The organism is Amycolatopsis sp. WAC 01375, assembly GCF_003947325.1.
Classification (GTDB): domain Bacteria; phylum Actinomycetota; class Actinomycetes; order Mycobacteriales; family Pseudonocardiaceae; genus Amycolatopsis.
On the sequence record NZ_QHHW01000029.1, the window covers coordinates 1 to 57,671 of the forward strand.

At 65.9% G+C, this 57,671-nt stretch carries 35 protein-coding genes, 1 tRNA gene and 2 pseudogenes; 25 read left to right on the forward strand and 13 right to left on the reverse strand.

Going from position 1 to position 57,671, the window contains the following annotated elements; genetic code table 11:
* A pseudogene (locus tag DL991_RS18675) lies at positions 1–2,059 on the reverse strand (hypothetical protein); the annotation flags it as partial.
* Positions 2,056–2,925 carry a bacterial transcriptional activator domain-containing protein gene (locus DL991_RS18680; RefSeq protein WP_158634433.1) on the reverse strand — a complete coding sequence of 290 codons (870 nt, stop codon included), beginning with the start codon at positions 2,923–2,925 and terminating at the stop codon, positions 2,056–2,058. The pseudogene DL991_RS18675 and the gene DL991_RS18680, both read right to left, overlap by 4 nt.
* Before the next feature lie 853 nt (positions 2,926–3,778).
* Between DL991_RS18680 and DL991_RS18685 the strand changes: the two genes are divergently transcribed.
* A complete protein-coding gene (locus tag DL991_RS18685) occupies positions 3,779–4,123 on the forward strand; it encodes a hypothetical protein (protein WP_125785621.1) in 345 nt (114 codons plus the stop codon).
* A 453-nt stretch (positions 4,124–4,576) separates the two neighbouring features.
* A pseudogene (locus tag DL991_RS43980) lies at positions 4,577–4,993 on the forward strand (NB-ARC domain-containing protein); the annotation flags it as partial.
* 75 nt (positions 4,994–5,068) lie between these two features.
* Here DL991_RS43980 and DL991_RS43340 read toward each other — a convergent pair.
* Positions 5,069–5,401 (reverse strand): hypothetical protein, encoded by a 333-nt coding sequence (locus tag DL991_RS43340; RefSeq protein WP_233598898.1) that lies wholly within the window; start codon positions 5,399–5,401, stop codon positions 5,069–5,071.
* 1,773 nt (positions 5,402–7,174) lie between these two features.
* On the opposite strand from DL991_RS43340, the gene DL991_RS43985 reads away from it, so the two are divergent.
* Together DL991_RS43985 and DL991_RS43345 are read left to right on the forward strand one after the other, a co-directional pair.
* Positions 7,175–7,888: a WD40 repeat domain-containing protein gene (locus DL991_RS43985; protein ID WP_370306858.1), complete on the forward strand. Its 714-nt coding sequence runs from the start codon at positions 7,175–7,177 to the stop codon at positions 7,886–7,888.
* Positions 7,889–8,653: 765 nt separating this feature from the next.
* Positions 8,654–8,743, forward strand: a complete 90-nt coding sequence (locus DL991_RS43345; protein ID WP_233598906.1) for a hypothetical protein — start codon at positions 8,654–8,656, stop codon at positions 8,741–8,743.
* A 466-nt stretch (positions 8,744–9,209) separates the two neighbouring features.
* Here DL991_RS43345 and DL991_RS18705 read toward each other — a convergent pair whose 3' ends face one another.
* Complete coding sequence (locus DL991_RS18705; protein WP_158634434.1) at positions 9,210–12,674, reverse strand: CHAT domain-containing protein; 3,465 nt, start codon at positions 12,672–12,674, stop codon at positions 9,210–9,212.
* 446 nt (positions 12,675–13,120) lie between these two features.
* Here DL991_RS18705 and fxsT point away from each other — a divergent pair, with 446 nt between their 5' ends.
* Positions 13,121–16,225 (forward strand): FxSxx-COOH system tetratricopeptide repeat protein, encoded by a 3,105-nt coding sequence (fxsT, locus tag DL991_RS18710; RefSeq protein WP_158634435.1) that lies wholly within the window; start codon positions 13,121–13,123, stop codon positions 16,223–16,225.
* Positions 16,226–16,227: 2 nt separating this feature from the next.
* On the opposite strand, the gene DL991_RS18715 is transcribed toward fxsT, so the two are convergent.
* Both DL991_RS18715 and DL991_RS18720 read right to left on the reverse strand, forming a co-directional pair.
* Positions 16,228–16,437: a hypothetical protein gene (locus DL991_RS18715; protein WP_125785626.1), complete on the reverse strand. Its 210-nt coding sequence runs from the start codon at positions 16,435–16,437 to the stop codon at positions 16,228–16,230.
* On the reverse strand, positions 16,434–19,151 hold the full coding sequence (locus DL991_RS18720; protein ID WP_125785627.1) for a CHAT domain-containing protein: 2,718 nt from the start codon (positions 19,149–19,151) through the stop codon (positions 16,434–16,436). The genes DL991_RS18715 and DL991_RS18720 overlap by 4 nt, the downstream gene beginning before the upstream one ends.
* Before the next feature lie 173 nt (positions 19,152–19,324).
* On the opposite strand from DL991_RS18720, the gene DL991_RS18725 reads away from it, so the two are divergent.
* The 3 genes from DL991_RS18725 (at position 19,325) to DL991_RS18735 (ending at position 24,743) form a co-directional block, all read left to right on the forward strand.
* Positions 19,325–21,493 (forward strand): tetratricopeptide repeat protein, encoded by a 2,169-nt coding sequence (locus DL991_RS18725; protein WP_125785628.1) that lies wholly within the window; start codon positions 19,325–19,327, stop codon positions 21,491–21,493.
* A 139-nt stretch (positions 21,494–21,632) separates the two neighbouring features.
* The gene (locus tag DL991_RS18730) at positions 21,633–24,185 is read left to right on the forward strand and encodes a CHAT domain-containing protein (protein ID WP_125785629.1); all 2,553 of its coding nucleotides are present in this window, start codon (positions 21,633–21,635) and stop codon (positions 24,183–24,185) included.
* A 51-nt stretch (positions 24,186–24,236) separates the two neighbouring features.
* The gene (locus tag DL991_RS18735) at positions 24,237–24,743 is read left to right on the forward strand and encodes a hypothetical protein (RefSeq protein WP_125785630.1); all 507 of its coding nucleotides are present in this window, start codon (positions 24,237–24,239) and stop codon (positions 24,741–24,743) included.
* A gap of 785 nt (positions 24,744–25,528) precedes the next feature.
* On the opposite strand, the gene DL991_RS18745 is transcribed toward DL991_RS18735, so the two are convergent.
* Positions 25,529–27,805 (reverse strand): DEAD/DEAH box helicase family protein, encoded by a 2,277-nt coding sequence (locus tag DL991_RS18745; protein WP_125785631.1) that lies wholly within the window; start codon positions 27,803–27,805, stop codon positions 25,529–25,531.
* 121 nt (positions 27,806–27,926) lie between these two features.
* Here DL991_RS18745 and DL991_RS43350 point away from each other — a divergent pair, with 121 nt between their 5' ends.
* Together DL991_RS43350 and DL991_RS43990 are read left to right on the forward strand one after the other, a co-directional pair.
* The gene (locus tag DL991_RS43350) at positions 27,927–28,700 is read left to right on the forward strand and encodes a hypothetical protein (RefSeq protein WP_125785632.1); all 774 of its coding nucleotides are present in this window, start codon (positions 27,927–27,929) and stop codon (positions 28,698–28,700) included.
* Positions 28,595–29,395: a hypothetical protein gene (locus DL991_RS43990; RefSeq protein ID WP_370306862.1), complete on the forward strand. Its 801-nt coding sequence runs from the start codon at positions 28,595–28,597 to the stop codon at positions 29,393–29,395. Before DL991_RS43350 ends, DL991_RS43990 begins: the two co-directional genes overlap by 106 nt.
* A 585-nt stretch (positions 29,396–29,980) precedes the next feature.
* Here the strand turns inward: DL991_RS43990 and DL991_RS18760 are convergent.
* Together DL991_RS18760 and DL991_RS18765 are read right to left on the reverse strand one after the other, a co-directional pair.
* The gene (locus DL991_RS18760; RefSeq protein ID WP_158634436.1) at positions 29,981–31,543 is read right to left on the reverse strand and encodes a sigma 54-interacting transcriptional regulator; all 1,563 of its coding nucleotides are present in this window, start codon (positions 31,541–31,543) and stop codon (positions 29,981–29,983) included.
* Between the two features lie 2 nt (positions 31,544–31,545).
* Complete coding sequence (locus DL991_RS18765; protein WP_125785635.1) at positions 31,546–34,830, reverse strand: hypothetical protein; 3,285 nt, start codon at positions 34,828–34,830, stop codon at positions 31,546–31,548.
* A 486-nt stretch (positions 34,831–35,316) separates the two neighbouring features.
* Between DL991_RS18765 and DL991_RS18770 the strand changes: the two genes are divergently transcribed.
* The 6 genes from DL991_RS18770 to DL991_RS18790 all read left to right on the forward strand — a co-directional run bounded on the left by DL991_RS18770 (position 35,317) and on the right by DL991_RS18790 (position 43,341).
* Positions 35,317–36,123, forward strand: a complete 807-nt coding sequence (locus DL991_RS18770; RefSeq protein WP_125785636.1) for a hypothetical protein — start codon at positions 35,317–35,319, stop codon at positions 36,121–36,123.
* Positions 36,120–37,205: an ImmA/IrrE family metallo-endopeptidase gene (locus DL991_RS18775; protein WP_125785637.1), complete on the forward strand. Its 1,086-nt coding sequence runs from the start codon at positions 36,120–36,122 to the stop codon at positions 37,203–37,205. The genes DL991_RS18770 and DL991_RS18775 overlap by 4 nt, the downstream gene beginning before the upstream one ends.
* Before the next feature lie 138 nt (positions 37,206–37,343).
* Positions 37,344–37,694, forward strand: a complete 351-nt coding sequence (locus tag DL991_RS18780; RefSeq protein ID WP_125785638.1) for an RIP homotypic interaction motif-containing protein — start codon at positions 37,344–37,346, stop codon at positions 37,692–37,694.
* A 6-nt stretch (positions 37,695–37,700) separates the two neighbouring features.
* Positions 37,701–41,618 carry a hypothetical protein gene (locus tag DL991_RS18785; protein ID WP_125785639.1) on the forward strand — a complete coding sequence of 1,306 codons (3,918 nt, stop codon included), beginning with the start codon at positions 37,701–37,703 and terminating at the stop codon, positions 41,616–41,618.
* A gap of 287 nt (positions 41,619–41,905) precedes the next feature.
* Positions 41,906–42,430: a hypothetical protein gene (locus DL991_RS42965; RefSeq protein WP_199753998.1), complete on the forward strand. Its 525-nt coding sequence runs from the start codon at positions 41,906–41,908 to the stop codon at positions 42,428–42,430.
* Positions 42,427–43,341: a site-specific integrase gene (locus DL991_RS18790; RefSeq protein WP_199754000.1), complete on the forward strand. Its 915-nt coding sequence runs from the start codon at positions 42,427–42,429 to the stop codon at positions 43,339–43,341. Before DL991_RS42965 ends, DL991_RS18790 begins: the two co-directional genes overlap by 4 nt.
* Before the next feature lie 247 nt (positions 43,342–43,588).
* Here the strand turns inward: DL991_RS18790 and DL991_RS18795 are convergent.
* A tRNA-Ala gene (locus tag DL991_RS18795) sits at positions 43,589–43,661 on the reverse strand.
* A gap of 268 nt (positions 43,662–43,929) precedes the next feature.
* Here DL991_RS18795 and DL991_RS18800 point away from each other — a divergent pair.
* Together DL991_RS18800 and DL991_RS18805 are read left to right on the forward strand one after the other, a co-directional pair.
* Positions 43,930–46,083, forward strand: a complete 2,154-nt coding sequence (locus DL991_RS18800; protein ID WP_125785640.1) for an RICIN domain-containing protein — start codon at positions 43,930–43,932, stop codon at positions 46,081–46,083.
* A 199-nt stretch (positions 46,084–46,282) separates the two neighbouring features.
* Positions 46,283–46,837: an HdeD family acid-resistance protein gene (locus DL991_RS18805; protein ID WP_125785641.1), complete on the forward strand. Its 555-nt coding sequence runs from the start codon at positions 46,283–46,285 to the stop codon at positions 46,835–46,837.
* Here DL991_RS18805 and DL991_RS18810 read toward each other — a convergent pair.
* Positions 46,824–47,549 (reverse strand): hypothetical protein, encoded by a 726-nt coding sequence (locus tag DL991_RS18810; RefSeq protein ID WP_125785642.1) that lies wholly within the window; start codon positions 47,547–47,549, stop codon positions 46,824–46,826. The genes DL991_RS18805 and DL991_RS18810 overlap by 14 nt on opposite strands.
* Before the next feature lie 25 nt (positions 47,550–47,574).
* On the opposite strand from DL991_RS18810, the gene DL991_RS18815 reads away from it, so the two are divergent.
* The 7 genes from DL991_RS18815 to DL991_RS18845 all read left to right on the forward strand — a co-directional run bounded on the left by DL991_RS18815 (position 47,575) and on the right by DL991_RS18845 (position 56,494).
* Positions 47,575–49,230, forward strand: a complete 1,656-nt coding sequence (locus DL991_RS18815; protein ID WP_125785643.1) for an FAD-dependent oxidoreductase — start codon at positions 47,575–47,577, stop codon at positions 49,228–49,230.
* Positions 49,227–50,648, forward strand: coding sequence for an ATP-binding protein (locus DL991_RS18820; RefSeq protein WP_125785644.1), 1,422 nt, complete (start codon positions 49,227–49,229; stop codon positions 50,646–50,648). Before DL991_RS18815 ends, DL991_RS18820 begins: the two co-directional genes overlap by 4 nt.
* Before the next feature lie 139 nt (positions 50,649–50,787).
* Positions 50,788–51,876: a hypothetical protein gene (locus DL991_RS18825; protein ID WP_125785645.1), complete on the forward strand. Its 1,089-nt coding sequence runs from the start codon at positions 50,788–50,790 to the stop codon at positions 51,874–51,876.
* Positions 51,876–53,030 carry a toxic anion resistance protein gene (locus DL991_RS18830; RefSeq protein ID WP_125785646.1) on the forward strand — a complete coding sequence of 385 codons (1,155 nt, stop codon included), beginning with the start codon at positions 51,876–51,878 and terminating at the stop codon, positions 53,028–53,030. Before DL991_RS18825 ends, DL991_RS18830 begins: the two co-directional genes overlap by 1 nt.
* Positions 53,027–54,652, forward strand: a complete 1,626-nt coding sequence (locus DL991_RS18835) for a VWA domain-containing protein (RefSeq protein WP_125785647.1) — start codon at positions 53,027–53,029, stop codon at positions 54,650–54,652. Before DL991_RS18830 ends, DL991_RS18835 begins: the two co-directional genes overlap by 4 nt.
* Positions 54,649–55,242 carry a hypothetical protein gene (locus DL991_RS18840; protein WP_125785648.1) on the forward strand — a complete coding sequence of 198 codons (594 nt, stop codon included), beginning with the start codon at positions 54,649–54,651 and terminating at the stop codon, positions 55,240–55,242. The genes DL991_RS18835 and DL991_RS18840 overlap by 4 nt, the downstream gene beginning before the upstream one ends.
* A gap of 148 nt (positions 55,243–55,390) precedes the next feature.
* The gene (locus DL991_RS18845) at positions 55,391–56,494 is read left to right on the forward strand and encodes a peptidase inhibitor family I36 protein (protein ID WP_125785649.1); all 1,104 of its coding nucleotides are present in this window, start codon (positions 55,391–55,393) and stop codon (positions 56,492–56,494) included.
* 32 nt (positions 56,495–56,526) lie between these two features.
* On the opposite strand, the gene DL991_RS18850 is transcribed toward DL991_RS18845, so the two are convergent.
* Together DL991_RS18850 and DL991_RS18855 are read right to left on the reverse strand one after the other, a co-directional pair.
* A complete protein-coding gene (locus DL991_RS18850; protein WP_125785650.1) occupies positions 56,527–57,321 on the reverse strand; it encodes an LmeA family phospholipid-binding protein in 795 nt (264 codons plus the stop codon).
* Positions 57,322–57,366: 45 nt separating this feature from the next.
* Positions 57,367–57,621: a hypothetical protein gene (locus tag DL991_RS18855; RefSeq protein WP_026467456.1), complete on the reverse strand. Its 255-nt coding sequence runs from the start codon at positions 57,619–57,621 to the stop codon at positions 57,367–57,369.
* Between the last annotated feature and the right edge of the window lie 50 nt (positions 57,622–57,671).

Below are 57,671 nucleotides of genomic sequence, written 5' to 3' on the forward strand. Positions count from 1 at the left end.
ACAACCGCACCGACGCATCAAGGCCTCCGGTGGCCAGGGTGTGCCCGTCCGGGCTGAACGCCACCGACTGGATGGGTTGGGTGTGGCCGGTCAAGGGCTGTCCTAGCGGCGCAGGGTGGGCCGGGTCAGACATGCCCCACAACCGCACCGATTTGTCGCTGCTACCGGTGGCCAGGGTGTGCCCGTCCGGGCTAAACGCCACTGACTGGATGGGCTGAGTGTGGCCGGTAACCCGTGTGGACAGGGGGGAGCTAGCAGCGGTGACCAGCCGCGTGAAGGTCTTGTCGTTTGGTCGCATTTTGTGTGCGACGAGGTTGAGTTGAGCCGACAGAGACGAATCGGAGATTTGAAGCTGATCGGCTTCGGCGAGTACCCGGTTGTAGACGGCGAGGTCACGTTGATGTGTTGCCTCGTTCTGTTGTTGGAAAGCGACGACGGCTGCCACGGAGGAGACCATCGCCAATGCTGTAAGGGCGGCAATAATTATGGTGCGCAGCCGTGTAGCGCGGTGTCGCCCTTGAATGCTGGCAGTTAGAAAGCCCCTTGCTGCAGGGCTCAGAATTCCCGGGGAGGCGGTCGTGGTCCAGGCCTGAGCCTCCTCCAGGCGGTTTCCCCGGTATAGTAGAGATGGGTCGTGGTCGTCGCGCTCCCAAGCAGCCGCAGATTCTTCGAGGTTTTGGTGTGTCAACCGCCCATCACGATCGATGTCGATCCAGCGACGGAGCTGAGGCCAACTCTGCAACAGAGCTTCGTGCGTAATCTCCACGGTGTCCTGCTGCTGAGTGAGCAGTCTCGCCTGGGTGAACGCGTCCACCACTGCTGCGGTTCTCCAGGGATCGACGCTTGCGTTGGTCAGCTCGCCGCGGGTCAAGCGCCGCCGGGTGTCGTCGGCCCCATCCCCGATCCTTATCAGTCGCAGGAATAGTGACTGCGCCACGTGTCGCCCAGATTCGTCCAGGCTGACGTACACCTGGTCGGCGGTGGTGGCGATGGCGTGTTGGATGCCGCCGGTGTTCTGGTAGCCCTGCACGGTGATGGTGGAGCCGTGCCGCTGGTGCCAGCTGACCCGCAACGCGTGAGCCAGCAGTGGAAGGCGGCCGGCCCCGTGGCCCGCGATTCCATCCGCGGCGGTGGTGGCGCTCAGATCGCGAAGCAGTAGTTCCACAAGTCCCGGCTCCATGTCTAGTCCGGCATCACGGGCTGGGAAGAGGATGGCTTCGCGTAGTTCGGGGGTCGACATGGGACCGAGTACCAGAGGAGCGTTCTGTAGTGCGATACGCAGTTGGGGATAATCGGTGCAGGCCGCGTAGAAATCTGCCCGAATCCCCACTACGACGAGCCCTACCGGGTCTACTTCCACATTGGAGTTGGCTCGGGCACCAGCTATTTGGGCGAGAAGGTTGACGAACGTGTGTCGCTGGTGGTCGTCGGCGCACAGGGTGAATATTTCTTCGAATTGATCGACTACGATCATGACCCGGGCGTTAGAGTTTTTGCTGCGGATGTGCCCGCGCAGCGCGTGCACCAGTGCCGGGATGCAACGATTCGGTTCGGTCGCCAGATGTTCGGCCACCATGGCTGGGTTTGCACCGATTAGGGGCGCTATCCGCGTGGCAAGCGCGTTTAGAGGTTCGGCGGTGGGAGCGGCCATCAGTTTCGGCCACTGGTCCGAGCCTGGTAGCGCGGCCTGATCAAGCTTGGGCATCAAGCCAGCCCGTAACAGAGAGGTTTTTCCCGCTCCTGATGGCGCGACTACCATTTGCATTCCGCCGGCGTGTAAACGTCGGTCTAAGTGGGTGATGAGCTCGGCGATGAGCCGGTCCCGCCCGAAGAACCATCTCGCCTGAGAGGAGCTGAAGGCAGCTAGCCCAGGGTAAGGGCATTCCTGCACAGACGCCCCTGGCAGGACGCGGCGCTGGCCGCGCGCTCCGTCGGAGTAGTGAAAGTGTTGATCTCGGGCGGCTTGGTGAACGCGAGCTTCACCGGTGGCGTGCGCCTGCAGGTGAATTCTCTCGCTCGGGTCCGGCAGGCCTGAGTCCGAAGTCTGGTTTGTGTTCATGCCTCGGTGATGTGTTGATCACGTCCGGCTTGATACACACGACTGCTGTCGGATGCGGTCACAGTCATCGTGATTGCTGGACTGTTCAGCTGGGCCTCGGTCGTGGTCGAGGAAGCGTCATTGGTGTCGGATGTCGGAGTTTCAGGTGGTAGCGGATCGCGCAAAGTGGAGTTGTCACTGGTGAAGGTTGCGACGTCGGTGCGCATGCTAAACAACTCACTCACCGCGGCAGTGGGCCGTGACGACGGAGACCAGTGGGGGTTAGCTATCAGTTGGCTGATGTGATTTAGTGCTTCGTGTGCTGGATCAGCGCCGACGGTCTCATGCATCCGGCGGATCACCCGAGTTTTCCAGGCCTCGATGGCGGTGTGCCGCCCGCAGCCGGCTAGTCCTTGGGCACCGAGGACTAAGACTCGATCGGTGGGAATGTCGTGGTCGATCATTTCGGTGGTTGCTTGGATGACTTCGGCGTGCTTCCCTGCCGCGAGTTGGAGGTCGAGCAGGTCGAGATGGAGCTCCCGGCGTTCGGTTTCCAGGTCGTTACGGCGGTTGTCTGCCCATTGGTTCCTGATGTCGGCGAGGGCCTCTCCGTGCCACAGGGCCAAGGCCTGGCGAAAGGTCTCGGGGTCACGTTCCTGCCGGGCCGCGGCGGCAACGGCATGGAACTGGTGGTAGTCCACGCAGGACGGATCGATGTTCAACGTGCACGATCGTGCTCCGCGTTCGTAGCGCAGAGAATCGACGGCCCCGCCTCCTTTCTTGATCGCGGCCCGTACCTTCCTGATGTAGTCACCGACACTCCGGAGGGAATTGTCGGTCTGCTCAGACGGCTCCCATACCAGGTCGACCAGCGTCGTCAGTGCCACCGGTTTCCCCACGTTCAATGCTAAGGCCGCCAGGACACATTTCTCTCGCGACCTGTCCAGTCGCACCGTGTCAGTGCCGTTGTGGATCTCCACATTGCCCAGTAACTGAACCCGCATTCCCGCCCTCTCGATAAAAAGGCCCGCCCCGACCGCGCGCAGTCTCTCAGCCGCAGGGCGCACACTCTGATGGCCGCGAAATATTTCACCCATTTGGGTGCTCGCTGCTCGCTGCCAGTCTCAGTTCCCGTCCCACGTGACCGTACATGTTCGTGATCGTCGTCATTCACGGACGGCACGGAGAGAACCAGCATGAACCGGCCCGAGTTCCACCCAGCACTTCCCGGTGACGGGATGTCAAAATGCTTCCGCCTTCGGGGACGCCCATCGCCGACAAGGTGCGCCCGTCAAGTCTGGTGTGGCGTCCGTGAGAGGTGCGGCATCGTGTCAGGCGGCCAGTGAGCCCGGACACCAGAGCCAATAGAACAACCAACCCTGGACACCGCGAAGTTCGGCTGTACAGGAACATCGCCGCGCAGGAGAGTCTCATCTGCGTCTGCCACTTCACCCGAACGGACCATCGGCTGCGGACCGTGGGCCGCAGGCTGCTCCGCTACATCCGTGATCTTCGCGAGGAACGGATACTGACTTCGGTGACACCGACCAGTTGCTGGAGCTGTTCGGTGAGCTTGGCGTTCCCTATTGAGCGCAACATGGCGGCGCAGGTCAGTGCTCTCTGGTGCTCGTCGTTGACTTTGCACGCGGTTCTGGACATAGCTGGAGATGAGTAGACATAGCCGTGTCAACTATCGGTACTGTGGAACGGGCTAGCCCAAGTACGACTGAGGGAGTGAATGTGCCTGATCCGGTCCTCGTGTCCATCGCTGCGGCAGCCGCCGGCCGCGCCATCACGGGCTTGTACCAGCTGATCAAGAAGCAGTTCGAGGACGACTCGGTGGCAACCGCTGTGCTCGAAGCCGCGGAAGGTGCAGCCGAGGATTCGGCAGAAGTTCAAGACCTTAGCGTCGCGTTGGGGCAGGCGGAGGCGGCTGACCCGGACTTCGGTGAGCGCATCCGTGGTCTGTGGCAGACGGAAGTCGCCCAGCAGGCCGATAACGGCGGTGTGACAAACCAGGTTTCGGGAACCGTTCATGGGAACGTAGTGCAAGCACGCGATATCAGCGGAGGCATATCGTTCTGAGCCATCGAAGCCCTTGCGACGAATCGACGATGGGCTCGGAGAGGCGTTGGGTAAGGATAGTGTTGGTTACGCCACGCCGGCCGATACTGGCACGTCCCTGGTGGTTTCCCAGACGGCGTGGCGGCCGTCCAGGCTGGTGCATCGCACATGAGCCTCTCGGCTCGATACAGGGCGCGTCCAACTGCGGTGCATGAGTCGAGGTGACGTCGAGGGCGAGCCGCTGTTGGTCGCCTGGTGGCTGACTGGATCCGGCGTGGTCGATGACTGGATGCCGCGAGCGCGGCCGACAACAACGCTCACCGTGAGATACCTGCTCGTGTTCGTTGGCATACTGATGCGATGGCTGAGCGGTCCTCCACACGCAACGACATGAGTGGAACAGTTGTCGGCACTGTCATTCAAGCCAACCAAGTCACGCTGGGAGAACCACGAAGGTCACAGCAAGAGATCTGGATGGTGCCGGAACCAAGTCGTGTGCTGGTAGAGCGAGTGGAGCTCGCCGAAAAACTGGCCGAGGTGGTGTCGCCAGGAAGCGCTGATGCCGGTGTAGTAGGGCCAGGTGGTTTCGGTAAGACCACGTTGGTGGCCCAGGCCTGTCGTACGCTGCGGACCAATTTCCCTGGCGGAGTCCTGTGGGTGACACTGGGTGAACACGTACCGGACACGGTGCTCGCAGACAAGATCAACGATCTGTGCGAGATGCTCGACGGTGTACGACCAACGTTGACCGATCCGGCCATGGTCGGCCATCGGCTGGGCGAGTTGCTCGCGGAACGCGCCCCTACCCTTCTCGTGCTCGATGACGTGTGGTCGGCGAGCAGGCTGGCCCCGTTCCCTGCCGGCACCAACATCGCCAGGATTGTGACAACGCGATCACGCGGCACACTGCGTCCCCTCAGCAAGGTCGTACCGGTCGGCCGGATGAGCTTTCAGGAAAGTCGCGCTCTACTTGTCACTGGGGTGGCCGAGCCACTCCAGATTGAGCGCCTTACCCGGCTTACCGGCGGTTGGGCCCTTCTGCTGTCCCTGGTGAACAGCGCGATCTGCCGTGCCATCGACGATGGAACCACGCCGGAGGCGGCCGCGGAACTCATCGCAGACCAGCTCGGCGTCGATGGGCCGGACAGCCTGGACCTCGACAGCGCCGACCGTCGAGACCAGGCAGTCCAGGCAACGGTCGAAGCGAGCCTGAGGCGTCTCGGCAACACAGACCGAGGTCGTTTTCTTGAGCTGGGAATCTTTCCCGAAGACATGGACATCCCACTCGAAGTGGTCCACTTATTATGGTCCGCGAGCGGGCTTAGTGCCGCAGAAGCAAGGCGTTTGGGCAGGCGGCTCGCCGACCTTTCACTCATCACTCTGGCAAGAGAGGGTTTACGCCTGCACGATGTACTTCGGACGTACGTTCGGCACACTCTTGGCACTGACCGACTTGCCGAAGTCAACGCAACTCTGGTCGATGCGCTACGTGCGGAGGCACCTGAGGACTGGGTTGACGGCCGCCCGTATGCGCTTCGCCACTTGGCGGGGCACGCTGCCGACGCGGGACTCCTCGATCAGCTAGTGATAGACGCAGGGTTTCTCCTTGCTGCCTCCCAACCCGAACTTCTCGCTACCCTGGGCGTGGCACAGGGTGAAGCCGCACGCGCTGCCGCGCTGGTCTATCAGCGAGCCGCACACCACCTGCGAGATCAGCCCTTGTCCGATCGACCTGCGTACCTGGCACTTTCTGCCAGTCGTGCAGGGGCCACAGCCCTCGCTGATGCGGCTAAGAGGCGCGGGGCGCACGCAAAATGGCATTGCTCGTGGACACACTGGAATTCAGAGCCAGACCACAAGATTCTTGCCCGCCACCTAGAAGCGGTAGTCGAAGTCGCGGCTGTTTCCCTGCCGGACGGACGGCTGTGGTCGGTCAGTCGCTGCCTTGACGGTGATGTACGAATTGTCGATGTCGAGAGTAACGAGAGCATCGTGCCACCATGGCAAGCGCAGCACGTCACCGCGATCGCTTGTGTGCCACTCGCCGATGGGCGTCGCCTCGCTGTCTTGGGCACGTGGGACGACATGCAAGTGTGGGACCTTACATCGGATCACACCGTCAAGTGGGAAGTCCCTCACCTAGGGGAACCAGGAGTCAGGGAAATTGTGTGGACCGAATGGTCCGGTAGGCTGGTGGTGATCGCCTGCAGTTGGGATCATACAGTCCACGCATGGGACGTCTCCACCGGTAAACTGATCGGCAAGCCGATCTCTTTCGAATGTGGAACAGACGAGTCTTTTTGGGCTATCGCGGCAGGCCTATTGCCAGACGGGCGCTTAGGAGTCGCGGTGTCTGACGAGTACGCACCGGTGCGGTTGTGGGATTTGGAAACCGGTGAGCGAGTCGGCGCCGAACTCGCCGGACACCCACTCCGGACCATGGAAATGGCCTGGGGAACTCGTGCCCTATTCACATCGGGGAGTTCTACCGAGGTCAAGCAGTGGAATGTCCTGACCGGCGAGTCCGCAGGGCCTGGTCTCACCGGGCACTCGCATAACACCCATACTCTGCTCTGTACATGGATCCCGGATCTAGGTGAAGTGCTTATCAGCGGAGACGATGACGGGGCACTGCGTGTATGGAGTATCGACTCCGGAGATCTACTCGGCGGGCCCGTATACGCGCACGCATACTCCGTTCGCGCGTTGGCCTGCGGCCAACTTCGTGACGGTCGCACGGTTGTAATCACCGGCGGCAACGAGAACACAGTGCGGCTATGGCACTTACAGGAACTGATCAGCAGACGATCCGAACCCGGGTCTTTGGCGTCGCCTGCAACCGATCTAGCCTATGTTGGCCACCTCGTAGTCAGCAGGCACGAAGACAGCACGGTACAGGCCTGGGATGAAGAAACAGTCGCGCCCACGCCCTCGACACTTCCTTTGGCGACCAGCCTCTCAGTCAACGGAACCTGTGTGGTCAGTAGCCATGAGGACGGGACCCTACGTACCTGGGACCCCGTTGGCGAACAGTTGATCAACTGCTGGCACAGTGGGCTCGCCGCACACGCGATGGCATGCGCCGATCGTCCAAGCGGAAAAGCAATCGCAATCCTCGCTGGCCACGGCGCAGGGATAGAGGCGTGGGACCTAATCAACGGCCGACGACTCTGGCGGGTTCGTACACGAGTGCGCACGAAATGGAAGGCTGCCGGACTCTGCTGGCCCAGGAGTGTTACCGCCGTGGCCACCACGACCCTGCCGGACGATCGGCTAGTCGCACTCAGCGGCGGAAGTGACGGCACAGTCAGGATCTGGGATCTCTCGACGGGAGAGCAAGTCGGTACCAATATGAACTGCCGCGTGCGTGGCCAACCGAGCCCCGCCGCTGTCAGCGCGATCGCCTGTACTCGGCTACCCGATGGCCGGGTCGTGGCGATCGTAGGGAGCGAAAACACCACTCCGGCCACCGTGACTGCCTGGGACTTGAGCACCTGCCGACTCCTGGCGAGGTCCACAATTCGAACAGGGTGGGTCGACCACGCCGTGTGCGTGATGTTCCCAGACGGCATGCCGATGGCAGTCACCGGAGATACCGTTCTCCGGGTCTGGCCTCTCGTAGGCCTGGCCCCAGACGTCGAGTGGGAACCGAAATTCGAGATCGACCTAGATGCGCCGGTAACAGCGCTGGCCTCGGACGGAGCCGGTAAGTTGCTAGCGGGAACTATGCATGGCCTGGTGCAGCTGCACCTTCGATCCGATTCTGAGTCGTGCGGGGGAAGTTAACAAAGCTAAGTTAGACGCGCCCACGGTCGTCTGCGAGCCTTAGGTCCTGACCATCGCTGTGTCATCTGCCTCGATCTGGCAAGTGCTCGTGATGCAAGGTGAAGGCGAGCGCGCCCGTCCCTGCCTGGCGAGCGGCCAGCGTGCTTAGTTCGGTTGACAGGTTTGGCAGCGACGCCTGTTTGTTCCGCACAGCAGCCATGATTCTGCTTGCCCCCAGTTCAGCGGCAGGAGGTCATCTCGTCGTGTCGAGGTGGTTCGACTTCGCAAGTGTCGGCAGTCCCTGCGGTGCAGGATGGCCGATCCCGCACGAACGGTGAAGACGTACTCTCGTTTGTTGCACGGACGTGCCTGCGCTAGATGCTGCTGCAGCGCCGCGGTCCGACCCGCGATCTCGGTTTGTTCTCGCTCGAGGGCGTTGGTTCTCTTATTCAGACGAGCGATTTCTTCCGCGACAGCCTTGTGATCGACGTGATGGGTCTTCGGGACGGAGGCAAGTCCCGGCGGCTTCGCCGCGATGATGATGGTGGGGCGAGTCGCTCGACCTCGACGAGTACGTCCAAGGCGCGCTCCGGGCTGGCGCCCGAGGCTTTCTGCTCAAGGGCGCCGGGGCGGAGCTGCTTGACCATGCCGCCGCCGTCGGCGATGCCCTGATCGCGCCGAACATCACCCCGGCGGCTGCTGGCCACGCTCGCCGGCAGGGAACCGTCGAGCCGACGGACCCAACCGATCGAGCTGCTCACCGAACGCGAGGAGGAGGTACTGACGCTGGTCGCCCGCGGCCGCACGAACGCAGAGATCGCCGCCGAGCTATTCATAGGCTTGACGACCGCGAAGTCCACGTCGCCAGCGTGCTGACCAAAAATCGGCGCCCGAAAGAGAGTCGAGATCGCGATGTGGGCATACGACACCGGCCGGGTGAGGGACTGAGCCGAACATGACGTACATGCACGACGACTGGTCCCCGGCCGAGTGGCTGCAGGGCGGGGCCTGCGCTCGACCGTTGTCCTTGGTGTCGGCAGTGAGCAAAGGCGACTCACCTGAAGTCGACCAGCCAACGACTGGCCGTCGCCAGTACGGCCCGTCCACGCCATCCATCCCAGTCGTCAAATCGGCCCGACATCATTCCGGAGTCCGGTCGGACCCAGCGATGGCAGCGGACGTGAATCGGCCGTGACTGCGCCGCCGCGTTGCGGAACGCGGTTCCGCTCAAACGGGAGGCGGAACACAAGCACAGAACATGGGTGGCGTACGTCCATTATGGACTGTGAGCCAGTGCTCCGGTGCTCACCGCGCCAGCCCGAACCCGCGGCACTGCTGATCGTCAACGCTGCTGTGCGCGTTCCGTCGCTTGCCGTCGCGCGTTCGCCAGCACGCGGTCGAGGTCGTCCTGGGTGGGGTCCACCTCGTGGTTGAGCGTCCGCAGCGCAGAAGGGATGTCCAGTCCGGGAAGGTCATCACCTACCAGGCTCCAGACGTCCTCCAGCGTGGTGACTTCGTCGTCTCCGTTGGCGTCCACCACCAGGTCGGTCAACGCTCGTTCGGTGCTCCCGGCCTGCCAATAACTCGTCGCATCGGCGACGAGGGCGGCAAGCACGTGGTGCGCGAAGGCGCGCTTCCCACCTCCGATCGCAGACATGCGATGACCCAGGTTCATGTGGGCGTTGATGATGCCGCTCAAGGTTCGCGCGGCGTACTGGTGCCGTAGTGCCGCCTGGTTGAATTCGACCGCGGCCTGAGGACGACCGAGTTCGTCCTCGATCTCACCGAGAGCGGAGTACGTCGCCGCGAGTGCGGGGGTGTCGGAGGCCTCGGTGAAGATACTGCGGCACCACTTCAACCGCATCGCTGCCTCTTCCAGATTGCCCAGACGCATCAAAGGAAAACAGGTTCGGTAGGTGGCTCTTGCGATCTGGGACTGGTCGGCGTCACGTGCTCGTTTCTGGCGGATCGTTTCCTCCGCGGTGTCCAGACACGTTCGGTAGTCCCGCATCGAAAGCGCCGCCGTGTAGATGGTGTCGAGCACCAGTTCCTTCACCCAGTACGGTCGCACGGTGTCGTTGTCCTCCGCAGTCGGAGGCAACTGTTTTATGCGTTCGCGCAGTGCCTGGATCTGTTCCGCCAGCTCGTCCGCACGACCCATCGTGACGAGGATGTTGATTCGTTCGTTCTCGTGCAGCAGCTGCGTCCAGGCGCCGACCTCGACCTGCTTGCCGAGTTCGATCTGCTCCTCGGCGAGTGCAAGAGCCTCGTCTAGGCGCTGGGCCTGACGGTAACGGCCGATCAGGTCGGTGCTCAGAACGGTGGCCATCTCCAGCTCACCCGCGGCGATCGCGCGCGCCCGCAGGTTCTCGGTCATGTTGTCCGAGACCGGGTGGCCGATCAGGGCCATGAGGTTCGCCAGCAGCCTGTGCGCCCGCAGGCGGTTCCCGGCATCGGCCGCCGCGGCCCCCAGCTGAATGATCTGAGGGGTCAGCGAACCGAGCTCGACGGGGGAGCGCTCCCGGCGCAGCACCAGGTCGGCGGCATCGGTGGCCATGCGAACGTCGCCTGCGCGCAGCAGGTAGCCGATCGCGGACCTGGCGCTGCGCGCCACCGCTGCCACGCTTCCCCCTGCCCGTTCGTCCGCGACCGCGTCCTTGACCACCGAGGTCCAGAAGCCGGCGATCTCGGCCACCAAGTGGTCGAGTTCGGTTTCCGTGAGCAGCTCGCGGCCGGTGGCGGCCACCGCCGGATGCACCCGGTAGTCGTCGTTGCGCATCTCGGCCAGGCCGGTCGAGGTGATCGCGGAGGGCGTGTGCGGATCGGCCTCGAGGAGACCTGTGAGGACGACGGCCGTGCGGTCCCGTTCGTCCAGGACGCAGAGCAGGTCGAACGCGCGGCGGTCCGGCGGTGCCAACGCGGCGACAGCACGCGCGGTCCACGAGTCCAGCGGGGCGGAGACATCAGCGGCGGAGGGACCGGTGTTGAGCAGCGCTGACAGCCTGCCGGCGTCCCCGGCCTGACCGTCGGCGAGTTCGAGGAGTTTCGGGTGGCCGTCAGCCGCCTCGATCACCCTGCGGGCGAGCGATCTGGCCTTGTCCGCGGCCATTCCGGCCACCTCACCCCGGACGAACCGTGCGAGCCGGCTCAGCTCGCCGGCCAGCAGCACGGCCTCGTCACGGCTCAGCGAACCGATTCGCTCGACCGCGGCCGGCAGGTCAACCGGTTCCTGGCGGGTGGTGATCACCGCACGCGACGCCCCGTCATGCTGGCACAACGCGGTGAGCAGCGCCGACCAGCCCAGATCGGTGCTCCAGGTGTCCACGTTGTCGAGGACGACGAGCACGCGGCTCCTCGTCAGGGCCTCGGACACCGCGATCACGGCCTCGGCCAGGTCCGCCGGCTCGTGGACGAGGTGCACCAGTCGCACGCCCGGCAGGGAGTCCTCCAGCCGCACGATGACCTCGGTCAACGCGGTGGGACCGTCGGCTCCGTCCGGAACGCCGCACCAGATCACGTCGTCGAAACGATCGCCGACCACGTGCACGAGCTCAGTGGCGACCGCCGACTTGCCGATGCCGGGCATGCCGAGCAGAACGAGGGCTCGGGAGCCGGTGTCGTTCAGCAGGATTCGCACACAACGGCTCATCGTCGCGACCCGGCCCACGAACCTTTCCGGCGCGGAAGGAAGCTCGTGCGTAACAGCCGAGGGCTTCTTGTCGCCGTTCGGCGCTCGCACCGTCACCCAGGCGCCGCGCTCACCTAGCAGGACGGGCGTGACCATCTCCATCGGCGTGACGTCCTGGATCGCCATGAGCGCCCGGCCGAGCGCTTTCGCCGGCGTGAGCCCTTCGACCAGCAGGCCTCGGTACAACGCGCTGGTCAGCGCGATTCCGAACTTGTCGCGCACCGCGAAACGCATGGCCAGTACAGAACACGCGAGTTCGGCCGCGACTGCGTCGGCCAGGTTGCCTTGGCGTGCGGACAGTGCAGTCTGCCGGAGTCCCAGGTGGACGAGGTCGTCGTCTGCGGCCTGACCTGCGGATGAGCACGAGCTTATGCACACGAATAGGGGGCGGATCGGCGACAAGAGTTTCAAGAGCTCGTCGATCGTGACCGTGTCAGGTTCGGAGTCATCGGACTCGAACGTGAACGAGGTCGATGTGCCGTGCCCCGACAGGTGCACGACGTCCCAGCCACGTGGATCGGCCGCGACATGGCTCAGCTCGGCCCTGGTGACTCCGTACTGGAGGATCACGAGCTCGACTGCCCGGCCGTCCTTTTCGGTCAGTTCGCGGACGACCTGCGTCAGGTGTGTCCGTTCCTCGCGGAGGTTCAGCGCGTCGAGTTCGTGGGGCTGGCTAAACACCGCCAGCATCCGGACAGGAGAACGAGGGTCCGGCTCTGGCCGGCGCGACGCCGGCTCATCGGTTGCCACCACGACGACGAGCCCTCGCTCCGCCAGCGTGCGGCCGTCGATCTCCGCGAGGCCCCAGGGCCCGTCGCGCAACGCGCTGTTGCCGCGGACCACGACGACCGGTGCGTGACCCGCGAGCACTTCGGCAACGGGCCCGAGCACGGAGAGCGCGAGCCATCGGCCGAGGCGCTGTGCAAGGCCACTGGGTGCTCCGTCGGCCACTCGCCCGTGCTCGATGTGAGCTTCGATGGCGACGAACGCGGCGTACTCCTCCGACGCCAGGTCGAGAGGCGTGGTGTGTTCTGCGACGACCTCGTCGTTCCGGGAAAGAACAATTCGACATCCACCGGAATATTCGATGACATCGAGCGTGAAGACATCGGTGGACATGGGCAATGGCTCCTCGGTGGCCGGTCTCACGTCAACGTCGCCAACGCGGTGAATTGTCGCAGGCGAATTCTTCTGGTCATAGCCTGGGCATCGAAGAGATGTGGGACAAAGCGCGTTGACTCTCGTGACGCTATCCTCTGACATCCGCGTCATCGGCTCGGAGATGTGCGCGGACCGGGGCGACGTAAGCGGCGGGAGTGCGGGTGGGTTGGGACGATGGCGTTTCCGGACTGTTCAGAGCCGTGCCGAGTCACCACGAATTCATGTCGGACTGGGTTCACGCCAACAGCGTTCACTTGATTGACGGCGACTGGCGTGCCAGTGGAGGCACGACGGCGTTGCTGGCGGCGGTGTACGTGAGGAAGGGCGACTTTCACGGCAAGGCGATCTTGAAATATCTCCGTGAAGGGCGTCGGAACAGCGGGGAGTCGTCTCGGCACCGAAAGGTGTGGGACAGCTCTCCGAAGGATTTCCGGGAACGGCATCTCGTCAAGCCGCTGTGGGACGCTCTGCCGCTGGCGGACGGCGGCATCGTGCAGTTCCAGGCGATCGCGCGCGATGATCTTCACGCCTGCACGACGCTGGAAGAGATGATCACCCGTGGGGTACCACTCCGAGAGATCATCCGCTCAGCCGTGTCTGTGGTGACCGGTATCCTCACCCGCTGGAACAAAGGCCAGGAGGGACTGGATTTCAAGCGCGTCCGGATTGCTTCGCACCTGCGTGAAGAGCTCGGCGGCAGGCTGGCCTCCGACGGGCGCATCACGAAATGGGCGGTGCGGGCGGGCCTTCTCGATCAGGACGGATCAGTGGTCCTGCACGAGGACGATGACCGGCTCAACCCGATGGCGCTCGTGCTGGACGCCGTGCCGAAGGCGACCTGGTCCGCGGTGGTGCACTGCGGCTTCGGGCACCGTGATCTTCATCCCGGCAATGCGCTCATCGCCACCGACCGTGGCGACTTCGTGCTCGTGGATCTGTCCAGGTCGGGAGAGAACGAACCCCTTGCGGCGGACCCGGTCAACCTCCTGCTCACAGTTCTCGTCCGCTATCTGCCCGACGTCGAGTCTCCTCTGGTGAGGGCGAATCTGGCCGACCTGGTCGTCAGGCGGACCCCGCACTCGAACGTGCCGCGTACGTTGAGGGACCTCGTCCTGAAGATCTACGGCGCCGCGCAGGCCAGGTTGGGGGCCGACGGCATGAGGGCGGAGTGGAACACCGAGTACCACCTCGCTCTGGTGGCCGCGGCGCTGAGGAGGGCCAGCCGTGCGCCAGACGTGGAGACCCAGCAGTGGTTCGGTGACGTGGCGGCGCGCGCCGCGAAGGAGATCACACGGTCGAAGGTGGTGGTGGAGTTTTCTGCCGATGCGCGGACGGCGGATGCCACCACGGCGGATGTCGCGAGGAGCGCTGCGGTCCGCAGTGGCCCCAGGTCCGAGGTCCCTGGCGACGGCCGGCCGTCATCTTCGCTACGGTCCGTGCCGCCGCTGCCTCGTCACGCCGTCGAACGGGGGTCCGTTCCGTTTGAGTTCCGTGAGCTGACCCCGTCGGAGCAGGGTTGGGTCGTGGCCCTGTACGGGCCTCCGGGCACGGGCAAGACCCACCTGGCGGCAACCTACGTACAGCGGACGGCTGGTGCCTACTCCGGTGTGCTATGGCTTGCGGCGGACGGCACGAACCCGCTCGGTTCTCAGGTGGCCGACTACGCCGACGGGCTGAGTCTGCCCGAGGCCGCCAACGGTGACCTGCTGCGGCAAGAATTGTTCGCATACCTGTCCGCGAACGGGCCCTGGCTCGTCGTCCTGGACGGGGCGACCGACGTCGCGACGATCGAGGAGTACCTGCCCAGAGCACCCCACGTCGACGTGCTGATCACCTCCCGGCACGCGGGGTGGTCGGAGATCGCCGCGTTGTGTCCGGTGGGGGCCTTCACAGAGGAGGAAGCGACCGAGCTGTGCACCATGATCCTCGGCGAGCAGCCCGGGCTGCTCGAGCTCGCGAGCACGCTCGACCTGCTGCCGGGCGCCGTCGTTCCAGCGGCTCACTACCTCTCCACCTCGACGATCACGCCCGCGCAGCTTCGGCAGTTGCTGGTCGACCGTGCCGCCACCACGCTCGCGGAGATACCGAAGTCGTGCGGCGCGGTCTGGTCCGTCATTCTCGACGCGATGGGGCGGGAAGACCGACGAGTGCTCCACCTGCTGGAGTTCGCGGCTTTCCTGGGACAAGGGCCCGTTCCGGTCGCGCTGCTGGCCGCCGCTCCTGAAACGACGTGCCCGGATCTGGCTCGGCTGGGCGCGGACCGGCTGGAGCTGGAGAAGGTGATTCGTCAAGGCGTGGCGGTGGGCCTGCTGGGACCAGGTCCGGGCACGATCGAGCTGCAGCCGCTGTTCCGGCTGTTCCTGCGCGAACGGGCGGCTGGGCGCGAACTCACCGACGCGGTCCGGTCGGCGTTGGTGCAGTGCGCGTCCGGCCTCGACGCGGGAGATCCCAGGGCACGGCCGGAACTCCAGGAGCTGCTGCCACATCTCCTTGCCGTCCGCCTGTACGAGGGGGACCCGGACAGCCAGTCCCTGTTGCTGACCACGATCCGGTACCTCGTGGTACAGCGGGACCTGGACTCCGCGATGCGAGAGGCGCGGACTGCCGTACAGCGGTGGACGGAGAGGTTAGGACCGTATGCAAAGGCGACCTTGACGGCGATGGGCCACCTCTCCCACGCGCATTTTCAGAACGGGGATGAGGAACAGGCTTTGGCGCTCGACCGAGAGGTCGCTGAGGCCGCGCGCCGATCGCACGGGCCGGACTCGCTCGTCACGCTCGCCGCCGAACGCGACGCCGCCGCCACGGCGCTGGCGCTCCAGCGGTCTTCCGGCGACGCGTTTCGCGATCTCCTCGCGCGGTTCGAGCAGCGCTTCGGACCTGACGATCCGGCCACGTTGGTCGTCGCGCACAATCGGGCTCGCGAGCTGCGCGGCTCCCTCCGCCTGGAAGAGGCTTTCGAGCTGGAGAACAGCGTCCGGTTCCGGATGGAGGCCGTCCTCGGCGAAGGGCACGCCGACACCCTCCGCGCCGGGCACTTGCTGGCCCGTTGTCTGCGGGATCTTGGCCGTCATCCCGAGGCGCGGGAGGTCAACGAGCGTGTACATCGCCTGCGCCTGCAGTCGTTGGGGGAGCTGCATCCCGACACCGCTCAGTCGGCGGTGAGTCTTGCGGAGGATCTTCGCAGGGCGGGTGAGCTCGAAGGCGCGCGAACTCTGCTGGACGTCGCCCGGCCCGTCCTGGTCGACGCGCTCGGGGTCGACCACCCGCTGACGCTGCTGGCCGCGCACGAGCTTTGCACGGTGTTGTCGCGGCTCGGCGAACCTGCGAGCGATCTCGCGGCGGACACTCTGGCGCGGCGGGTGAGGGTGCTCGGCGAGGACGCCCTGGACACGATCCGTACTCGCAAGGTTCTCGTGGACCTGCTCGCGGCGGACGGGGAGGCCGTACGCTCCGAAGTGGAGAGACGAGCGGTGGCCGTCGCCCTGAGCCGCATCACCAGACGGTGACCTCAGCTGTGGTCGCCGGACTCCGAGGCGTCTGTTGACTGCCCGTGATCGTGGAGCACGATCAGCTTCTTGGGGTCGTTGCGGATGACGTCACGCGGATCCCACGGGGTGTCCAGAGGGATCGGGATCCAATCCGCTCCGTCCCACGTGACGAGATCCTGCTCGGCGTTGAACTTGACCTCGCCGACCTCGGGCTCGGATGTGTCCGTCATCGGTTCAGGATGCCAGGTTCCGGGAGCCGAGCGATCGTGCCCCGCCCGACGACCACGAAGGGGGCCCACTGAGAGGGCTCCGAGTACGGCTCGGGTTCGAGGGAATGGGCGTTCATGGCCAGGCTGATCACGGTCTTGGTCCGCGGGTCGCTGATGCGCGACCGCAGCCGACGGAGTGCGGTGCTCGCCTCGGTTCCGCTGAGGCCGGCGAGCCGCCGCCGGGCGGTGTGTACCGCTCTGGCGACATCTGCCGTATCGGTGGACGACGACGGACCGGACAGCTCCTCGACCAGGGCGGAGTAGAAAAAGTCGGTGAACAGGAGACCGGTGTCCTCCGGGATGGGCCACAGCGGTGCGACCACGGTCGTGACTCCCGACAGGCCGAGAGCGCCCGGCAGGCCGGACATCTCGTCGATCATCGCCGCCCCGCCCGCGCCGAAGCCAGCCTCACACGCGCTCAACACGGCCAAGCGGCACTGTCGCAGATCGCGCCGGAACGCGATCTCCCCGGCGGTCCACGCGTCGAAGGCCAGCGCGCCGGGGCCGCGCCGGTGCACGAGAACGGTCTGTCCCGCCGTGTGTTCAAGGCGGCGTTCGACGACGAGGTCGTCACCGCGTTCGAATCTCTCTTCCCGCAGCACACCGGCGGATGGGATGACGGCTTCCCTGACACCGGGGGAGACCTCGGTCCACTCCGTCAGCTCGGAGGCGAGGTCGGCGAGCCGGTCGTGGCCAAGACGCAACTGCTCGGTCGCTGCCGGGTGGTGCAAGCACAGCGCTGACCGGTGCGGGGTGAGCAGATCCGCCCGGCTGTGCCCGGCGAAGTGCAGCAGGACGCAGTCCTCGTGCTGGCGAACGGCGTCCCTGGTCGCGGAGGATCCGCGGTAGGTGTGTGTGGTCAGGCCCGCGTGCACGAGGTGTTTGGCGACCAGTTCTGGTTCGGCGGCGGCGAGAAGGAGGTCTTCGGAGGGGTCGCCGACCGCGACCGCCACACCGGAGGTCATGTCGTTGGGCCGGTCCAGGAAGTCCGCGAGGCTGGCCATGCTCGGCAGGTGCACGGTCGGCACGTCGCCGAGGACGGGCAGGGCGTGGAAGGGCACCGCGTGCGTGCCGAGGTGGGGAACCACCCACAACCGGCTGAGCGGCCTGGACCTGAGCGCGGCGGCGAGTGGGGGAACGACGACCGGTTCGAGTATCGCCAGGGCCTCGGCCAGGTCGGCCTTCTCGAAGGTGCGCTGCCACCGCGGCAGGGGCCACTCCGGTATCAGCGCGCGGATCGTTGGCCGGTCGGTGTCCGAGTCGGTCAGCAGGCAGACGATCGCGCCAAGCTGGGACAGCCCGATGACCAGCATGGCTTCGTCGGCCATCAACCGCCGTGCCACCTCGACCGGTTCTACCGTCGCGACCTCGACCTTGTCGGCGCCGCGTTCGGTGGCCATGTCGAGCTGCATCCGGGCCTTCGGGTCGACCCAGTACTCGGTGCGCACGTCACCCGCGTCCGGCGCCAAGTCGTGTCCGTGCAGGGAGGTGGTCACCACGCGGGCGCCGCGCGCCACGGCGAATGCCACCTGCTCGGACTTCAGCAGCGCCTCGGCCTCGGGCGAGCGCCGCAGCGCGAGGTCGTGGCGCAGCCGCAGACTCTTGGCTCGGTCGAGGTGGGACAGGCCGGCGAACCAGTCGCCGGACGCGCAGTCTAGGTACGCCAGGGTGCCGGAGGCCAGCGTCAGTTCCTGGCCGGAGTGCTGGACCCAGCCGTCGATCAGCTCGAGGGTGTAGGTCCTGCGCAGGTGTGGGATCGCCACGAGCAGAACGTGGCGGGCGCGGTTGGCTCGTCCCGCTCGCGCCCACAGCACACCGGCGCGGACCAGAGAACTCAGGTCGCCGCGGTCGGGCAGGTCGACGGACTCAGTGACCCGCGTGATCGCGGCACGCTCGGCCAGCACCGCCGCGGCTTCGAGCCGGCCGAGCACTTCGAAGGCGATCGACCGGATCCCGTCTCCGCTGGCTGCGACGGACGGCTCGTCCGGCCAGGTGGACTCGGCGATGCGCTGAGCATTTCTGGTCGAGGCGAGCGCGGTGAGCGCCCACCGGCGGCCGTGCTGGTCAGCGCGACTCGCCCTCATGGCGAAGTGGCCCGCTCGGCACGTCCAGAACCGCCAGGCCGAATACGGTGTGGCACGCCCGACGATCTCGACGGCTCTGTCGTCGAGATCGTCGGCCTCCTCGTCGTCGAGGTCGCCGTCCTTCAGCAGCTGCCCCAGCGTCTCCACCTCGCCGTCGGCGTCACGTTCGGCGCGGGACCGTGCGGCGCCCGCCCGCAGCACCGCGATCGCGACGGTGTCGTCGCGGAACGGATGGGTGGGCGGGAGGTCGAGGAGGGCTTGCACGGCGATCACTTCGGCTCGCTCGCCCTGCGGGTGGTCGCCGAGAAGGTCGAACGCGAACTGCGCCCGAAGCGCGCCTTCGTCGGGCCGGGTGGAGAGGTCCAGGCCGCGCAGCCAGTCGACAGCGAGCTGCCACGCCTCCGGAAGCATCGCGGCTCTCGGATCGCCCTCGTCCGCGAGGTCCTGCAGCCTGCTGATGAAGGCGAGGCCGCACGCGAGCAGGCCGCGTGCCAGCCGGGTCTCGTAGTCGTCGTCCCCGGCGTTCGCCGCCTCGTCGATCCAGTCGCCCACCGCGTCGACCAGGCCACCCGTGGCGGCTGACTCGGTCATGCCGACCGTGCCCGGAAACCTGGGAATGCGGCATCGCAGACCAATTCGCCACTGCTCCTAGGGCGGACCCGCGCTGGGCCGATTGGTTGTGTTCGTGGGTGATGCTACCGGAATGCCACTTTCGGCAGCTATAGAAGAGGGCGTGGCCGCAGATCCGTGAATTGGGGGTGTCCGTGAGCACGCCGGAGTTCGATTCGAGGAAAACGGTCGAAGTGAACGGCGGGATCGAAAGCGTTCGCAACCAGATCATGGGCACGGCCGGCGGGCAAGTGGTGCAGGCGGGTTCGGTGGAGGAAGTCCACTTCCACGCCGTCGACCGGTTCTCCGGCCGGACGGACCACGATCCACTGGTTCCCGCGCAGCTGCCGTTGAGGCTTAGGCGATTCGTCGGCCGCGACGGTGAGCTCGACGCGTTGCGCGGACTGCGAGCCGATAGCCCCGACTCACCGTTGCTGGTCGTGCTGAGCGGGCCGGGCGGTGTCGGCAAGACGACGCTCGCGGTGCGCTGGCTTCAGGAGATGAGCGGCGATTTCCCCGGCGGGTCCTTGTACGCCGAACTCGGCGGTGTCAATCCAGAGCCGGCCTCGCCAGGACGCACGCTGGGATGGTTTCTGGAATCTCTGGGCGTGCCTGGCCAACGGATACCCGCGGAGCCCGAGCACCGGGCGGCCCTCTTCCGGTCGATGACCGCGCGGTCGCGGCTGGTGGTGTGCCTGGACAACGCCGCATCCGCAGCGCAGGTGCGCGTGCTGCTGCCCTCCGGGTCCGCGAACGTGGTGGTGGTGACCAGCCGGCCACGCATGACCGGCCTCGCACTGGACGGCGCTGCCTTCCTCGACGTCGAGCCCCTGCCGGAGGACGATGGGTTGTCGGTGTTGGAAGGGTTCATCGGCCGTGAGAGAGTCGCTGGGGAAGTCGAGGCGTCACGCCGCCTCGTCAGGTTGTGCGGAGGTTTGCCCCTTGCCGTGTCGATTGTCGGAGCGAGACTGGCCGCGAGGCCTCGCCGCAAGCTTCGCGATGAGGCGCGTGACCTGGTCGACGATCAGCAGAGGCTGGCGTTGAGGGTGCCGGGCGAGGAACCGGTGGGTGCGGTGTTCAACGCGTCCTACGCTGGGTTAGGCCCGCAGGCCCAACGGATCTACCGCGTATGTTCCGGTCATCCGGGCAGGGAATTCGGCGTGGCCGTCGTAGCCGCGGCCGTCAGGTGGTCCGAGGCCGACACTGTGATGGTGCTCACCGAACTCGTCGAGGCGAGCCTTCTGATGGAGACCGGGGACGAGCGCTACGCCTTCCATGACCTCGTCCGTGCGCACGCCAGGGAGCGCGCCGAGGCTGAGGACGGCGTGGACGTCGCGGTCGAGGCCACCAGGAGGATGGTCTCGTGGTACGTGACGCGCGCCGTGGCGGCTGACCTCGTCGTGCATCCGCTGCGTACCCACGTCGGCCCCCTGTACGACGTCGGCGCCCCGCAGACCGGGATCTTCGAGAACGAACGCGTCGCGATGTCCTGGTTCGAACGCGAGCGGGGGAACCTGCTGGCTGTCGTCGACCACGCTTACAGCCGCGAGTGGGACGACGAGGCCTGGCAGATGTGCGAGGCGTTGTGGGGTTACTTCCTGCGCACCAGGAGGTATGGCGACTGGATCGCGATCCAGTCGACGGGAATCGCCAGTGCCGTCAGGTGTCGCAACCGGCGCGCTGAAGCACGTCTTCGCTCCCAGCTGGGTTTCGCGTATTCCAAGGTGGGACGCTTCGACGACGCCATCGCGGAGAACACCCGCGCGCTGTGGATCGGTGACGAGATCGGCGACCAGCAGGCGCGTGCCACCGCCCTCTCGCAGCTGGGTCGCGCGACTCGGGGCAAGGGAGACCTGGCCGGTGCGCTGGCCTACCATCGGCGCGCCCAGCAGGCGTGCGAGGGCATGGGGCGGCGAAGGGGCGTCGCGTTGAACCGCAGGAGGATCGGCAACATCCTGATGGAGATGGGGGAACTCGACGCCGCCGTCGCGGAGCTGCAGATGGCCGCCGAAGCCATGGCAGAGCTGCGGGACCGCATCCAGCATTCCCGGTGTCTTCAGTTCCTCGGTGCGGCGTACCAGCTGGCGGGCCGTCACGACCTCGCCATGGCCACACTCGGCGAAGCCCTCGCCGCGGTGTCGGACGCCGAATCCCCGTACTACCAGGCGGAAGTGCTCGCGCAGCTCGGTGAGGTCGCGGAACGCCACGGAGATCGTGCCGGCGCTGCCGACGCTTACCACCGTGCGGCCGCGCTATACGAGGTCGTGGAGGACCCAAAGGCGGCGGTCATGCGGTCGAGATCGGCTTCGCTCACGGAAACCTGATGCGACAGCGCGATTCAACGGCGGACTGGCACCGGTCGACGCTCGAACGCGATGTCACCCGTGCGGTTGATCTTCCGCACCTGCGGCACAGGGGATGCCTACCGTGGACGCGAGATGATGTTCCTGCAGGAGGCGATCGGTGAGGCTTGGCCTGAGTCAGTGGCAGGAACTGGTGCTGAGCGCTTCCGCTCGGTATGACGAATACGCGCGGGCCCCGGACCGCTTCGCGTTGCTGGATCAGGTGATCGTTGACCTCCGCCGGTGTCTGCTCGTGGTGCCGTCGAACGAGGCGGAGGGCTTGGCGATGGTGCTGTCGCGGCTCGGCGCGGCGATCTGCATGCGATGGCAAGCAGAAGGGGGTGAGCGCCTGGCCGAGGGCATCGACCTACTGACGCGGGCTTCTGAGGGACCGTTTAGCAACCCGGAGGAACGCAGGATCGCGCTGAGCAATCTCGGCGCCGTTTTGCTCGAGGCCAAGAGTCGAGCTCTGGGCACCGCCGCGGTCTGTGCCGCCATCGAGATCGGCGGAAGCGCCGTGAAAGACCCGGCCGCGGAGGAGAACCTCGGTCACAACCAGCTCGCGCTGTTCGAGGACAGCGGCGACACCACCGCGCTCCTCGAAAGCCTTCGCCGCTTCGAGAACGCCGTGAAGGGCACTCCGGCGGACGGGGCTGATCGCGCACGACGTCTGTGCGGACAGGCGACCGCGATCTCGCGGTGTCGGCAGGTCCTGGGGGAGAGGTACGACCGCGTGCATGCCGTGGCGCTCATGCGGAGTGCGCTGGCCATGACGCCGACCCGCCACCCGGATGAGCCGATGATGTTCGACAGGCTCTCATCGTTGCTGCTGGCAGAGTTCCGGGAGCGCCCGGAACTGGCCTCTATCGAGGAGGCGGCCGCTCTGTCGGCGCGAGCCGTGGACGAATCAACCGGGTTCGCCGAGCGGTCCGCATTCCAGATCAACCGCATCGGCGTACTCCTGGCGTGGGCAAAGCACATCGACAGTCCCGAGGTGCTCGACCTCGCGGACGAGGTCAGTGAGCACGTGCTCCAAGCACTGCCGCTTGACCACGCGCTCACATCGGACGCACTGCACGCCCGTGGAATCGTGGAGGTTCTGAAGCGCTGTCCCGAGCGCGCGGTCGACCACTTCAAGGCTGCCGCTCGTGTGCCAGCCTCTCCGCTCAGACGGATCGCGGTGGCCCGCAAGGCCGCGGCGATGGCGGGCGAGTCCGGCATGTGGCGACTGGCCGCGGACGTGCTCGCCCATGCAGTGGCGCTGCTGCCGGCGCTGGCGTCTCGGGGCCTGGTCAGATTCGACCAGGAGAGATTGCTGGCCAGCTACCACGGGTTGGCCCGGGAAGCGTGCGCGTACGCGGTTCAGACCGGGGACGTGATCGGCGGGCTTCTCGCGCTTGAACGTGGGCGCGGCGTGCTGTTCAAGCAAGTGCACGACGATCAGGTCGACATGGAACCGCTTCGCCGCGTTCGCCCGGACCTGGCGGCGCGGTACGACGACTGCCGCGCAGTGCTCGCGCTGCCACCGTCCGACGATTCGCTCGCCCGAGACAGGATCCACGCCGCCGCGGACGAGATGGATCGAATCCTGGACGAGGCACGGAGTGTCCCCGGCCTTGAAAGGGTGTTCGCACCGCTCGGAAGCGACGAACTGCGCGAAGCGGCGGTGGAGGGTCCCGTGGTCGTCGTCAACGTGGCGAGCCTGCGGACGGACGCCCTCATCATCACCGTGGACGGTGTCGAGGTGGTCCCGTTGCCGCAGGCGAGTGCGCCGATCGCGCAAGAACAGTTCCGCGCGTTCATCAGGGCCTCCGGCGATGGCGGGAGTTGTCCGTCCGAGAGCCTGGCATGGCTGTGGGACGCGATCGTGAAGCCTGTGCTGGAACGGCTGGGAATCGAACCTCACAGTGACGACGGTCCGTGGCGCCGGGTCTGGTGGTCGCCCACCGGTCCGTTGGTCTTCTTTCCCCTGCACGCCGCGGAGAAGAACGCCGATTCCGTGTTGGACCGAGTCATGTCGTCGTACACGGCAACGGTCGCGGACCTGGTGCGGACCCGAAGGCGATCAGCGGTCCCACCAGGAGAAGCCCGGCTCGTGGTCGTGGCGGCCCCGGAGGTGCCGGGTGCGAAAACGCTCAAGCGTGTTGCCGACGAACTCGCCGCGATTCGCGCACACGTCGGCAAGCCGCAGACAGAGCTCTACGGTGATCAGGCGACGAGAGCGGCGGTGCTCGAAGCCTTGACCGGGCACGAGAGGGCACACCTGGCATGTCACGCCGCCCAGAACGTGCGGATGCCGACAGCGGGCTGCTTGGTCCTGACGGACCACGAGGAGTCGCCGCTGACCGTGCGGGACATCGCCCGACTGAACCTGACCTCCGCCGAGTTCGCCTACCTCTCGGCCTGTGCGACGGGTCGGGGCGGAATTGCGCTCACGGAGGAGGCCGTGCACCTGGCGTCCGCGTTCCAGGTTGCCGGCTACCGCCACGTCGTCGCCACCCTGTGGCCGATCTGGGACGCGGTCGCGCCGGTGTTCGCCGAGGCGGTGTACAAGGCGATCGCCGAAGGAGGAGTCGATGCCGTGGCGCGTGCGGTGCACGAGACCGCGCGGTTGCTGCGAGGCAAGAAGCATCCGCCGATCGTGTGGGCGGCACATTTCCACATGGGCCCGTGAGAATGAAGTGGTCGGTGGTCGGCCGGAAGTCGTGACGTATAGGAGGTTGCGATGGCCAAGCACGGCTCAAGCGAGTGGCTGACTTATGTGGAACGACTGAAAGCGCTAGGCCCTGCCCATCTCGACACCTTTCAGGCGTTGTCTCAGCTGTTTAACAGCAGCCTGCGGGCCGGAAGACGGGGGACTGCGGTCCAGCCAGTCACCGACGACGAGCCCGACCTACCCGATGATCTCAGCCCGCGCCTGGAAGGCGACCACGCGGAGCTGCTCGCGGAGCTCGTCACCCGCGCCCTGGAACTGGAGGATCAGGAGTCCGTACCCGGCCCGGACGACCCGCGGGCCCTGAAGGCGAAAGTGTTGCTCGCACACGTTCTTGGGGCAGCTGACCAGTTGGATGGGCAGGTCGAAGTCGCCCGCGTGATCGCAGAGGACTCCAGAGACGGTCTCCTGGAGACCGCCGCACGCCGACCGGAGAGTGTGGAGCCGACTGACCTCGAAGCTGCCGAGATCGTTTGCGAATGGCTCATGGAGTTGATAGGCGAAGATCCTCGCTCATGAGTGCTGGTCGCCTACTTCCGATGACAAGCCGACATCCCAGGTCGGGCACGTCGTGGACGCTGAGTCCACCAACCCACCTTCCCTAACCAAGCTGCAGACACGACGTGAACACCGCTTCCCCACACCGGTCGATCGAGACGACAAGGACCACGCGGGAGCGGGACACCTTGGGGGAAATGGGCGAAAGCTGACGAAAAAGTCGACACCAGCGGAACTCCTGAATAGCCGCTGACCTGCGGTTTTGTGGTAGCTAGGGGATGCCGCTGGGGCTTCCTCTGTGGACCTTGGGGGAGCTTGCTGCAACACAAAACCCCAGGTAGATGCCCTGGAGACGCTGCTCCAGAAGCTACCCGACCCCACTGCACCGGCTCCAGCGCCCGCTGACCGACCCGAACCACGGCGGGTACGCCAGCTCGATGCCGACCAAGTTCAGGTACTCATCGCCGGTTACGAGGCAGGGGCGACGGTGTACGAGCTCGGTGATCGATGCGGCATCGAGCGGCAGACGGGTCAGCAACATCCTCCGCCGGAACAACGTGCCGATGCGGCGGCGCGGGCTATCGCCGGAGCAGGTCGACGACGCCGTACACCTCTACAAACTCGGCTGGTCACTAGTGCGAGTCGGCTAGCACCTGGACGTCGACCACACCACCGTGCTGACCAAACTCCGCGAACGCGGCGTCCCCACCCGCGACACCCACGGACGACCACGGTCATGATTGGCTCCGCAGTGATTACTCATGGACCAATCCTGGTTCGGAAATTTGCAGATCAACATGGGTGTTTCAGCGAATTCCAGAGTCGCCTTCAGCGTCTGCCGCCTCCTCGGGGTCCGTGCGAGCACGCCGTGACTGGTACAGGTACGCACCGATCAGCCGGATGAACTCATCGGTGCGCTCACTTTCGCCTGTTAGTGCCTGGGTCAGCTTCCCGAAGGCACCCTCGTTCAACACCGCAGCATCGGTAAGCGTCTCACGCAGGTCCGGAGAGATCAGGAACTGGTCGATGGCGTTGTTGTCGATTTGCTCGGCGATCCGGGGGGCCTCCTCGGCCATGCCAGCCGCGGCGGTGACGAAGCCGCCGATCTGCGGGTCGGCGAACTCCCCACCGAAGAGGTCGTTGATTTTCTCGATCACCTCTGAGAGCAGCACCTGCTGCGGGTCATCGCGGGTCACTCCCGATCCGACGCCCGTGATGCCCTTTAGCGCCAACGCCTCCTGGTCCCCAGACAGGCCGATGGCTGCCTTGCCCTGATCGATCTGGCGTACTCGCTTCAGGACGACACCGGACAGGTCCACGTCGGCCGTTGGGTTATCGACGGCAAGCAGCCGCACCAGTTGCCGCAGGAACTCGGCAAGCTTCTCCAGGTCGGTGGTGCCGTAGTCGACCACCTGTGACATGAAGTCGTACAAACGCACGTATGAGCCGCAGTCCTTGCGGAACTCTCGAAGCCTATTCAACGCCTCGCTGTCATAAGCTTCAGTCGCCTGGGCCCAGCGGCCGACGAACTCGTCGCGGGCTGGCGTGATCGCCGCCGCCAGCGCCGAGTGGGACTGCGAACCGCCCGAGCCCCACCAGGCCTCCGCGTATCGCTCGACGTCGCCTGGGGTGTAGATGCGTTCCTGGGCGATCTTCGTCGCCAACCGGTGGACTTGGTTCGGGTCCGTCTGCGTCTCGACGTGGGCCTCGGTGTAGTAGTGCAGGAACGCGTCCTGAACGTCCTTCGGGTTATTGACGAAGTCCAGGACGAAAGTCTTGTCCTTCTGTTCGCCAGACGGTGCCCGGTAGGTCCGGTTGAGCCGTGACAGGGCCTGAACAGCGTGCACGTCGGGCAGTTTCTTGTCGACGTACATCCCACACAGCAGCGGCTGGTCGAAACCGGTCTGGAACTTCTCCGCCACCAGCATCAGCCGGTAGTCGGGGTGCTTGAACTCCCGCGCCAGATCAGTCCCAAGGCCAGGGTTCATGGTCGCCTCAGTCGCCTTCTCCAGGCCGTAATCGGCATCGTCGATATCGCCGGAGTAGGCGACGATCGTCTTGATCCCGTAGCCCTTGGTGCGGATGTACTTGTCGGTTTCGACCTTGTACCGCACCGCGGCCTGGCGGGAGTCGGTGACGACCATCGCCTTGGCCTGGCCATCGAGCAGATGCGCGACGTTCGCACGGAAATGCTCGACAATGAGCTCGACTTTCTGGCCGATGTTGGACGGGTGCAGGTCCTTGAACCGCATGATCTTCCGAGTGGCGACCTTCGGGTCCACGAGGCTGTCTGCGTCCCCGTCATCGTCGCTGGTGATCGAGGTGACCACACCGTCCTTACCGCGCCGCTCGATCTCAAACGCGGTCTTGTACGTCTGGTAGCCGCGGAGCACGTCGAGGATGAACCCCTCCTCGATCGCCTGCCGCATCGTGTAGACATCGAAGGAGACCGGCTTTCGGTCCTCGCTGGGCCGCCCGAACAGTGTCTTGGTCTTTGCCTTCGGTGTCGCGGTGAATGCGAGAAACGAGATATTCTTCGCGCCGGCACGAGCCGCGGTCTCCGCGCTGATCCGCTGCTCGCGCTCTTCGTCGGACGTCAGCAGGTCGTTGACCACGTCCTGTGTGTCCACCGTCTCGTCTTCAGCGATCTGCTCGCCGCCCTCTGTGAGGACCTTCTTCAGCTCGGCGGCGGTCTTGCCCGATTGCGACGTGTGGGCCTCATCGATGATCACGGCGAAGTTCTTGTCGCCGAGCGTTGTCTCGAGCAGGCTCTTGACGTAGGGGAATGTCTGGATCGTCACGACGACGATCAGCGCCGGCCCTGTGAGTGCATCCAGCAGAGCCCTGGACTTCGAGCCGCCGGAACGGCGTACCGCAGCGGAGTCAATCATTGCAAGGGAACTCGAACTGTCGTCGACCTGGTCCACAGCATCCTGGAGTTGGCGGTCTAGGACCTTGCGGTCGGAGATGATCAGCACCTTGTCGAACACCTTGTTGTTTGCGGTGTCGTGCAGGCGGGCGAGCCGATGTGCGGACCACGCGATCGTGTTCGTCTTGCCCGAGCCCGCTGAATGCTCGATCAGATACCTGCGGCCGGGCCCTCTTCCCGCACGGCCAGACTGTCCGCTGACGCCCGATTGAGACCGTCAACCTAGCCAATGCGTCGCACGCTAAGACAACACCCAGCAACGTGCGGAGGTCGTCATGGCGTGGCCAGAGCAAACCGGAACTCACTCCTGGTGCGTCCGCTACCGCCGCGGCGGCGGCACCGAATCCATCCCCGGATTCCCTTCAGAGGATGCCGCCCGCGACTACATCAGCGACATGGCAACCGACCGACGACGCGGCACATGGATCGACCCCGCCGACAGCAACACCACCCTCGCCACCTGGATCCAACGCTGGTTCCCTAGCCTCGACCTCGACCTCGACCCACGCACCCTCGAGCACTACCGCAGCTACCTGCGCTGCCACATACTTCCCCGCTTCGGTGACGTCGCACTCGGCGCGATCACCGCCCTCGACGTCACCAGCTGGGTCAAATGCAACGTCGACGCCGGCTACTCGCCGGACACCGTCGCCGGCTGGGTCAAGCTGCTGTCGATGGTCCTCACTGACGCCGTCGACCAACGCCTCATCCCCACTAACCCCGTCCGACAACGACGGCGCCGCGGTCGCCGATCCCGCCGGATCACGCCCGAGAAGATCTGGGCCGCTCCGGAGCAGGTTCTGAGAATCGCGAATCAGGCCGCCGCGCTTGGCGGGCGCATTGCGTGGCTTCTGACTATCACCGCCGCCTGGACCGGCTGCCGCTGGGCGAACTCGCCGGACTGCACCGCGACAACGTCAACCTCGACACCGGCCACCTCACTATCCACCCCGAACACGGCGCGCTGCACGAATGCAACGGCACACGCTGGCTCGGCCCACCGAAAACCGCCGCATCCGCCCGGACGATCGCGCTGCCACCGTTCCTGACCGCGCTGCTGCGACAGCACCTGGCGAGGCATCCGTTCGAGTTCGTGTTCACCACGCCCAGCGGCACCTGGCTCTGGCGCTCGACGTTCATCCGCCGCGTCTTGCGACCGGCGATCGACGGCAACCTCACCGACCCGAAACCCGGCGTGCGGGCCTACCCAATCCGGCCAGGGTTGACGTTCCACGGGTTGCGGCATAGTCAGAAAACCTGGCTCATCGCCGGCGGTGCCCCGGAGATCGCCCAAGCCCGCCGGCTTGGCCACCACCTCCATGACCGCGTCGCGGAGACCTACTCCCATGTTGCCCGCGAAGTCGAAACCCGGCTATTGGCTGATCTGCAGCGACGCTGGAATAAGGCGACCCGCGATCGGACGCCGCCACCGTCATCCGGGCCAGCAGCTCATTCGACACGGCCTGCCCCGACCACCGCTGGTAAGGGGGTCACCACCCGGAAACCCCGGAACCAACACCGAAAAGCCACCGCTGAGCAGCTCTCCACCCGCACCACACGGCTCCAGAAACGCTCCAGCAGGGGCACACAGAACCCCCGAGAAACGATCACGCAAGATCGGAAGCGCGATGCAGAAAACCCCTCCGACCAGCCAAAACGGCTCAACCGAAGGGGTTCTTTGCGATGTGGAGCTAAGGGGACTCGAACCCCTGACCCCCTCACTGCCAGTCAAGCAGGGCGCTGACCTGTGGTTATCGAGAACCCCCTAGTCGATTGGAGCGGTTTCGCCCTGCTCGATGCGGTTCGACGCCGTTGAGCGCAGCTGTAGCCGACGTCGTGCTCCAGTATTGCTCCAGGAAATTGGTGTGAGAGGCGGTTGATCGTGCACGCCGCAGGACCGGCCAGCGCGGGCCGAACCCTGTAGGAGACCAACGGGAACAGGGGCGACCTGGGAATGGGCGTTTCTGCCGCTATGTCAGCCTTACGGGAGGAACAGGGCTGACCTACGGAAACGCTTGGCCAGGTGAGTGCCCGGCAGAAGCACCAAAGGATGGGAAGAGGACTGACCAGCGGTTTTCGTCAGGAACGTTGATTGCGGAGACCGGGTTCGCGGTAGCAGCCCCTGTCTGGTCGCGTTCTACGTGATGGTGCCTGGTGAATCGTCTTCGAGGTTGGTGGGTTGCTAAGCCTGGTGCCAGACCAGAATGTCCATGATCGCTGTGGTCTGTTGCCGGAAGAGATGAGCGGCATCGTCACGTTGACGATTGTGACCCATCGTCGTTCACTGAACTGATGAGCTGTTCACGCAGCCGGAAGCCCAGCCGTCGACCTATGCAAGGCCAGCCACCGGAAACAGCGGCCGCCACGAGTCACTGGTATGCCAGAGCAATGGAAGGCTGTTGTTGGGTACGGTATCGGAGAACACGATCAGGGCCGCCAAGTCCTGATAGCCCAGGCGGTACTTTCTCCTAATTTGACGAAGGCCGTTGCCGTCGGTACAGAAACTGGACAGCAAGGACCGGTGGTGCGGGTCAGTAATGATCGCGCTAGTCTCGGTGAAGCAGCGGTCGCGGTCGCCGAGCCGCCGGTAGGCGCCGACCTCCACTCGATCCCGGAATGCTGAAAGATCGGCGACGACGTCCTGCAGTGCGGCATCGAACGCGACGACGACGAGAATCCTCACCCTCGCGTTCGGGAACCGCCGGAGGAGCCGCTTTAGGGGCGCGTTCTCCCCTTCCGTGTAGTCGCGCAACGATCTGCCTGAACCCACGACGTCGTCGGTCATGACAAACCACTCCGGCGGCTTGCCGTCAAAATCCGGCCAACTCTCCGTTTTGTCCAGCAGGTTTAGCTGGGTGAGGCAGTGCCAGTTGGCCTGGTTCTTGAGGGCGTGCGCGATGCGCGGGCCGCTGGCGCCGAGTGACTGCCACTGGCAGAACGACACGCGGCCGTAGGCAGGAATTCCGGAGGTGTCGATGAGATGATCGAGCGCTCGGTAGAACTCGTCGGTCCCGATGTAGTACTTCTCTGCGACCGACCGGAAGAGCTGTAGTGCGACGGGCCGCAGGTTGCCGGGGAACTGATCCATCCAGAGCCGCAGAGCCTCTTCGGTGAGTTCGCGCCCGCGGTAGGGCACCCGGGCCAGCAACCACCTCATCTCGTGCGAGAGCACGTCGAGTACTGACGCCGTCCCTACAGGCCGGTTAGCGTCGTATTCGCAGGCTGTTTCGAGCACGCGGCGCAGCAGACTCAGGTGGTCACCCACGCTGGCTACTGAGTTCAGCACTGCGGGCAGGTCGTCGTCGTCGGTGAGCGTGGAGCGTCCTACCAACGATATGAGCATGCTGCTGGCGATGGTCATGACGCATGTCAGCTTGGACGGGACCGGGACGTCAATGCGCCGTTCGAACGCTGTCCAGAGCCAGTGGTCTGGGGGGATCTGGGAGTCGGCGACAATGCGTCGGGAACCGACGATCACGGTGTCCTCTGCGATCTGCCAGCTCGTTCCGAGTGCGTCGGTGTAGCGCCGTTCCGAGATGGCCGCCCGTAGCCGCTGTGCGAACTCCAGTGGAAGATCCTGCAGGCTGGACAGAAACAGGATGATCGCTTCCTCCTGCCCGAGTAGCCCAGGTGCGACGCCGTCGCTGCCTGCTCGCTGTGCGTCGGCCTCGGTGCCGAAGAGCATCGTGGACAAGGAATCGACCGAATCGCTGGTCGCGACTTCCGCGAAGTTCGCTCCCACGTCGTTCGCGAGGCATCTGGCAAGGGTCCGTTTCCCCGCCCCGGACGGTCCGGTGAGCAGCACGGCCGGAGACCGGCTGGCTGCAGCAACGGCGTTGTGGAGCAACTTCAGCAGATCCCGCTGTGAGTCGCTCAGTACCTGCGGTCCCACCGCTATGGGGTGGTCGGTGGAGTCGGCAGGCGGCGTGCCGCGGACGGCTCAACGAAACGGGGTGGCACGGCGAGGGGGCCGTTCGACTCGAACCGGATTGCACAGGTGACAATCTGACCACGTTCCGGCGGCGGCGAGAAGTGACGCGGCCGGAAAGGCACCGTTTGGTGCAGGTCGAGCAGATAGCCCTGCGCCCGCCACTCAGTGATCCGGCGGTCCACCCGCATCTGCGTCAGCCGGGGCTTCTCAGGCTCGGCAGGGTCCCGCCAGATGTCGTACATGCGGATTGCGGGGAGCTCCTCGCGGCGGAACTGCGCACGTAGCTGCCGGAAGCGCTCGGCCCCCTCGCGATAGTCGCCGGTCTGGTAGCAGAGCACGGCGTAGCGGAAGAGGTCCAGCGAGCGAGCCGTTTCGGAGAGTTCGGTGTCCAGTAACCCGTACAACTCTTTGAGCAGGCCGAAGTTGTGAAGCCCAACCGGCTGACGCTCAAGCAGGGAGATCCGCAGACGCACCGAGCGAGCTTGCGGCTCCACCCCGGCACGCTCCGCCTCGTCCAGGATGGCCAGCGCGCCTTCAATGCCCTGCATTCCCTCGTGCTTCAGTAGACAGAGCTGAGCCTTGCAGTAATACCCGAGTTCGGGATTGGTCGAGTTGATTAGCTCGTCGACGTAGGCCGCCCCGACTTCTTCGTTGATCTGGGAGAGCGCCTCGGCACGGTAAGTCGTGATCTGTCTGGTCCAGTCCGGGTCGGGTGCCACGTTGTTCGTCGCCACGTCGTCGGCTTCATCGAGTAGCTCCAGCGCCTGCATCACGTCGGACGCCTTTACCAACTTTTCATCGGCACGGGCTGCTTTCGCGTGGGAGAGTAGTCGGTGGCTGAAGGCGAGAAGGGCCTCCATGTTGACGCCGCCAGAGAGCTTGATCGCTTTCTCGAACGCGGCGCAGGCACTAGCCCACGCCCCTGCCCCGTCGGCAGCGCGGTCCGCTTCCTGCAGAGCAAGGGAGTAGCGGTAGTAGGCCGTGCCGAGGGTGTTGTAGAGGTGGCTGGGATGTTCGTCGCGCCCAGGACGGCGGGGCAGACCGGTGGACCTCTCCAGCTTCTCCACGGCACTGGCAAAGCGCTTAAGCCGCTGGTCGATCTCAAGCTGTGGCGTGCGTTGGTTGGCTGAGCGGTACAGCGATCGCGCCCAGTGATGCAGAATGGCCTTGCTCTGGTCACGGATTGCGGGCGGAATCAGGTCGAAGGTCCGTAGCCGCCAGTCCCACTCAGGGTCGCGCTCGTCAAACTTCGGCGCCAGGACGTCCTTTGCGAGCGACTCGGCAACCCAGATGTCCGCGGTGCTGCCTGGCGACAGCGCCCCGAGAACGGGCGCTAGCTGCTGCATACGCGCGGCGGCGGAGCGCGCGGCGGTGTGGTATTCCAAATAGGCTCGCGCGAGCGCGGGGTGAAGGAACCGGATAACGTCCTCCTCGAGACCCCTGACCGGCCCGCCCCAAGCAATGATGCCGTCAAGCTGTCGGATAGCTGCGGAGAGGTTTGACGGGTAGGTGCCGCCCACAGCGGGCCGGATGACGGTCCAGATCGGGCTTGGCAGGCGGAACGAGGACATTGCGGCCACGTAGGTCACGATCTCGCGTACCGAGGCGTCCTGGATGGCCTCGCTCCGCTGCATGATCCATCGGCCCAGAAAGCTCCCCGCCTGCTCGGCGTCGGGCAGTTCCATGCCCTCGGTGAGGAAGAACCGCAGCGCGACCCAGAACAGCGACGCCGTTGCTCCGTCGTCACCCAACGGCCACTGCGTGGCCTGGTCATACTGCCGCCATTGGTACACGGACGGGACTTCCGCCGGGAGATCCCACCGCTCTACCGTCTGAGACAGAGTGCGCCAGCACTGCTCGACTTCGTTTTCGACCAGCCCTGCGCTCAGCACCGGGAGCACCGCAGTCCGCCGCGTCCGCCGCTCGACATCGGCCTCCGCATTCTGTGCGGCGACCGCGTGTAGCACAACGATCGACCGGCCATGCCGAGCGAGTGCGCCAGCGATGCCCCGAGCGGCTATGCCGCGCTCATGGTGCTCGACGTCAATGACGATCAACAACGGCGGGATTTGCTCGACACCGAGGGCGAGCGCCCCTTCCGAGAGCACGGTGGCGAAGGCTAACAATTCCTCGTAATCGATGGCGATCTGATCAGGGCGCAGGACAAGGGTGGGGAACCCTTCTCGAGCCGCCGCATACGCTGCTGCCCGCAGCAGTGTGGTCGCCCCCGCACCAGGCTCGGCCGGAAGCCGCACGACGTACGTCGAGGCCGTCCCCGAGCCTCCCTGCACCTCCCGGAGCACCGTGAGGACATCTTCATGCAGCGGCTTGTCCTGTGTCCGGTAGTCGCGACCGACCGGAAGGCCGACGCTGTACGCCGACCAGTCCTCCAGACTGCCGTCCAGGAAGGCAAGCAAGTTCTCCATCGTGAACGTTGCCGTCGGAGCGATGTGCTGCTCGGTTAGGAGCGAGAACCGGGCAAGAATCCGGTCGACGTCGCGGATCCCCAAACTCAGAGTGTGGTTTCCGATGCGCACGGTGTGCTGCGAGACGTCCGCGACGTGCGGAGCGCCGGCTGCGGCCATGGCTGTTAGGAGGTCGTCCTCGGTCCCGCGCCAGACGTGGACAACGATCGCCGGGCTCGCCGGCAGGACGGGTTCCGGCGCGTCCAGAGGCCAGACGAGAAGAATCTCCAGGTCGACGATCGGGCAGTCCTCGAGGACTTCGGACAGCATCTCAAGATCATCATTTTCTCGGGCTCCGAGAACGATCAGGACGCGTTCCCGGTACTGGCCCAGCCGCTCGGCGAAGGCCCACGCGGTCCGCTCCCGCACGCGTCCGCGAACCGCGCCGTAGCGGGACGCGGCGGGTGCGTCCGGATCAAGTACGCCGGGCAGGACACAGACCGGCAAGAACTCACGCGAGGAGAGTTGCGCCGAGGCATCGTGGTCTGCCGCGAGCAGCACAATCTGCCGAAGATCCGGCTCCGCAGTCTGCGCCGCATCCTTGAGCGCCGGTAGCAGCGGGCTTGCCGCACCCTCGAGCCACACCGCCTCCCAGTAGTAGGAGGAGACGCCCAAATCGAGAGAGTCCGGCTGGACCCGATACCGCACGGCCGCCTCAGCCGCCGCGACGGAGTAGTTGTGCGGCTGTTCGCCCGGCCGGAGGTCGTGGGCCTGGCACGCCCACAGAAGGCCCCGCCGGTCACGAAGGCCCATCGCGACAGACATGGGCAGGGGTTCGGGCACTCTGCTCGTCACACGCTTTCGTGGGTCGGGCGGTCGATTCTCGTCAATCTAGCATCGTCCACGACGTTCCCAGCCGCTCCCGGCGCCGGTTAGTTCATACGTGTCGACAGTCCGCATTCCGCGCCGAGCAGCGCCCTGAGGACGAGTCGGGGGTGCTACCTCCGCTCGCGACAAACGTGCTGCTCGCGCAGTGCGAGCAAGTTCAGGAGTGGCCAGCGCAGGCAGTACCCCCGTAGGACCAACGGGAACAGGGCCGACCTGGGAATGGGCGTTTCTGTCGCTATGTCAGCCTCGCGCGAGAAACATCAGTGATGCCGCCACCGTATGCGAGACGAGGTGAGGGCCGAGCCCGCGATAACGCGAACTCGACGGCGTATTTCTGCAGCGCGGTCGGGTAGCGGCGTTCGTCGCCAGGGGGCAAGCCCAGAGGCCCATGCGGGTTCATTTTCGCGCACTCGATACTGCATTGAGGTAGAGTTCGGACTCGTGACTGAGCAGGCGAGGGTTTTGGGGATGTTGCGCAGCTCTGGCGTGCTGGACGGCATCGCCTGGGCGCACCGGTCGGCCTACCAGCAGGTGCGTCAGGACTACAACCCCGCAGGTGGCCACAAGCAGTCCTGGATCGGCTACAACGCCTACATCTACCTGCTGGATCGTCTCGACCGGGTCTTTCAGTGCGGGGACTTCGCGGCACAGCCGGGGGAGGAGTCGGTGGGGCGCGACGTTCTGGCGGATGGCATCGCCGGCCGGGACTTCCAGTCATTACCGTTGCTGCCGGCGGGCACCGTGGTCCGACATGACCTCAACGGATCTCCTGGCTGGGCGGTCGATGGCTGGCGGTGGCTGCTGGCCTCGTACAAGTTCGGGCAGGTCAGGAAGATTCGCTGGCCGGAGAAGAGCGACACGAAGCAGACAGTTGCACGTCAGCCTCACTCCGAGGACGACGGTGGCCTGTTCCCAGTCACGGCGATCCCCGGCTTGCCGCCGTTGGAAGGTCTTCCGGACGACGAGCGTGATCTCCGGAAGACCTTGGTTCTCGCGCATGCGATGGACCCGGTGACCGTCGACTTCGAGCTGTTCTTCGGTCGCATCCGGTGGAACTCTGACCGGGGCGATGCCTGGGTATGGCGGGAGAATCTGCTGGACCTGCCGCCTGGGCCCCAGAAGAGCGGGACGCGGCCCCAGCAGGTCGACCCGATTCTCCCGCCGGCCGGAGATGCCGCCGACGCGGACGTGCGCGTCCGGAGGTCGGCGCGCGGTGACGGCGGACCACGTGCTATTGGTGACGCATGACTGAACGGCTGGGCGATATCGCCGCCTTCTTCGACGGCGGTCGCCTGACCCTGGCTCGACAACTGGCGGGCTTGCGGAAGAACGCTCTAGCGGCGTTGATCCAGAAGACGCCTACAGCGGTCGCGGCATACGAGAGCGGGATGAAGCGACCGGCGCCGGCCACGGTGGGCGCTCTGGCGATGGCATTGGAGGTCGACCCGGGATTCTTTCTGGCCCGGAAGCAGTCGTTCCCGATCGCCGCCACCGCCCCGCACTTCCGGTCATTGAGATCGACCAGCCAGATCGCGCGGGATCAGGCCTACTCCTACGGATGCCTCGCCGTCGACATCGCGACCACGATCGAGCGACATGTCGAGTTCCCGAAACGCGATCTGCCCAGCTACCCAGTATCAACCGAAGAAACCGGTGGCCGCGCACCGGAGGAGGCGGCGTTACTGCTGCGGAAGCAATGGGAAATGCCGTCAGGGCCAGTTGGACATCTTGTCAGGCTGGCGGAGAGTCACGGCAGCCTTGTCGTGTTCAGTCCCCTGGACAACGCGACGGTCGACGCTTACTCCTTCGACACGCCCGAGTGGCCGATTATCCTGCTCAATCCGTTGAAGGACGACTACTACCGCCAACGCTTCGACGTGGCACACGAGCTCGGGCACTTGGTGATGCATGTGGATGCCGAACCAGGGGGCCGGATCGTCGAGGATCAAGCGCACCGTTTTGCCGCGGAGTTGTTGATGCCGGCGGATGAGATCGCCGAACAGCTGCCAAGTAGGGCGGACTGGCGGCGACTCGGCCAACTCAAGCAGCACTGGAACGTCAGCCTGCAAGCCCTCTTGTTCCGGGCGCGAACGCTCGGTGTCATGAGCGACGTCACCTATCGCAACGCGATGGTCACGGTGTCTTCCAAAGGATGGCGGCGCCGCGAGCCTGGCCCGATGCCCTTGCTGGAGCGGCCGTCTCTGTTGCCTCGCGCCATCGAACTCATTCGCACCGAAACCCAGGTAGACGAACTTGCACTCGCATCGGAGTGTCAGGCGCCGCTTGAGCTATTCAGGACCATCACATCGCGTTCTCCGGCGGTTGGCTAGCGCCAGAATCCGCCGAACTGTGCTGTCGGAGACATCTGAGGCTCGATCTACACGTCTGGTAGCGCCGTAGCGATCTTCGTGCAGCCAACGATTACTCTGGGACGAAGTCGGTGGCGAAGCGTCGGCTGGGGAGGTCGTATGGGCAGGCTTGGACGCCGCTTCTGGTGGCTCGGAGGCATGGCTGCTGTCGGCCTGGTGCTCTGGGGAGCGTGGCAGCTTGGCGCATTGAACTGGCTGTGGAAGGAAAACCATCCATATCGGCCGGTGGTCGAAGCACTGAGCTGGGTTGCAGGCATCGCAGGACTGATTCTCGGGGCAATCGCTCTGATCGTCTCGCTACGCCAGCTGCAGCGCGAACACAGAACCGAGGGTGGGGCTGCAACGCGACCAGCAACCGAGGTGGCCGGAAAGTATACGGTCGAAGTTCGAGATGGTCGTGGGGTCCAGATCGGTGACCACAACACACAGACCAACCACTTCGACCGGTAGCTAACAGTGTTCTCCCGAGATCGACAGGACCGCAGTCCGACCCCGTCGGAGCTGGCGCGGCGTGTAGACGTCAGCCAAAGCGAAGGCGTGCAGGTTGGCGATCACAACACGCAAAACAACACGCAAAACAACACCTACGTGGTTATTCGCCCCGAGGGTAACGGCGTCGTTGCGCCAGCACGGGACGATGAGGCGATCAGCGATACCGTGGACAGGAACTACCGGCGGAACCGGATCACGCGGCCGCCGGTCATGGCTGCCCATCCTGGAGCGTCACTTCTGGCCGACCGATTGACTGCAGATGATGGCCGTCCAGTTGTTGTGATGCACGGTCGTGCCGGTTCAGGCAAGAGCACGGTCGCGGCCGAGGCTGTGAAACAGCTGACCGAGGCCGGCTGGACGGCCGCGGTAGTGCGCATGGACGCGATCGACAGTGTCTGCCGAAACGCCGCGGCACTAGGGAAGGCAGCAGACCTGCGGTCATCCCCTGTGGACGTCCTGGCTGCGGCAGTCGGCGGTGGATCGGCCGTACTCGTCATCGATCAGCTCGATGCGGTGAGTACGTACAGCGGCCGCATCCCCGACAGCTACCACGCCGTCGCCGAGGTGGTCGAACAGGCGAGTAGGTACGGCCGAATGAAGGTCGTCCTCGTCGTGCGTACAGCTGATCTTTTGGATGATCCGAGAATGAGGTTTCTGCTACTCGACGAGGACAAGGTCGAGCAGCTCGAGGTCGGTGACCTTGATGCCACGGCGGTACGTGCTGCTCTCGCTGAGTTTAACGTCGACGCGACCTCACTAGCGGCGGATACGTTCGACTTGTTGCGCGTCCCTCTGCACCTGGCGGTGTTCTTCTGGCTGGAAGCCAAGTCTCGTGAGCTGCCGTATCGGACACTTCCGGACCTGTATCGACAGTTCACAGGCCAGCTCCGTTCGCTGGTTGAAGGCGACCTTGGGGCGGCTGGCTGGCACGGAGCGATCGCACCTCTCGTGACCTACATGAGCGAACACGAGACCCTGCATGCACCAGCTGCGCTCCTCGATCGGCTTCCGCAACGCGCACGGCCAGCACTGGCTTCGGCGGGGATCGTCCGCGATGACGGCGACACCGTCCAGTTCTTTCATGAGACCTACTTCGACTTCTTGTTCGCACAAGAATTCGTCGCCCAGGGACAAGATCTGCACGACTTCGTGGTGAACTCGGGTCAACAACTGTTCCGGCGCGCCCAGCTGCGACAGGTCCTCGAACACCTCATCGGGGTCAATAGACGGCGGTTCCGGACAGACGCGGTCCGGCTCTTGACCAGCGACGCGATTCGTTCGAACCTTCTCGACGTCGTGATCGGGGTCCTCAGTTCCCTGCCGGCCGTGGCAGACGACTGGCTGGCGATGGAACCGTTCGCATTCGGCGGCTCACGTCGGAGCGGGCGGCTCCTCGCTCTGCTGATGGAGCCCGCTTGGTTCGATGCTGCCGACTCGGCCGGTCGTTGGGAGCCGCTGCTCGCGGAGACTGCGACGGCTACACCGACAGCCAACGTGCTGATCAGGGCGGCCAGGGAGCGTGGGAAACGCGTCGCTGAACTGGTCAAGCCGTTCATCGGCAGCTCTGACGAGTGGACGCTTCGACTGCGGTCCATGGTCGAGTGGTTTCTGTCGCCAGGCCTGGTCGACCTGACCGTTGAGCTGCTCCGCCGCGGCTTGTTGGACGGAGCTCGAGGGCCGATCGCGGTCAACAGCAACTTCTGGTCGATCATTGCCGGCCTGCATGACGAAGACCCCGCAGGAGCGGCGCGGGTTGTCGGTGCGTACTTAAACCGCGCCAGAGAACGAGCACAGGCCGACGACGTTGCTAACCCGTTTCCGGATTACATCGACCAGTCAGGAGGTGCCGGTGGCGACAAGACGATCGTCGAGATCGCCACAGCAGCGCCTCAGCAGTACCTGGAGCACGTGCTCCCCTTCGTACTTACTGTATTGGACGACACTGCCACGGACGCCGATGGCGAGCGAAAGGCCGGCGGTCCTTGGGCGTACAGGTTCTACCGATCTCATCTAGTCACCGACGCAGTCTTAGACGGCATCGATATCGCCCTACGCGCGACTGCACATGACCTTTGGAGCAGCTCGAGCTCCATTATCCCCACTTTGCGCAGCAGTGATCACGAGGTCGCGCGATTTCTCGCGTGCCGTGCCTACGCAGTCATCGCCGAGCCTGCAGCGGACGAGGCGATCGATTGGCTGCGATCGGACGACCGAAACCTGAAACTGGGCTGGCATGGCAGCAACGTCTGGGCATCACGGCTACTAATCGAGGCGGCAACACCGCACTGCGGCGATGCCCAACTCGAGGCTCTATGCACGAAGCTCCTTGCCTACTACCCCGCCTGGGAGAGGAAACCCGGTAGAAATGGAGCCTGGGGGTACACCCAGTACGTGCTGATGTCGGCGTTGCCTGAGAGCCGGCTGTCACCTGCTGTCAGACGCAGGCTAGGTGAACTCGAGCGCAAGTTCACTCGCGCCGTTATCCGGCCGCCCGAGCCTGTTGAAGCTCACTTCGTTGGCCCGCCGGTGCCCGAAAAGGCAGGCGAGCACATGACCAACGAAGACTGGTTGCGAGCTATCGCCAAGTACAGTTCGAGGGAGGAACTCGCTCGTCGGAACTTTGCAGTTGGAGGCTCGCGAGAACTCGCCCAACTGCTCGGTCGCCGTGCCACGATCGAACCGCAACGCTTCACCGAACTCGCCTTGACCTTTGACGAACAGATTCCGACATACAACATCATCGAAGTCGTCAACGCAGTCGCTGACAAGATCACCACCGCAGAGCTGACTGAACTGTGCGAACACGCAAGGCATATCGTAGGAGAAGCGGCTGGCCAAGCCGTGTGCCGCGCAATTGCGAACTCCGCTGAGGAAGCTACGGACGCACTGATCGACCTGGTCGAGCACTACGCTCGAGCAGCTGATCCTGCGGTGGAACGCGCGGGAGGACGACCCGATGACGACTTCGAGCTGGCAACGAAAGGGATGAACTCGACGCGTGGAGTTGCCGCTGCGACGATCGGTCAGATTCTCGCCGCCGAGGCGACGTACGGACCTCGGCTGCTCCCAGTTGTGGCGGGACTCGCGCAGGATCCAATCCTGTCTGTACGCGCAGAGGCCGCTCGTCCTAGTTTGGCGCTATTCGCAAGCCACTTGGAGCAGGCCCTCGATATCGCTGACGCTCTGTTCTCCACAAGTGCGATCGAGATACACTATTCAAACCCCGCTAACGAGCTGCTGTTGCAGGCCATCTTCGATGCAGGTCCGCGTTTCGCACGGCACCTCAATCGTGCGCTCGAAACAGACAGCCCCATCGCGGTGAGGGCTGGCCACATCTGGGCCAACGCCTTATTGAACGACCGGCTACCGGAGGCATGCCCCTCCGACGTCACCGACTTGCCGACCCTGGCGCGGCAGGGGGCCGCGCAAACCATGGCCACTGCACCGCACCTCGCTGCCACCGAGCTCGTCAGGCTATTTGACGACGGCGACCCAGATGTCCGCAAAGCCGCCTCTGCGGCGATCCGAGTCCTCCACGAACCAGCCTCTGCCTCGATCAGTGAACGCGTCGTGGTGGCGTATGCGACCAGCCGAGCCTTCCCAGACAACTTCGGTGACCTCTTCCACGCGCTCGAGCAAAGCCTGAGGCTTCTGCCCTCCACCACGATCATCGCTTGCGAGCGCGCCGTCGAACACGCTGGTGTCGAACTCGGTGATCTAAGCAGGGCTACCGCGGCTATCAGCCGTGACATTGTCACCGTCGTTCTCCGGCTCTATCGACAAGGCGACGCGGCGATGCGCGATAGATGTCTCAACGTCGTGGACAAGCTGGCCGATGTCGGGGCATACGGGCTGCCAGAGGCGCTCCAACACGAGCGCTGACAGGCGGGCGCGCGGCCCGGGCAGCGCCTCTGGTTGTCTACCTGTTCAGAGGACGTTGCTGAGGCATTTCTTGTGATCCCATTTCGCCACCGTCGGCCAGTGCTCCAGCGTCACCTAGTGACCCTGCCGGGTAACCGGGGACTCGTTGATGGCAGGGATCCGCTGTAGAGCGGCGAGGCCGCGCTTACGCCGTCTCCGATTGGGCTCCGTTGCCGAAGTAGAGCCCGACACGGCCCGATACAGCCTGGCACTTGGATGGAACGCAAGACCTGTGCTGACCTGCACAGATGGCCGAAACTCGACCCTTTGCGTCACTGGCTGACCTTGCGGTGGAGGGGACTTGTAATCCGAAGGAATCTGCAGCTCATCGACGTGGCGTTGCGTTCCTTCCCTTCATCGCGTTTGCACTGGTAGTAGCCGAGTTGCGAACTGTCAAACGGTGGCGCATACCGGGTCTGTCCATTTTCGACGTTGGCGTCCGGGAGGTCAGTATGGCTTGGACAGAGAAGATCGGCCCGCGCTCGTGGCGTGTTCGCTATCCCACGGCTGACGGCAGGATCGGGTCGCGTTCTGGTTTTGATACCAAGAAGTTGGCTGATGACTATGCCAATCAGATTGAGGCCGATCAACGGCGTGGTATCTGGTTGGATCCGCAGGCGGCGAAGACCAGCGTGTCCGCCTGGGTGGCCTTGTGGACCGAAACTCTCGACGTGGAGGTCCGCACCGAGGAGAACTATCGCAGCCGGATCCGTAACCAGATCGAACCGAGGTGGGGAGTACCGCGGTCGGCGATATCACCGCCCTGGCGGTGACGTTGTGGATCAAGGAGTTGCGGCGCCGCTACGCCCGGTCGACGGTGGCCGGCATTGTCACGGTGTTCTCGATGATGCTTGACGACGCTGTCGACGAGCGGCTCATCGCCGTCAATCCCGTGCGCAGGAGAGCGCGGCGTGGTCGGCGCCGCGAGCGGTCACCCGTTCCCGCGGAACGGATCTGGGCAGCGCCCGAGCAAGTCGTCCGGATCTCGGACAACGCAGAGCTACTCGGCGACCGCTGTTACGGGCTGTTGGTCGTGACCGCGGGCTGGACCGGGGCACGCTGGGGCGAACTGACCGGTCTGCGCCGCGTCAACACACACCTCGACGACGGCTGCATCGTCATCGATCCGGACACCGGCTGCTTGCATGAAGGCAACCACCGGCTCTGGCTCGGGCCGCCCAAGACTCCAGCGTCGGCACGCACTATCACGCTGCCACCGTTCCTGATCGATCTGTTGCGGGACCACCTGGACGGTCACGATGGTGACTTCGTGTTCGCCAGTCCGCGCCGCTGCTGGTTGCGCCGCAGTGACTTCGATCGGCGGGTCTTCCGCCCCGCGGTGGACGGAAACCTTCAACGTCCCGACGCTGCTGTGCCGATCGAACCGGTCCGGCCGGGCCTGACGTTCCACGGACTACGGCACAGCCACAAGACATGGATGATCGCCGACGGTATCCCCGAGATCGCCCAAGCCCGACGGCTCGGGCACCGGCTCGACAACCGCATCGTCGAGACCTACAGCCACGTCGCCCCTGAAGTCGAGCGACGCTTGCTCCGCTGTCTCGAGCGCCGCTGGCGCAAAGCACGCACGGCCGTTGGCCTACCGAACGCGCTACAGCCAGCCGGATCTACGGGAACGCTGGTTGACCCCCACCGCGCCACGGTGGTGGGAAAGCAGCGGTGAAAATCGGAGTAGCTGAGACGTTCCCCTGCCTCGCTTCACTGCGAGCCCCGCGCGCCCTCGGCCTAGTGCCTGCTGCTGGTCATCGAGCAGGCAGAACAGCAAGATCGATCCTCCAGAAATCCTCCAGCAGAGGCTCCTGAATCGATCCGCCGTGGATCTTCCGCTGACCACCGAAGATCCACGGTCAAACGAGAAAACCCTCCCTGACCTGCGGAAATTCCGCTGATTTGGGAGGGTTTCGTCACTGTGGAGCTAAGGGGACTCGAACCCCTGACCCCCTCACTGCCAGTGAGGTGCGCTACCAGCTGCGCCATAGCCCCGGAGCGGGTTGTTCTCCGCATCTCGTGTGTCCATACATTACACCGCTCGCCGAGGCCGTTCACGCGGGGGTCACTCTGTGCTGCCTCGAACAGCCGGATAGGCGTCGACCTGCATCTTTGCGACTTATTTTTAGACGTGTATTGACTCCGCGTGTGACCGCCGTTACGTTTTCGTCCATCGTGACGCCGAGGTCCCCGCCCGCTACGCCGCGTCTCCACTGGGCTCCGCCTCAGCTCGTCCTGCCCGAATGACGCGGAGGAGGTCCTGATGAGGGCCAGAGCAGCACTGATAGCCCTGTTTTCCCTGGTCGGAGCGCTGATCGTGGTGGCTCCGGCGGCGCAGGCGGCCATCGTTCCCGATACCTGGTACACGGTGACGACCACCGGCGGGAAATGCGTGGACGCGCGTGCCGCCGGATCGGCGAACGGGACGGTCGTCCAGCAGTACGCCTGCAATCAGACCTTCTCCCAGCAGTGGCAGTTCCAGCCCACGTCGGGTGGCTACTACCGGGTCAACACGCGCAATGACCCGGCGCGGGTGTGGGACGTCGCCGAAGTGTCGACGGCCGACGGCGGGCTGATCCATCTGTGGGCCTACGGCGGCGGGAACAACCAGCAGTGGCAGCCGGTCGAGGAATCCGGTGGGGCGTATCACTTCGTGAGCCGCAACAGCGGCAAGTGCCTGGACATCCCGGGCCTCTCGACCCAGGACGGCATCCAGCTCCAGCAGTACGCCTGCAACGGCAGCGGCGCCCAGTCCTTCCGGCTCACCCCGGTCACCGGCACCGCGAACCCCGATCTCGGGCCGAACGTGCTCGTCTTCGACCCCGGTATGTCGCAGTCGGCGATCCAGTCCCAGGTCAACAGTGTGTTCTCGCGGCAGGAGACCAGTCAGTTCGGCTCGAACCGGACGGCGCTGCTGTTCAAACCGGGCTCGTACAACGTCGACGTCAACGTCGGGTTCTATACGCAGGTGCTCGGGCTCGGCCTCTCGCCCGACAACGTGACGATCAACGGCGCGGTGCACGCGGAGGCCGACTGGTTCCAGGGCAACGCGACGCAGAACTTCTGGCGTGGCGCGGAAAACCTGTCCGTGAACCCGGCAGGTGGCACGGATCGCTGGGCCGTTTCGCAGGCCGCGCCTTACCGCCGCATGCATATCCGCGGCAATCTGCAGCTCGACGACGGCGGCTGGTCCAGCGGCGGCTGGATGTCCGACGTGAAGGTCGACGGTCAGGTCCGGTCCGGCTCGCAGCAGCAATGGATCTCGCGCAACTCGCAGTTCGGGAGCTGGAGCGGCTCCAACTGGAACATGGTGTTCGCCGGCGTCGATGGCGCGCCGTCGACCAGTTTCCCCAATCCGCCGTACACGGCGGTGAACACGACGCCGGTCGTGCGGGAGAAGCCGTTCCTGTACGTCGACGCCGCGGGCGCGTATCAGGTCTTCGTGCCCGCCAAGCGCACCAACGCCTCCGGCATCACCTGGGGTGCCGGGCAGCCGGGGTCGTCGCTGCCGATCAGCCGGTTCTTCATCGCGAAGCCCGGCACGACGGCGTCGCAGATCAACGCCGCCCTCGCCGCGGGCAAGGACCTCCTGATCACGCCGGGTGTCTATCACCTCAACGAGACGCTCCGCGTCACCCGGCCGGACACCGTTGTGCTCGGCCTCGGCCTGGCGACACTGATCCCGGACAACGGCATCACCGCGATGACGGTGGCCGACGTCGACGGCGTCAAGGTCGCCGGCGTGCTGATCGACGCGGGCACGACGAACTCGAACACGTTGATGGAGGTCGGCCCGGCGAACTCCGCGCAGGATCACGCGGCCAACCCGACTTCGCTGCACGACGTGTTCTTCCGCGTCGGCGGGGCGGGCGTCGGCAAGGCCACGAACAGCCTGGTGGTCAACAGCGACGACGTCATCGGTGACCACCTGTGGATCTGGCGTGCCGACCACGGCAGCGGAGTCGGGTGGAACACCAACACCGCCGACACCGGGCTGATCGTCAACGGTGACGACGCCACGATGTACGGCCTGTTCGTCGAGCACTATCAGAAGTACCAGACGATCTGGACCGGCGAGCGCGGCCGGACGTACTTCTATCAGAACGAAATGCCTTACGACCCACCGAATCAGGCCGCCTGGATGAACGGCTCGACGCGGGGTTACGCGGCCTACAAGGTGGCGGACTCGGTGACGGCCCACGAGGCGTACGGGCTCGGCAGCTACTGCTACTTCAACGTCGATCCGAGCGTGGTGGCGGATCGCGCGATCGAAGCGCCGAACAACCCGAACGTCCGGTTCCGGAGCATGGTCGCCGTCTCCCTCGGCGGGAACGGGACCATCGCGCGGGTCGTCAACGACCGCGGCGGACCGGCCAACTCGGGATCGACGGTGGCCAATCTGGTCGCTTATCCCTGATACCCCGGTGCGCGCCGGGATGGCGGTCGCGGCGCGCACCGGCCCCACCCGCGGGGGAAGCGTGGTTGCGAAAGCCACTTTCGCGACGTTGAAGGTTGCGAAAGTGGCTTTCGCAACACCTGCCGGAGGGCGGGAAAGGGCCTCACCCCAACGGGTGGCGTGCCGCGCGCTCGCGCACCGGCGCTCCGATACTCGGGCAATGCCTCTCGTCGGTCTCACCGTCGTCGAACCCCGCCTGGCCTGGCCGCTCGCCGCCCTGCGCGGCGGTTTCGCCATCCTGTTCGGCATCCTCGCGTTGATCTGGCCGGGAGCCACGGTCCTCGCCCTCGCGATCATCTACGGCATCTACGCGATCATCGACGGCATCGGTGGCCTGATGCAGGCCTTCCGGCCGGGTGACGCCGCTCATCGCGCCGCCTACGGAGTCCTGGGCGCCTTCGGGATCATCGCCGGTGTCCTGGTCCTGATCTGGCCGGGGATCACGGTGCTCGTGCTGGCGCTGCTGGTCGGCTTCTGGGCGATCTTCACCGGCATCGTCGAGATCGTCGCGGCGATCCGGCTGCGCAAGCAGATCGAGGGTGAGGCGTTCCTCATCGCCGCGGGCGCGCTTTCGCTGATCGCGGGCATCGTGATCGTGTTCAACCCGATCGCCGGCGCCTACGGGATCGCGCTCCTGGTCGGGATCTACGCCCTGCTGTACGGCGTGATGCTGCTCGTGCTGGCCTTCCGCCTGCGGAAGCTCACCCAAGCCTGAAAGCTTGTCGGACATGGACCCGTGCTCCGGCACGGCGCAGGTTCGACAGGCTCGGCGACCCTTCCACCGCGGTCGCGACGGCGAAGCGGCGGCCTTCGCGGGCGGCCGCGCCCAGGCCGTGCAGGAGCAGCCGTGCCTGCGCGCCTTTACCGCGATGAGCCCGTGGCGTGGCCGATCCGCCGAGGACGACACCCGGTCCGTGCGTACTCAGGGCCGCGGCGGAGATCGGCACCCCGTCCTCGACAAGCAGCGACCGCCTGATTCGCGGGTCCGCGTGTTCGGCGGCCATGAACGCCGTCACGACACCGTTGCTTTCGTACCCATCGAGCAGGATACGGAGAAACGCGTCGAGGTCGGGCGAGTCGTCGATGTCCGCGTCCGACGCCGCGAAGGCGAGCGGAAGAGTCGCGATCGGACGGACACCGGCGGGCACGAGACCGGTGCCGTGGGGGATCAAGCCCGGTGGCAGCACCAGCGTCGGCGGGTCGCCGTCCCAGCACGACGCCCCGGCGAGCCGGACGGCCCGCGCCAGGTTCGCCTCGGTGATCCCGGTGATCGTGCGCAGGAACCGCAGTTCCGGTGTCGTGGTCATGACCGCGAGCAGCCCGTCCTCACGCCACGCGGAGAAGGTGCCGGGCAGCCCGGCCGCGGTGGCCGCCTCACCGGCGATGACGGCACGGGCGTGGATCACTTCTTCGGCTTCGGTCAGCACGGCTCCAACGTAATAGGCTGATCCGGTGAGCCAGCCGATCCTCTTGACCGTCGACGACGATCCCGCCGTGTCCCGTTCGGTCGCCCGCGACCTGCGCAGAAGGTACGGGAAGGACTATCGGATCATCCGGGCCGATTCCGGTGCCGACGCCCTCGAAGCGCTGCGCGAGCTCAAGCTGCGCGGCGACGCCGTGGCCGCGATCCTCGCCGACTACCGGATGCCGCAGATGGACGGCATCGTCTTCCTCGAGAAGGCGATGGACCTGTTCCCGCACGCCCGCCGCGCGCTGCTGACCGCCTACGCCGACACCGACGCCGCGATCCAGGCGATCAACGTCGTCGACGTCGACCATTACCTCCTCAAGCCGTGGGATCCGCCGGAGGAGAAGCTCTATCCGGTCATCGACGCGCTGGTGGAGACCTGGCGCGCGGTGGGGGAGCGGCCGGTCGACGAGATCAAGCTCATCGGCCACCGGTACTCGTCGCCGTCGTTCCACCTGCGCGATTTCCTGGCGCGCAACGCCGTGCCGTACCGCTGGTACTCGGTGGACGACGACGAGGGCCGCCGGATCCTCGACGCGGCGGACGCGGCGCCGCAGGACATCCCGGTGCTGGTCACGCCGGACGGCACGGTGCTGCGTCAGCCGTCCGGGCCCGAACTCGCCGACGCCGTCGGCCTGTCCACCCGGCCCGCGCAGGAGTTCTACGACCTGATCGTGATCGGCGGCGGACCGGCCGGGCTCGGGGCGGCCGTGTACGGCGCGTCGGAGGGGCTGCGCACGGTCATCGTCGAGCGCAAGGCGACCGGCGGACAGGCGGGCACCAGCTCCCGCATCGAGAACTATCTCGGCTTCCCGGACGGCGTCTCCGGCGCGCAGCTCACCGATCGCGCGCGGCGTCAGGCGCTCAAGTTCGGCGCCGAGGTGCTCACCGCCCGCGACGTCGTCGGCCTCGAAGCGCGTGGTTCGGCGCGCGTGGTCCTGTTCGGCGACGGGACCGAGATCGCCGCGCATTCCGTGGTGCTGGCCAGCGGAGTCACCTATCGGGCGCTGGAGGCTCCCGGGGTCGCCGAACTTGCCGGCCGAGGTGTCTACTACGGCTCCGCCGCCACCGAAGCGCCCGAATGCAAGGGCGAGCACGTCTACATCGTGGGCGGCGCGAATTCGGCGGGCCAGGCGGCGGTGTTCTTCTCCAAACACGCCGCCGACGTCACCATCCTCGTCCGCGGCCAGTCGCTCGAAGCGTCGATGTCGCACTACCTGATCGAGCAGATCGCCGGGATCGAGAACATCCACGTCCGCACCCGGACCACCGTGGTCGAGGCGCACGGCGACGATCACCTCGAACGGCTGACCTTGTGCGAGAACGGCTCCACCACCGAGACCGTGCCCACCGGTCACCTCTTCATCTTCATCGGCGCGGCGCCGCGCACCGACTGGCTCGGCACGGAGATCCAGCGTGACGACCACGGCTTCGTGCGGACCGGCCCCGATCTGCTCACCGACGGCGGTCCGCCGCCGGGCTGGCCGCTGGACCGCGACCCGCACTACCTGGAGTCGTCCATCCCCGGCGTGTTCGTGGCGGGCGACGTGCGGGCGGCGTCGGTGAAGCGTGTCGCGTCGGCCGTGGGTGAAGGCGCCATGGCGGTCACCCTGGTCCACCGATACCTGGAGGAGCAATGAGCGTTCTGCCAAGGGAGGAACTGCGCGGGCTCTTCCTTTTCGAGCACCTCAGCGACGAACAGCTGGACTGGATCGACGAGCACGCCAAGCTGGAGCAGTACAGCGGCGGCACCACGGTCATGCGCGAGGGTGAACCCGCCACCTGCTTCTACCTTCTGTTGTCGGGCGCGTTGCGAATGACACGGCTCGTCGGCGGCACCGAGGTCGAGACGATCCGGTCCGATCAGCGCGGCGCCTACTGCGGCGCGACGCAGTTCTTCGTGCACCAGGAGACCGAGCACACCTACGGCGCTTCGGTGCACGCGGTCAGCGACCTCACGTTCCTGACCTTGCCCGCGGCCGAGTTCGCCACCGAGTTCCGTCGCTGGTTCCCGATGGCGACGCATCTGCTGGAAGGCATGTACCTCGGCTGGCGCAACAGCGACACCGTGATCGGTTCGCGGCGGCGGCTGCTGGCGCTCGGCGAGCTTTCCGCCGGGCTGACCCACGAACTCAACAACCCGGCCGCGGCGGCCGTCCGCGCGACGGCGTCGCTGCGGGAGCGGGTCGCCGGGATGCGGCACAAACTCGCGATGCTGGCGAAGAAGAACGTCGACCCGGCGCTGCTGGAGCAGCTGCTCGAGATCCAGGAACAGCTGGTCAAACAGGTCGCCGCGGCGCCGAAGCTGTCGGCGATGCAGCAGGCCGACCGTGAGGACGAGATCGGCGACTGGTTCGACGGCCACGGCATCGACCAGGGCTGGGACCTCGCCGACATCTACGTCCGCGCCGGGCTGACCGTGCCCGATCTCGATCGCCTGCTGGACTCGGTGGGGGAGACCTTCCTCGACGGCGCCGTCCGCTGGCTGGCGTACGCGCTCGAGACCGAGATGCTGATGGGCGAGATCGAGGATTCGACCACCCGTATCTCGGTGCTGGTCGGCAAGGCCAAGCAGTACTCCCAGATGGACCGTGCGCCACACCAGTGGATCGACGTCCACGAAGGACTCGACTCCACCCTCGTCATGCTCGCCGGGAAGATCGGGCCGGGGATCCGGGTCGTGAAGGAGTACGACCACGCGGTGCCGAGGATCCCGGCGTACGCGGGCGAGCTGAACCAGGTGTGGACGAACATCATCGACAACGCGCTCGGCGCCATGGGGCCCGAGGGCACGCTGACCCTGCGGACGTCCCGGGTGGACGATCACGTGCACGTCGAGATCGGCGACACCGGACCCGGGATCCCGGCGGAGGTGCGGCAGCGGATCTTCGAACCGTTCTTCACCACGAAGCCGGTGGGGCAGGGGACCGGGCTCGGACTGGACATCTCCTGGCGCATCGTCGTCGAACGGCATCAGGGCGACCTCCGGGTCGATTCGGCGCCGGGTGACACGCGCTTCACCGTGTGCCTGCCGGTCTCGGAGCAGTCCGTGATCTGATTTTCCTTCTACCCCAACGGTTCGCCAGGAACTGACGACTTCTTTCGTTCATCGATCGTTCATTTCGAAATGGCTCACCCGCGCGTCAAAAGAGTCGAACGGGCTGAAAGATCGAGCTGGTGAACGAGGGGGTGGGCCGATGAAACGTCGTCTGTCGATCGGCCTGGCAGTGGTGCTGCTGCTGGCCGTGGTCGCCGTGATCGTCTGGGGCCGTGGCGGTGACGAGAACACCGCGCGAGGGACCGACCTGACCACGGTGCGTGGTGTCATCGGATCGGAGAAGCTCGCGTTCTTCTCCGACCAGCGGGTGGCGGAAGCGTTCGCCCGGCACGGGCTGAAGGTCGAGGCCGACACCGCCGGTTCGCGGCAGATCGCGAATATGGACCTCGGGAAGTACGAGTTCGCGTTCCCGTCCTCGTCGCCGGCCGCGCAGCGGATCCAGCGCGACCACAAGGTGACCGGCGTGCACACGCCGTTCCAGTCGCCGATGGCGGTCGCGACCTTCGAGCCGATCGTGAACCTCTTGAGCGCCAACGGGATCGTGCGCAAGGGCGCTGGGGACTACCAGGTGCTCGACATCGCGAAGTACCTCGAACTCGCGCAGCGGGGCACGCGCTGGGATCAGCTTCCCGGCAACACCGCCTTCCCGGCCCGCAAGAACGTGCTGGTCACGACCACGGACCCGCGCGAGTCGAACTCGGCGGCGATGTACCTGTCGATCGTTTCCTTCGTCGCCAACGGCAACAACGTGGTCAGCACGCCGGAAGCCGAGGCGAAGGTGCTGCCCGGCGTGTCGAAGCTGTTCATCGACCAGGGCTACACGCAGAACAGCACCGAGGGCCCGTTCGAGGACTACCTCGCCGCGGGGATGGGCAAGACGCCGCTGGCGCTGATCTACGAATCGCAGTTCGTCGACCGGCTGGTCCGCGCGGACGGCTCGATCCGGCCGGACATGCGCCTGCTCTACATGGCGCCGACGGTGTACTCCAAGCACACGCTGGTCCCGTTGAAGCCGAACGGCGATCAGGTCGGCAGGCTGCTGGCGACCGACCCGGAACTGGGGAAACTCGCCGCCACCTTCGGCTTCCGCACCGGAGACCCGCGGTTGTTCGCCGACGTCGTCGCCGCAGCCAAGGCGCCGGTGCCCGCGGATCTGGTGGACGCCGTCGAGCCGCCGTCGTTCGAAACGCTGGAGCGGCTGCTCGACGCCGTGAAGAAACAGTACTGATGGACGATTTCACGCTCACTCCACCCGAACCGGTGGAGGCGATCCCGGCCGAGCGGGCCGCGGGCCTGGTGACGCTCGCGCCGGAGGTACACGCCGAGGTCGCGAAGCGCGCCGAGAGTTTCGCCCGGCGTCTCGAAGCGCTCGACGTCCGGTCCCCGGAGTTCACCCGCGTGCTGGACGAACTGCTCGCGGTCGGCGAGTCCGACATGCGGGCGGCGGCGACCGTCGCGGGCGCGCTGCTGGACCGCTCGTCGCGGGCGCTGGCGGAAATCGGGTCACCGCAGCAGCAGGCGACGGTCAGCCTCGCCGGGCTCCGGCGGGCCGTGGCGGAGATCGACCCGGCGAAACTGCCGATCACCGGCCGCAAACTGATGGGGCTGATCCCGGTCGCGGGCAGCGCGAAGAAGGCGCTGGATCGCTACCGCGCGGCCAACGAGCCGGTGAACGCGCTGGTACTGGACCTGCGTGCGCGGCAGGACGTCCTGCGACGGGACAACGCCGCGCTCAAGGGCGAGCGCGAGCGGCTGTGGGCGACGCTCGGCAAGCTCTCGGAAGCGGCCGCGTTCGCCGAGGCCGTCGACACCGCCGTCGAACGTCAAGCCGGGATCTTCGACTTCACCGATCCCGCGCGGGCCAAGTCACTGCGGGCCGACGCACTGCATCCGATCCGGCAGCGGCACCAGGATCTGCTGACCCAGCTCGCGGTGAGCGCGCAGGGCTACCTGGCGCTGGATCTGGTGCGGCGCAACAACGACGAGCTGATCCGGGGGATCGAGCGGGCGGTGTCGACCACGGTCGCGGCGCTGCGGGTCGCACTGCTGGTGAGCGGCGCGCTCGCCGGACAGCGCGACGTCCTCGACGAGGTCCAGGCCGTGCAGGCCACCACCGACGGGCTGATCCGGGCCAACGCCGAAATGCTGGAACTGCGCAGCGCCGAGATCCAGCGCGCGGGCAGTGATCCGGCGGTGGCGGTGGCGACGATCCGCGAGTCGTTCGAGCGGATCTACCGCAGCATCGACGCGATCGACGAGTTCAAGGCGGGTGCCGTCTCGACGATGGCGGCGACCGTGGAGGCGCTGTCCGGCGAGATCCGGCGAGCCGAAGACCATCTGCGCCGCTCTCACGAGACGGCGACGGCCGAGGGGGCATCGTGAAACGCTGGACGGTGTTGGCGGTCAGCGCGGTTTGCGCGCTGTCACTGGTTTCCTGCGACTCGAGTGAAGGTGAGACGCGCGGCCTGGGGGAGGCCGAGCCGGGCACCTTGAGGGTGCTCGCGGGCAGTGAGCTGGCCGACATGCAGCCGCTGTTGGAGCAGGAAGCGGCGGCGACCGGGGTCAAGGTGAAGTTCCAGTTCACCGGGACGCTGGAAGGCGCCGAGACGCTCGGAGGAGGACAGGCGGACGGCCAGTACGACGCCGTCTGGTTCTCGTCGAACCGGTACCCCGCGGCGGTTCCGGAGGCCGCGAAACGGCTGGGCGAGCAGGTGAAGATCATGAGTTCGCCGGTGGTGCTCGGCGTGTCCGCTTCGGCGGCGCAACGGCTCGGCTGGACCGGACGGCCGGTGAGTTGGGGCGAGATCGCCGAGCCGGCCGGGAAGAAGGCCTTCACCTACGGCATGACCGATCCGTCGGCGTCGAACTCCGGCTTCTCCGCGCTCGTCGGGGTCGCGTCGGCGCTCGCGGGGGCGGGCAACGCGGTCGATGCGCAACAGATCACCGCCGTCACCCCGAAACTGACCGAGTTCTTCAGCGCGCAAGCGATGTCGGCGGGCTCGTCAGGCTGGCTTTCCGAGGCCTACCAACGACGGGCGAGCGGTCAGGATCCCGGCAAGAAGGTCGACGGGCTGATCAACTACGAGTCCGTCCTGCTGTCGATGAACGCGACCGGGAAGCTCCCCGAACCGCTGACGCTGGTGTACCCCTCCGACGGCGTCGTCACCGCCGATTACCCGCTGACCCTGTTGCAGAGCGCGACTCCCGACGCGAGGGACGCGCACCGCAAGCTGGCCGAACGGCTGCGCACGCCGGACACCCAGCGCAAGATCATGGAGACCACACAGCGCCGCCCCGTCGTGCCCGGTGTCCAGCTCGGGCAGCAGTTCGCGCGGAAGGACCTCGTCGAGCTGCCGTTCCCCGCGACGCAGCAGGCGGTCGACGCGTTGCTGGGCGCCTACTTCGACAAGATCCGGCGTCCGTCGCGCACGCTGTACGTGCTCGACACCTCCGGTTCCATGGCGGGTGACCGGATCGAGTCGCTGCGCACCGCGCTGATCGGGCTGACCGGCGCCGACGGTTCGCTGACCGGGCGGTACCGCCGGTTCCGCAGCCGTGAAGAGGTCACGATGCTGCCGTTCGACACCGTGCCCGGCCGCCCGGAGACCTTCGTCGTCCCGGAAGGCGATCCCCAGCCCACGTTGGACAAGATCAAGCGATTCGCCGAAGGCCTCGACGCGAACGGCGGCACGGCGATCTACGACAGCCTTCAGCGTGCGCACGACATCATGGGCCCTTTGGTCGCGCGCGACCCCGACCGGTTCACCTCGATCGTGCTGATGACCGACGGGCAGAACGCGAACGGCTCCAAGTTCTCGGACTTCCAGCGGAAGTTCCCCTCGCTGCCGGAGGCGGTGCGGCAGATCCCGGTGTTCACCGTGATCTTCGGGGAAGGCGACTCCGCCGAACTCGGCGAGGTCGCGAAACGCACCGGCGGCAACGTGTTCGACGCGCGCGGTGACGTCCTGCCCAAGGTGTTCCAGGAAATCCGCGGGTACCAGTGATCCGGTACCTCGGCTCCACGAAGAACCTCGCCGGTTGCGTCGGCGGGCTGATCGGGCTCGCGCTGTACCTGACCGGCGTCGTCGGCGCGCTGTGGCCGGTGGTGGTCGCCGGGCTGTACGCGGTGTTCGCCCTGCTCGCGCCGCCGGAACGGGTCCGGCTGGTCTCGCCTGCCGCCGAGGCCGAGGCCGGTCAGCTGCGCGCGGAGCTCGGCTCACTGGTGGACAAGGTGACCGCGCGGGCACAGCGGATGCCGGAGTCCTCTGTGGACGGTGTCCGGCGGATCGCCGAAGTGCTCGAAGACCTGCTTTCGCGACCGGAGCGATGGGCGGCCAACCCGGACGTCCAGCACGCCGTCACCCGGCTGGCACGGACGGACCTGCCGCTGTCGGTGGAGACCTACCTCAACCTGCCGTGGTGGTTCGCCGCCAAACGGCGCGCGAGCGGCGAGCCCAGCGCGTCCGAGGAACTCCTGGCACAACTGGAGCTGCTGGAAACCGAAGCGCATCGCATCGCGGAACGGTTCTACGCGGGGGATGTCCACCAGCAGGCCGATCACACGCGATATCTGCGGGAGCGTGGCGAGGCCTAGTCCCGGTGAGAGAAACCCTTGCGCGGCAGGAACTCCGGGTGTCCCGATCACCGGTCGTTCTCCGTGGGCAAGCCGGGATCCTTGTGGTGGACTGCGTACCGTCGGCCCCGTCATGGTCGGCATTCCGTCTTCCCAAGGGAGTTCAGGCGTGCAGAAGTACAGACAGTGGATGGCCGTGGTGGCCGCGGTGGTGGTGTGCCTCGCCGGCGGTACTCCGGCGAACGCCGAACAGCGCGACGATCACTGCGTCGCCGACACGGCGACCGGAGTGATCCGGTGCTTCGACAGCCTCGGCGAATCGCTCGCAGCGGCGTCGGCAGGCGAGGTCGGTGCCTCCGCGACGGTGATCAGCGTGCTGTACGAACACGCGAACTTCGGCGGCGCGAGCGTCGCCGTCACCGGGTCGCCGTGTGTCGAGGCGACCAACCAGACCGTCGGCTTCCTCGGAAACTGGAACGACAAGATCTCCTCGTTCCAGACATTCCACAACTGCTACATCACGATGTACGAGCACGCCGAATACCAGGGCGAACGCCAGGAGTGGTACGCCAACGACAGCGGCAACTACGGGTCGAACATGAACGACCGCGGCAGTTCGGTGGTGTACTCGCGCGGGCCGTCCCGCGCCGAACTGCTCAAGGACTGCGGCCACGCCACCAAGACCTGCAACGCCCACGTCGACCAGCGCGGACAGGATTTCGGCGGCAGCTGGGGCCGGGTGGACACGGTGTACAACTGCAGCGCCAACAAGATCACCCAGGTGATCGGCAAACGCGACACCCGCAGCGGGAAGAACACGGTGTCGAACGAGATCAGCGTGAGCGCGGGCTTCCAGTTCCTCGTCGACTGGTCGGTCGCGTACAAGCGCACGTGGGGCCAGGAATGGGGCTGGGAGACCAGCGAGAGCGTCGAAACCCGGATCGAGGTCAACCCGGGCTACTGGGCGGGTCTGGACCGGTCACCGGTGATGCGGGTGGCCAGCGGCTCGTACGACATGTGGTACGACAAGCGCAAATGGGGTCACCATCAGTGGTACGTCTGGAACTTCAGCGGTGAAGGACCGGCGCCCGGCGTCGTGGGCCAGACCAGGACGGTCGGCAAGAAGATGACGTCGGACGAGAAGAAGAGGGTGTGCGGGAAGTCGGCAGGGCTCGTGCGGTCGTCCGCCTCGCCGCGGTCGGAAAGCGCGCCCGCGCCCGCCGCGCCCGCCGCGCCCGCGGTGCGCGTCGCGCAGGGATCGCTGCACAGCTAGACGGGTGGTCCGGTTCGGCGGCCGCGGATGCCTCAGCGGCCGCCGAGCCTCGGCAGGGTCAGGGTGGTCACCGCCGTCGTCACCCAGCCCAGGAGGTCGCCGAGCGGGATGGTGGACAGCTTTTCCGGCCACTCCTCCGCCAGTGCGTGCAGGACGAGATGGCCGTCGTGCGCCTCGACCGCGGTGAGCCGGATCCCTTGCGGGAGTTCCGGCAGGGGCAGCACGATCGGCTTGAGGCGGGACGGCGGGCCGAACCGGCGGCGTCCGATGTGGACGGCCGTCGGCCGGAGGACGACGGCGCCGCTCTCCACAGTGGACTCCAGGGCGAGATGGCCCCAGCGGGGCCGCTTTTCCCAGCGGACGTGGAAATGCCCGTTGTCGCCGGGGGTCACGATGATGCCCGGCCGCGCCTCGGCCACCCGCTCCTGCAGTACTTCGGGCGAAACCCGGATCGCCATCCGCACCTGTTCGGGGATGGCGGCCGGGGACGGCAGCGAGCGGAGACGGACGTTCGACGCCAGCACGGTGATGCGTTCGAGCGGCGTCTCCGGCCAGTCGACGTCCTCCACGACGATGCGGACGTCGCCGACCCGGCCGGTGGCCGCCAGGCTGAGGCTGTCGGCCTGGTAGTCGAGTCCGGTCAACGTGAGGCCGACGTCGTGCCCGTCCACCTTGGTCGTCAGCCGTCGCCCGACCAGCTGTTCGGTGACGGTCTTCAGCACCGCGGCCGGGGTCACGGGCACGTTCGGCAACAGCGCCCGCCCGGCGGCGGCCAGGCCGAACAGCTCGGGAAGCGGGTTCAGGTCGAACCATCTGCCGTCGCTCATCCGACCAGTGTCGCCGAACGGGACGCCGATCGCCGCCGCAGGGGGTCAGCGGGCCGCGAAACGGGCGATGACACCCGCCAGGATCACCCAGAACGCGGCGGCCAGGCCGTAGTCGAGAATGACCGCGAGATTCGGGTCACTCACCGGGAAAAGGCCGGGCCAGAACAAGGCCAGCGGCTTGGCCAGCGCCTGGATGAAGATGAAGAAGCCGTTGCCCGCGTTGGCTCCCGCGAGCACCATCACCATGTACAGCAGCTCGATGAAAGCGAACACCGCACCGATGCCGGTGATGACCCGCACGGCGGTGTTGCTCCTACTGGTGGTTCGCCATCTGGACATACCGGAAAAGT

Bases quoted from the DNA above. Each gene is read 5' to 3' on its own strand.
- DL991_RS18780 (WP_125785638.1), top strand. From the start codon at position 37,344: ATGGGCAGGCTTGGACGCCGCTTCTGGTGGCTCGGAGGCATGGCTGCT.
- DL991_RS18825 (WP_125785645.1), top strand. From the start codon at position 50,788: ATGAAACGTCGTCTGTCGATCGGCCTGGCAGTGGTGCTGCTGCTGGCC.
- DL991_RS18800 (WP_125785640.1), top strand. From the start codon at position 43,930: ATGAGGGCCAGAGCAGCACTGATAGCCCTGTTTTCCCTGGTCGGAGCG.
- DL991_RS18735 (WP_125785630.1), top strand. From the start codon at position 24,237: ATGGCCAAGCACGGCTCAAGCGAGTGGCTGACTTATGTGGAACGACTG.
- DL991_RS18705 (WP_158634434.1), bottom strand. From the start codon at position 12,674: ATGTCCACCGATGTCTTCACGCTCGATGTCATCGAATATTCCGGTGGA.
- DL991_RS43350 (WP_125785632.1), top strand. From the start codon at position 27,927: ATGGCGTGGCCAGAGCAAACCGGAACTCACTCCTGGTGCGTCCGCTAC.
- DL991_RS18775 (WP_125785637.1), top strand. From the start codon at position 36,120: ATGACTGAACGGCTGGGCGATATCGCCGCCTTCTTCGACGGCGGTCGC.
- DL991_RS42965 (WP_199753998.1), top strand. From the start codon at position 41,906: ATGGCCGAAACTCGACCCTTTGCGTCACTGGCTGACCTTGCGGTGGAG.
- DL991_RS18830 (WP_125785646.1), top strand. From the start codon at position 51,876: ATGGACGATTTCACGCTCACTCCACCCGAACCGGTGGAGGCGATCCCG.
- DL991_RS18805 (WP_125785641.1), top strand. From the start codon at position 46,283: ATGCCTCTCGTCGGTCTCACCGTCGTCGAACCCCGCCTGGCCTGGCCG.
- DL991_RS18850 (WP_125785650.1), bottom strand. From the start codon at position 57,321: ATGAGCGACGGCAGATGGTTCGACCTGAACCCGCTTCCCGAGCTGTTC.
- DL991_RS43985 (WP_370306858.1), top strand. From the start codon at position 7,175: ATGGCATGCGCCGATCGTCCAAGCGGAAAAGCAATCGCAATCCTCGCT.
- DL991_RS18720 (WP_125785627.1), bottom strand. From the start codon at position 19,151: ATGACCGAGTCAGCCGCCACGGGTGGCCTGGTCGACGCGGTGGGCGAC.
- DL991_RS18820 (WP_125785644.1), top strand. From the start codon at position 49,227: ATGAGCGTTCTGCCAAGGGAGGAACTGCGCGGGCTCTTCCTTTTCGAG.
- DL991_RS18715 (WP_125785626.1), bottom strand. From the start codon at position 16,437: ATGACGGACACATCCGAGCCCGAGGTCGGCGAGGTCAAGTTCAACGCC.